Source organism: Bacillus carboniphilus, from assembly GCF_020524035.2.
In the GTDB taxonomy this organism is placed as follows: Bacteria; Bacillota; Bacilli; order Bacillales; family JAIVKR01; genus Bacillus_CC.
Genome location: NZ_CP129013.1, coordinates 2,700,001 through 2,757,671 on the forward strand (window position 1 = coordinate 2,700,001; position 57,671 = coordinate 2,757,671).

General features: G+C 38.0%; 43 protein-coding genes, 3 tRNA genes, 5 rRNA genes, 1 other RNA gene, 11 pseudogenes and 1 other annotated feature (2 of these 64 only partly in view). Of the genes and pseudogenes, 59 read left to right on the plus strand and 4 right to left on the minus strand.

The features are described 5' to 3' along the window. Both LC087_RS13775 and rrf (LC087_RS13780) read left to right on the plus strand, forming a co-directional pair. Window positions 1-1,886: ribosomal RNA gene (locus tag LC087_RS13775) — 23S ribosomal RNA — on the plus strand (it extends 1,047 nt beyond the left edge of the window). 66 nt (window positions 1,887-1,952) lie between these two features. Beyond that, window positions 1,953-2,068: ribosomal RNA gene (gene rrf, locus LC087_RS13780) — 5S ribosomal RNA — on the plus strand. Between the two features lie 228 nt (window positions 2,069-2,296). Here the strand turns inward: rrf (LC087_RS13780) and LC087_RS13785 are convergent. Continuing rightward, complete coding sequence (locus LC087_RS13785; protein ID WP_226543358.1) at window positions 2,297-3,241, minus strand: YaaC family protein; 945 nt, start codon at window positions 3,239-3,241, stop codon at window positions 2,297-2,299. Between the two features lie 112 nt (window positions 3,242-3,353). On the opposite strand from LC087_RS13785, the gene guaB reads away from it, so the two are divergent. From guaB to LC087_RS19935, 8 genes and pseudogenes are all read left to right on the plus strand, one after another. Further along, complete coding sequence (gene guaB, locus LC087_RS13790) at window positions 3,354-4,820, plus strand: IMP dehydrogenase (RefSeq protein ID WP_226543355.1); 1,467 nt, start codon at window positions 3,354-3,356, stop codon at window positions 4,818-4,820. 159 nt (window positions 4,821-4,979) lie between these two features. Continuing rightward, a complete protein-coding gene (locus LC087_RS13795) occupies window positions 4,980-6,314 on the plus strand; it encodes a D-alanyl-D-alanine carboxypeptidase family protein (RefSeq protein WP_226543352.1) in 1,335 nt (444 codons plus the stop codon). A gap of 102 nt (window positions 6,315-6,416) precedes the next feature. Then, the gene (gene pdxS, locus LC087_RS13800) at window positions 6,417-7,301 is read left to right on the plus strand and encodes a pyridoxal 5'-phosphate synthase lyase subunit PdxS (RefSeq protein WP_226543360.1); all 885 of its coding nucleotides are present in this window, start codon (window positions 6,417-6,419) and stop codon (window positions 7,299-7,301) included. A 28-nt stretch (window positions 7,302-7,329) separates the two neighbouring features. After that, complete coding sequence (gene pdxT / locus LC087_RS13805; RefSeq protein WP_226543350.1) at window positions 7,330-7,908, plus strand: pyridoxal 5'-phosphate synthase glutaminase subunit PdxT; 579 nt, start codon at window positions 7,330-7,332, stop codon at window positions 7,906-7,908. A gap of 85 nt (window positions 7,909-7,993) precedes the next feature. Then, window positions 7,994-8,212: a binding site (T-box leader), on the plus strand. A gap of 50 nt (window positions 8,213-8,262) precedes the next feature. Further along, window positions 8,263-9,537: a serine--tRNA ligase gene (gene serS / locus LC087_RS13810; RefSeq protein WP_226543348.1), complete on the plus strand. Its 1,275-nt coding sequence runs from the start codon at window positions 8,263-8,265 to the stop codon at window positions 9,535-9,537. A gap of 158 nt (window positions 9,538-9,695) precedes the next feature. Next, window positions 9,696-9,788, plus strand: a tRNA-Ser gene (locus tag LC087_RS13815). Window positions 9,789-9,964: 176 nt separating this feature from the next. After that, window positions 9,965-11,256: pseudogene (locus LC087_RS19930) on the plus strand (IS91 family transposase). Window positions 11,257-11,278: 22 nt separating this feature from the next. After that, on the plus strand, window positions 11,279-11,443 hold the full coding sequence (locus LC087_RS19935; RefSeq protein WP_306019610.1) for a hypothetical protein: 165 nt from the start codon (window positions 11,279-11,281) through the stop codon (window positions 11,441-11,443). 135 nt (window positions 11,444-11,578) lie between these two features. On the opposite strand, the gene LC087_RS13835 is transcribed toward LC087_RS19935, so the two are convergent. Then, window positions 11,579-12,250 carry a deoxynucleoside kinase gene (locus LC087_RS13835; RefSeq protein WP_226543396.1) on the minus strand — a complete coding sequence of 224 codons (672 nt, stop codon included), beginning with the start codon at window positions 12,248-12,250 and terminating at the stop codon, window positions 11,579-11,581. Between the two features lie 4 nt (window positions 12,251-12,254). Then, window positions 12,255-12,890 (minus strand): deoxynucleoside kinase, encoded by a 636-nt coding sequence (locus tag LC087_RS13840; protein WP_226543398.1) that lies wholly within the window; start codon window positions 12,888-12,890, stop codon window positions 12,255-12,257. A 166-nt stretch (window positions 12,891-13,056) separates the two neighbouring features. On the opposite strand from LC087_RS13840, the gene tadA reads away from it, so the two are divergent. The 24 genes and pseudogenes from tadA to rsmI all read left to right on the plus strand — a co-directional run bounded on the left by tadA (window position 13,057) and on the right by rsmI (window position 31,930). Continuing rightward, window positions 13,057-13,521, plus strand: a complete 465-nt coding sequence (gene tadA / locus LC087_RS13845) for a tRNA adenosine(34) deaminase TadA (protein ID WP_226543400.1) — start codon at window positions 13,057-13,059, stop codon at window positions 13,519-13,521. A gap of 98 nt (window positions 13,522-13,619) precedes the next feature. Continuing rightward, window positions 13,620-13,884, plus strand: an RNA gene (ffs, locus tag LC087_RS13850) — signal recognition particle sRNA large type. A 574-nt stretch (window positions 13,885-14,458) separates the two neighbouring features. Then, window positions 14,459-16,150, plus strand: coding sequence for a DNA polymerase III subunit gamma/tau (gene dnaX / locus LC087_RS13855; RefSeq protein ID WP_226543402.1), 1,692 nt, complete (start codon window positions 14,459-14,461; stop codon window positions 16,148-16,150). Window positions 16,151-16,178: 28 nt separating this feature from the next. After that, window positions 16,179-16,505, plus strand: coding sequence for a YbaB/EbfC family nucleoid-associated protein (locus tag LC087_RS13860; protein ID WP_226543404.1), 327 nt, complete (start codon window positions 16,179-16,181; stop codon window positions 16,503-16,505). Between the two features lie 12 nt (window positions 16,506-16,517). Then, the gene (gene recR, locus LC087_RS13865) at window positions 16,518-17,114 is read left to right on the plus strand and encodes a recombination mediator RecR (RefSeq protein WP_226543406.1); all 597 of its coding nucleotides are present in this window, start codon (window positions 16,518-16,520) and stop codon (window positions 17,112-17,114) included. A 21-nt stretch (window positions 17,115-17,135) separates the two neighbouring features. Next, entirely contained in the window at window positions 17,136-17,363 is a 228-nt protein-coding gene (locus LC087_RS13870) for a YaaL family protein (protein ID WP_226543408.1), read from the plus strand. A 226-nt stretch (window positions 17,364-17,589) separates the two neighbouring features. After that, window positions 17,590-17,856 carry a pro-sigmaK processing inhibitor BofA family protein gene (locus LC087_RS13875; RefSeq protein ID WP_226543410.1) on the plus strand — a complete coding sequence of 89 codons (267 nt, stop codon included), beginning with the start codon at window positions 17,590-17,592 and terminating at the stop codon, window positions 17,854-17,856. Between the two features lie 312 nt (window positions 17,857-18,168). Next, window positions 18,169-19,725, plus strand: a 16S ribosomal RNA gene (locus LC087_RS13880). Between the two features lie 186 nt (window positions 19,726-19,911). Further along, window positions 19,912-19,988, plus strand: a tRNA-Ile gene (locus LC087_RS13885). Window positions 19,989-20,007: 19 nt separating this feature from the next. After that, a tRNA-Ala gene (locus LC087_RS13890) sits at window positions 20,008-20,083 on the plus strand. Between the two features lie 87 nt (window positions 20,084-20,170). After that, window positions 20,171-23,099: ribosomal RNA gene (locus LC087_RS13895) — 23S ribosomal RNA — on the plus strand. A gap of 66 nt (window positions 23,100-23,165) precedes the next feature. Next, window positions 23,166-23,281: ribosomal RNA gene (gene rrf / locus LC087_RS13900) — 5S ribosomal RNA — on the plus strand. The 16S, 23S and 5S rRNA genes sit together here with 2 tRNA genes alongside, the layout of an rRNA operon. Window positions 23,282-23,609: 328 nt before the next feature. After that, window positions 23,610-23,804 (plus strand): sigma factor G inhibitor Gin, encoded by a 195-nt coding sequence (locus LC087_RS13905; protein ID WP_226541900.1) that lies wholly within the window; start codon window positions 23,610-23,612, stop codon window positions 23,802-23,804. A gap of 1,046 nt (window positions 23,805-24,850) precedes the next feature. Further along, a complete protein-coding gene (locus LC087_RS13910; protein ID WP_226541901.1) occupies window positions 24,851-26,287 on the plus strand; it encodes an aminotransferase class I/II-fold pyridoxal phosphate-dependent enzyme in 1,437 nt (478 codons plus the stop codon). After that, a pseudogene (gene tmk, locus LC087_RS13915) lies at window positions 26,274-26,907 on the plus strand (dTMP kinase). Before LC087_RS13910 ends, tmk begins: the two are co-directional and overlap by 14 nt. A 65-nt stretch (window positions 26,908-26,972) precedes the next feature. Continuing rightward, window positions 26,973-27,308, plus strand: a complete 336-nt coding sequence (locus tag LC087_RS13920; protein ID WP_306019658.1) for a cyclic-di-AMP receptor — start codon at window positions 26,973-26,975, stop codon at window positions 27,306-27,308. A gap of 5 nt (window positions 27,309-27,313) precedes the next feature. After that, complete coding sequence (locus LC087_RS13925; protein ID WP_306019659.1) at window positions 27,314-27,646, plus strand: DUF327 family protein; 333 nt, start codon at window positions 27,314-27,316, stop codon at window positions 27,644-27,646. Next, entirely contained in the window at window positions 27,594-27,755 is a 162-nt protein-coding gene (locus tag LC087_RS19745; protein WP_371932603.1) for a DUF327 family protein, read from the plus strand. Before LC087_RS13925 ends, LC087_RS19745 begins: the two co-directional genes overlap by 53 nt. Before the next feature lie 95 nt (window positions 27,756-27,850). After that, a pseudogene (holB, locus tag LC087_RS13930) lies at window positions 27,851-28,795 on the plus strand (DNA polymerase III subunit delta'). Window positions 28,796-28,797: 2 nt separating this feature from the next. Next, a complete protein-coding gene (locus tag LC087_RS13935; RefSeq protein ID WP_226541912.1) occupies window positions 28,798-29,628 on the plus strand; it encodes a competence/sporulation regulator complex protein RicT in 831 nt (276 codons plus the stop codon). A 17-nt stretch (window positions 29,629-29,645) separates the two neighbouring features. Then, complete coding sequence (yabA, locus tag LC087_RS13940; protein WP_226541914.1) at window positions 29,646-30,002, plus strand: DNA replication initiation control protein YabA; 357 nt, start codon at window positions 29,646-29,648, stop codon at window positions 30,000-30,002. A 58-nt stretch (window positions 30,003-30,060) separates the two neighbouring features. Further along, complete coding sequence (locus LC087_RS13945) at window positions 30,061-30,801, plus strand: tRNA1(Val) (adenine(37)-N6)-methyltransferase (protein WP_226541916.1); 741 nt, start codon at window positions 30,061-30,063, stop codon at window positions 30,799-30,801. Beyond that, a pseudogene (locus tag LC087_RS13950) lies at window positions 30,791-31,088 on the plus strand (GIY-YIG nuclease family protein). The gene LC087_RS13945 and the pseudogene LC087_RS13950 overlap by 11 nt, the downstream one beginning before the upstream one ends. After that, window positions 31,054-31,930: pseudogene (rsmI, locus tag LC087_RS13955) on the plus strand (16S rRNA (cytidine(1402)-2'-O)-methyltransferase). The pseudogenes LC087_RS13950 and rsmI overlap by 35 nt, the downstream one beginning before the upstream one ends. 62 nt (window positions 31,931-31,992) lie before the next feature. On the opposite strand, the gene LC087_RS13960 reads toward rsmI, so the two are convergent. Continuing rightward, a complete protein-coding gene (locus tag LC087_RS13960) occupies window positions 31,993-32,271 on the minus strand; it encodes a transition state genes transcriptional regulator AbrB (RefSeq protein ID WP_226541922.1) in 279 nt (92 codons plus the stop codon). Window positions 32,272-32,725: 454 nt separating this feature from the next. Here LC087_RS13960 and metG point away from each other — a divergent pair, with 454 nt between their 5' ends. The 25 genes and pseudogenes from metG to yabP form a co-directional block, all read left to right on the plus strand. Further along, window positions 32,726-34,666 (plus strand): methionine--tRNA ligase, encoded by a 1,941-nt coding sequence (metG, locus tag LC087_RS13965; RefSeq protein WP_226541924.1) that lies wholly within the window; start codon window positions 32,726-32,728, stop codon window positions 34,664-34,666. Between the two features lie 336 nt (window positions 34,667-35,002). Next, the gene (locus LC087_RS13970; RefSeq protein WP_226541926.1) at window positions 35,003-35,770 is read left to right on the plus strand and encodes a TatD family hydrolase; all 768 of its coding nucleotides are present in this window, start codon (window positions 35,003-35,005) and stop codon (window positions 35,768-35,770) included. Window positions 35,771-36,317: 547 nt separating this feature from the next. Continuing rightward, window positions 36,318-37,516: pseudogene (locus LC087_RS13975) on the plus strand (ubiquitin-like domain-containing protein). Window positions 37,517-37,979: 463 nt separating this feature from the next. Beyond that, a pseudogene (gene rnmV, locus LC087_RS13980) lies at window positions 37,980-38,544 on the plus strand (ribonuclease M5). Then, entirely contained in the window at window positions 38,537-39,415 is an 879-nt protein-coding gene (gene rsmA / locus LC087_RS13985) for a 16S rRNA (adenine(1518)-N(6)/adenine(1519)-N(6))-dimethyltransferase RsmA (RefSeq protein ID WP_226541929.1), read from the plus strand. Before rnmV ends, rsmA begins: the two are co-directional and overlap by 8 nt. A 529-nt stretch (window positions 39,416-39,944) precedes the next feature. Further along, on the plus strand, window positions 39,945-40,823 hold the full coding sequence (gene yabG / locus LC087_RS13990) for a sporulation peptidase YabG (protein ID WP_226541930.1): 879 nt from the start codon (window positions 39,945-39,947) through the stop codon (window positions 40,821-40,823). Window positions 40,824-41,145: 322 nt separating this feature from the next. After that, window positions 41,146-41,403, plus strand: a complete 258-nt coding sequence (gene veg / locus LC087_RS13995; RefSeq protein ID WP_226541931.1) for a biofilm formation stimulator Veg — start codon at window positions 41,146-41,148, stop codon at window positions 41,401-41,403. A 196-nt stretch (window positions 41,404-41,599) separates the two neighbouring features. Further along, a pseudogene (locus LC087_RS14000) lies at window positions 41,600-41,760 on the plus strand (protein sspF). A gap of 188 nt (window positions 41,761-41,948) precedes the next feature. Next, window positions 41,949-42,808 (plus strand): annotated as a pseudogene (gene ispE / locus LC087_RS14005) (4-(cytidine 5'-diphospho)-2-C-methyl-D-erythritol kinase). A gap of 68 nt (window positions 42,809-42,876) precedes the next feature. Then, complete coding sequence (gene purR / locus LC087_RS14010; RefSeq protein ID WP_226541934.1) at window positions 42,877-43,701, plus strand: pur operon repressor; 825 nt, start codon at window positions 42,877-42,879, stop codon at window positions 43,699-43,701. 49 nt (window positions 43,702-43,750) lie between these two features. Further along, window positions 43,751-44,128 (plus strand): RidA family protein, encoded by a 378-nt coding sequence (locus LC087_RS14015; protein WP_226541936.1) that lies wholly within the window; start codon window positions 43,751-43,753, stop codon window positions 44,126-44,128. Window positions 44,129-44,686: 558 nt separating this feature from the next. Then, window positions 44,687-44,977, plus strand: coding sequence for a septation regulator SpoVG (gene spoVG / locus LC087_RS14020; protein ID WP_226541938.1), 291 nt, complete (start codon window positions 44,687-44,689; stop codon window positions 44,975-44,977). A 176-nt stretch (window positions 44,978-45,153) separates the two neighbouring features. Continuing rightward, window positions 45,154-46,512, plus strand: a complete 1,359-nt coding sequence (gene glmU, locus LC087_RS14025; protein ID WP_226541940.1) for a bifunctional UDP-N-acetylglucosamine diphosphorylase/glucosamine-1-phosphate N-acetyltransferase GlmU — start codon at window positions 45,154-45,156, stop codon at window positions 46,510-46,512. Window positions 46,513-46,551: 39 nt separating this feature from the next. Further along, window positions 46,552-47,508, plus strand: coding sequence for a ribose-phosphate diphosphokinase (locus LC087_RS14030; protein ID WP_226541942.1), 957 nt, complete (start codon window positions 46,552-46,554; stop codon window positions 47,506-47,508). A 132-nt stretch (window positions 47,509-47,640) separates the two neighbouring features. Continuing rightward, a complete protein-coding gene (locus LC087_RS14035; RefSeq protein ID WP_226541944.1) occupies window positions 47,641-48,267 on the plus strand; it encodes a 50S ribosomal protein L25/general stress protein Ctc in 627 nt (208 codons plus the stop codon). Between the two features lie 441 nt (window positions 48,268-48,708). Then, the gene (gene pth, locus LC087_RS14040) at window positions 48,709-49,266 is read left to right on the plus strand and encodes an aminoacyl-tRNA hydrolase (protein ID WP_226541946.1); all 558 of its coding nucleotides are present in this window, start codon (window positions 48,709-48,711) and stop codon (window positions 49,264-49,266) included. A 106-nt stretch (window positions 49,267-49,372) separates the two neighbouring features. Beyond that, window positions 49,373-49,603, plus strand: coding sequence for an anti-sigma-F factor Fin (locus tag LC087_RS14045; RefSeq protein ID WP_226541948.1), 231 nt, complete (start codon window positions 49,373-49,375; stop codon window positions 49,601-49,603). Window positions 49,604-49,783: 180 nt separating this feature from the next. Next, a pseudogene (gene mfd / locus LC087_RS14050) lies at window positions 49,784-53,307 on the plus strand (transcription-repair coupling factor). A gap of 234 nt (window positions 53,308-53,541) precedes the next feature. Next, window positions 53,542-54,078, plus strand: a complete 537-nt coding sequence (gene spoVT, locus LC087_RS14055) for a stage V sporulation protein T (RefSeq protein ID WP_226541953.1) — start codon at window positions 53,542-53,544, stop codon at window positions 54,076-54,078. 127 nt (window positions 54,079-54,205) lie between these two features. After that, window positions 54,206-54,799: an oligosaccharide flippase family protein gene (locus LC087_RS14060; RefSeq protein ID WP_306019660.1), complete on the plus strand. Its 594-nt coding sequence runs from the start codon at window positions 54,206-54,208 to the stop codon at window positions 54,797-54,799. Between the two features lie 149 nt (window positions 54,800-54,948). Then, window positions 54,949-55,422, plus strand: a complete 474-nt coding sequence (locus LC087_RS14065) for an MATE family efflux transporter (RefSeq protein ID WP_306019661.1) — start codon at window positions 54,949-54,951, stop codon at window positions 55,420-55,422. After that, the gene (locus LC087_RS14070) at window positions 55,406-55,804 is read left to right on the plus strand and encodes a polysaccharide biosynthesis C-terminal domain-containing protein (protein WP_306019662.1); all 399 of its coding nucleotides are present in this window, start codon (window positions 55,406-55,408) and stop codon (window positions 55,802-55,804) included. Before LC087_RS14065 ends, LC087_RS14070 begins: the two co-directional genes overlap by 17 nt. Next, window positions 55,801-57,271: pseudogene (gene mazG / locus LC087_RS14075) on the plus strand (nucleoside triphosphate pyrophosphohydrolase). The gene LC087_RS14070 and the pseudogene mazG overlap by 4 nt, the downstream one beginning before the upstream one ends. 2 nt (window positions 57,272-57,273) lie before the next feature. Next, on the plus strand, window positions 57,274-57,528 hold the full coding sequence (locus LC087_RS14080; RefSeq protein ID WP_226541960.1) for an RNA-binding S4 domain-containing protein: 255 nt from the start codon (window positions 57,274-57,276) through the stop codon (window positions 57,526-57,528). Window positions 57,529-57,615: 87 nt separating this feature from the next. Beyond that, window positions 57,616-57,671, plus strand: the start of a protein-coding gene (yabP, locus tag LC087_RS14085) for a sporulation protein YabP (RefSeq protein ID WP_226541962.1). 250 nt of this gene lie beyond the right edge of the window; 56 of the gene's 306 nt are visible here — the first part of the coding sequence; its start codon is at window positions 57,616-57,618; its stop codon lies off the right edge, out of view.

The following is a 57,671-nucleotide window of genomic DNA, read 5'->3' on the forward strand; positions in this document are numbered from 1 at the left end:
AGGTCCCAAAGTATACGTTAAGTGGAAAAGGATGTGGAGTTGCTTAGACAACCAGGATGTTGGCTTAGAAGCGACCACCATTAAAGAGTGCGTAATACTCACTGGTCGAGTGACTCTGCGCCGAAAATGTACCGGGGCTAAACGTATCACCGAAGCTGCGGACTGTTCCGTATGGAACAGTGGTAGGAGAGCGTTCTAAGGGCGGTGAAGCCAGACCGGAAGGACTGGTGGAGCGCTTAGAAGTGAGAATGCCGGTATGAGTAGCGAAAGAGGGGTGAGAATCCCTCCACCGAATGCCTAAGGTTTCCTGAGGAAGGCTCGTCCGCTCAGGGTTAGTCGGGACCTAAGCCGAGGCCGAAAGGCGTAGGCGATGGACAACAGGTTGATATTCCTGTACCACCTCCCCACCATTTGAGTGATGGGGGGACGCAGGAGGATAGGGTAAGCGCGGCACTGGATCGCCGCGTCCAAGCAGGTAGGCTGATGAGTAGGCAAATCCGCTCATCATGAAGGCTGAGCTGTGATGGCGAGGGAAATAGAGTACCGAAGTTCCTGATTCCACACTGCCAAGAAAAGCCTCTAACGAGGTGGGAGGTGCCCGTACCGCAAACCGACACAGGTAGGCGAGGAGAGAATCCTAAGGTGATCGAGAGAACTCTCGTTAAGGAACTCGGCAAAATGACCCCGTAACTTCGGGAGAAGGGGTGCTCTGGTAGGGTGCAAGCCCGAGAGAGCCGCAGTGAAAAGGCCCAGGCGACTGTTTAGCAAAAACACAGGTCTCTGCGAAGCCGTAAGGCGAAGTATAGGGGCTGACGCCTGCCCGGTGCTGGAAGGTTAAGGGGAGCGCTTAGCGTAAGCGAAGGTGTGAACCGAAGCCCCAGTAAACGGCGGCCGTAACTATAACGGTCCTAAGGTAGCGAAATTCCTTGTCGGGTAAGTTCCGACCCGCACGAAAGGCGCAACGATCTGGGCACTGTCTCAACGAGAGACTCGGTGAAATTATAGTACCTGTGAAGATGCAGGTTACCCGCGACAGGACGGAAAGACCCCGTGGAGCCTTTACTGTAGCCTGATATTGAATGTTGACAGCAGCTTGTACAGAATAGGTAGGAGCCATAGAAGCCGGAGCGCTAGCTTCGGTGGAGGCGTCTTTGGGATACTACCCTGGCTGTATTGACCTTCTAACCCGCACCCGTGATCCGGGTGGGAGACAGTGTCAGGTGGGCAGTTTGACTGGGGCGGTCGCCTCCTAAAAAGTAACGGAGGCGCCCAAAGGTTCCCTCAGAATGGTTGGAAATCATTCGTAGAGTGTAAAGGCACAAGGGGTTTTGACTGCGAGACCTACAAGTCGAGCAGGGACGAAAGTCGGGCTTAGTGATCCGGTGGTTCCGCATGGAAGGGCCATCGCTCAACGGATAAAAGCTACCCCGGGGATAACAGGCTTATCTCCCCCAAGAGTCCACATCGACGGGGAGGTTTGGCACCTCGATGTCGGCTCATCGCATCCTGGGGCTGTAGTCGGTCCCAAGGGTTGGGCTGTTCGCCCATTAAAGCGGTACGCGAGCCTGGGTTCAGAACGTCGTGAGACAGTTCGGTCCCTATCCGTCGTGGGCGCAGGAAATTTGAGAGGAGCCTGTCCTTAGTACGAGAGGACCGGGATGGACGCACCGCTGGTGTACCAGTTGTCTTGCCAAAGGCATCGCTGGGTAGCTATGTGCGGAAGGGATAAGTGCTGAAAGCATCTAAGCATGAAGCCCCCTCAAGATGAGATTTCCCATCTAGCAATAGAGTAAGATCCCTGAAAGATGATCAGGTTGATAGGTTCGAGGTGGACGTGTGGTGACACATGGAGCTGACGAATACTAATCGATCGAGGACTTAACCACACACATGCGATTCTTGTCACCCTTCGTTATTTAGTTTTGAAAGAATGAATTTTCTTTTGAACATAGCCTGGTAATAAGGGCAAAGAGGCCACACCCGTTCCCATGCCGAACACGGAAGTTAAGCTCTTTAGCGCCGATGGTAGTTGGGGGTCTCCCCCTGTGAGAGTAGGACGTTGCCAGGCAAATATAAAAACCACTAATGACTTAACTGTTGTTAGTGGTTTTTTATTTATATTTTATAGATGTAAAGAATCTGTCCTTATTTGTATGGTGCTTTCGCCGCACACCTCTCTAGGATTTAGGTGGATCAACGTTGCCACAGAACGTGGTCTTTTTAGATGATGTTCATATATTTGTAGTCGTCGCTAAACGTGCGCCTGCGTAGAATAGTCCTTCTCTTTACGTTCTCCTTATATAAAATACTCCTTCAAATAATTCATCACTAAAAAAGGTATTTTCCTGTTAGATAGGAATAAGAATTCTGATATAAATACTAAATCTAGCTGATCATGGTGATGGTTCAGTTCATACCACCACTCTGTATCATATCTAGCAATCATACTTAGATTATACAGAACCAAATAGTGAACTAATATTTCGGGAAAATAATAAAGACTTTCCCTGTTGTGTGGTAAAGACCACTCATTCGTTTTCATGTTCCACAAAAAAGGTGATTGATTCCAATAAGTACCCTTTTCTTTCATATATAGCTGATTATGATGTTCATTTAATTCAAGGGAAGGATTGCAGTGACTTAAATATTCATTTAATCGTTTTAAACTCATGTGATATTGGTTTGCCATATTATTTGTAATAAAAACATCGTCCTTTTCTTTTTCTAAAGGAATTAATATGTTTAATTTATTATGGAGAAAAAAACTCTCCTCTAATTCAGGAATCCTTATTAATAGATCCTTCATTGAAATTTTGTCTACAGGACAATGTTTCATGTGAAACAATATTTGAAGCAGGTGTGAAAAAAGTCCATTCTTTTGTATTTTTACTTCATCTTTTAAAAAGCAGTAGTTTTGCTTCTTTTTCTTTCTAGTTGAAACACCGTGTGCTAAAACCGTTGATGAAGCAGGATAAAAGGGATCAACCGTCAAAATAATGGCCTTCAGTAATTGAGTTAATCCATAAAAAGAGAGAATGGGTTGAATGGTGATTGGAGAATGATAAGATTGCTTAAAGAAATTCTCGGCATGTTCTAAATAATAGATAAATGAATAGCAATTATCGAACGACTTTTTTTCCTTATCTTCAATATGATTTCTTTTATACGATCTGTATAAAAGCTGTTGCACGGTTTGAGAACTATAAAAGGTTTTATAAAAGTTCCAGACTTCATCATTCATTAAAACACCTCATTATATTCTGAAGATTTAAATTGTTTTTTATTTGTTGACAGTTTACTCTTCAATTGTTAATCTACTTATAATATTTTGCCGCTTTAAGGAGGATTTAGTAATGTGGGACACTAAATTTAAAAAAGAGGGATTAACTTTTGATGATGTGCTGTTAGTTCCTGCCAAATCAGAGGTCTTACCTAGAGATGTTTCAATTAATGTAAAGTTAACAGAGAAAATACGTTTAAACACTCCTATCATTAGTGCTGGAATGGACACAGTTACAGAAGCAGAAATGGCTATTGCGATGGCAAGACAAGGTGGACTTGGGATTATCCATAAAAATATGTCGATTGAGCAACAAGCAGACCAAGTGGATAAAGTGAAAAGGTCAGAAAGAGGAGTTATTACTAACCCATTTTTCTTAACTCCTGAGCATCAAGTATTCGATGCCGAACATTTAATGGGTAAATACCGAATTTCAGGCGTACCTGTTGTGAACAATGAACATGATCAAAAGTTAGTTGGAATTATTACTAATCGTGATCTACGTTTTATCCAAGATTACTCAATTAAAATCTCTGAAGTCATGACGAAAGAGAATCTTGTTACCGCATCTGTAGGGACCACATTAGAAGAAGCAGAACGCATCCTCCAAACCTATAAAATTGAAAAACTCCCTCTTGTAGATGAACATGGTATTTTAAAAGGATTAATTACGATTAAAGATATTGAGAAAGTAATTGAGTTTCCCAATTCTGCTAAAGATGAGTATGGAAGATTACTTATAGGAGCCGCAGTTGGAGTGACATCTGATACCATGATAAGAGTTGAAAAACTTGTTGAAGCAGGAGTAGATGTAATTGTAGTGGATACTGCCCATGGACATTCTATTGGTGTTATCAATATGGTGAGAAGTATTCGCGAGGAGTATCCAAACGTCACTATAATTGCTGGAAATGTGGCAACTGCTGAAGCGACACGTGCCTTAATAGAGGCAGGGGCAGATGTAGTGAAAGTTGGAATTGGTCCTGGTTCTATTTGTACGACTCGTGTAGTTGCAGGTGTCGGTGTACCTCAAATAACGGCTATTTATGATTGTGCGACAGAAGCGAAAAAGCATGGTGCAGCGATTATTGCAGATGGCGGAATTAAGTATTCTGGAGATGTTGTCAAAGCTTTAGCTGCAGGTGCCCATGCTGTTATGCTTGGTAGTTTATTAGCTGGAACTTCTGAAAGTCCAGGGGATACAGAAATATTCCAAGGGAGAAGATACAAAGTATATAGAGGAATGGGATCCGTTGGTGCTATGGAAAAAGGAAGTGGCGATCGTTATTTCCAAGAAGATCACAAGAAATTTGTTCCAGAAGGAATTGAAGGAAGAATCGAGTATAAAGGAAAACTATCTGATACTATTTATCAATTAGTCGGCGGTTTACGGTCTGGCATGGGGTATTGTGGAACAAAGGATTTGTATGAACTACGTGAAAAAGCACAATTTGTTAAAATGACAGGTGCTGGTTTAATTGAAAGTCATCCCCATGATGTACAAATTACGAGAGAGTCGCCTAACTATTCACGTCATTAAATTTCTTGCACTTATATATGATTCAAATATATTATAAATAGAGCTAACTTGAGTTGGCTCTATTTTTTTTAACTGCTTTATGATAAAATTTATTTTGTGACTTTTGAAAAAATGACGTTCATTTATAGATAAATTAAAAGAAAATAGGAGGAGAAAAATGTGTTCCAGAGAAAAAAATTATTAATATGGTTACTAGCTAGTACGGTTTTGTTTTCTTTCATTAAACCAGCATCTATTGTTCTTGCAGAGGAAAATAACATAGGAATTAATGCAGAGGCAGCGATGATTGTCGAGGCTTCGACAGGGAAAATTCTTTATGAGCAAAATCCAGATGAGTCTTTAGGAATTGCTAGTATGACAAAAATGATGACTGAGTACCTTCTTCTTGAAGCAATTAATGATGGATCTGTTAACTGGGAGGATACATATACTCCTAACAATTATGTGTATGAGATCTCGCAAAACACAAATTTTTCAAATGTTCCTCTTCGAAAGGATGGTTCATATAAAGTTAAAGATTTATATGAGGCGATGGCCATCTATTCGGCTAACGGTGCAGCCATTGCAATTTCTGAAATGGTAGCTGGAACAGAGACAGCATTTGTGAAAAAGATGAACGAAAAAGCAAAAGAGTTAGGTTTGGAGAATACTACTTTTGTTAATGTGACAGGTCTTCCGAACAGCGACTTAAACGGACAGCACCCAGAAGGAACAGATGCAAACGGTGAAAATATGATGTCCGCTCGATCAGTCTCAAAATTAGCTTACCATTTATTGAAGGACTATCCTGAAATTTTAAATACCGCAAAGATTGAAAGAAAAGAGTTTGTTGAAGGAACTCAGATGGAAAACTGGAACTGGATGTTACCAGGGTTAGTACTTGGTAAGGAAGGTGTCGATGGATTAAAGACGGGTTCTTCAGATTTTGCTGGTGAATGTTTTACAGGGACAGCAGAACGTAACGGAATGAGAGTCATTACAGTTGTGATGGATGCGAAAGGAAATGGGAAGAATTATACGAATCGTTTTTCCGAAACAGAAAAGCTTATGGATTATGCCTTTCAAAATTTCACTTCTGAAGAGCTATTTTCAGCTAACTATCAAATAAAAGATCAATCGACTTTTACAGTTAGTAAAGGAAAAGAAAAAGAAGTTGAGGTTGAAACGAAAAACCCTCTTTCAATGATTATTAGAAATGGTGAAAAAGAAAACTACGACCCTGTTTATAAATTAAATGAAGAACTATTTAATGAAAATGAACAGTTGACTGCTCCAATCGAAAAAGGTGAAAAGGTTGGAACAATGACTTATAAGTATGTTGGTGAAAAGACTGATTACGGGTTTATTGATAGTCAATCTGATGGACAAGTAGATCTAGTCACAACCACATCTGTTGAAAAAGCTAATTGGTTTGTTTTATCAATGAGAAGTATAGGTGGATTATTTAGTGATGTTTGGTCAAGCATTACTAAGACGGTATCAGGCTGGTTTTAAACCAGTCTTTTTGTTTTACTCTTATTATTTTTAATAGGATTTTTAATCGAATTAGGATACAATAAGCATATGTAACTTATAGATTAGGGGGACTTTTTTATGATAAATAATACTGGTACAGAACGTGTAAAACGAGGAATGGCTGAAATGCAAAAAGGTGGCGTCATCATGGACGTTGTCAACAGTGAACAAGCAAAGATTGCTGAAGAAGCAGGTGCGGTTGCTGTAATGGCATTAGAAAGAGTTCCAGCCGATATACGTGCGGCGGGTGGAGTAGCAAGAATGGCTGATCCAACGATCGTGGATGAAGTTATGAATGCAGTCAGTATTCCAGTTATGGCTAAAGCTCGTATAGGTCATATTGTCGAAGCACGTGTGCTTGAAGCAATGGGCGTTGACTACATAGATGAGAGTGAAGTTCTTACACCTGCGGATGAAGAATTTCATATTTATAAGAAAGATTATACGGTTCCATTTGTATGTGGTTGTCGAGACTTAGGTGAAGCGACAAGAAGAATTGCTGAGGGAGCCTCTATGCTTCGTACAAAAGGAGAACCAGGAACAGGAAATATTGTTGAAGCCGTTCGTCATATGAGAAAAGTGAATGCGCAAATTCGCCAAGTGGTAGGTATGAGTGAAGATGAACTTATGACTGAAGCGAAAAATATAGGCGCACCATTTGAATTATTACAATTAATTAAACGTGAAGGACGTCTACCAGTTGTCAACTTTGCAGCAGGTGGAGTTGCAACTCCTGCTGATGCTGCTTTAATGATGCAACTTGGAGCAGATGGTGTGTTTGTTGGTTCAGGTATTTTTAAATCAGATAATCCAGCTAAATTTGCAAGAGCAATCGTGGAAGCAACCACTCATTACGATGATTATGAGTTGCTTGCAGAGCTATCTAAAGGGCTAGGTACAGCGATGAAGGGTATTGAGATTTCCAACTTATTACCTGCAGATCGTATGCAGGAGCGAGGCTGGTAAGAAATACACATTTAAAGGAGCTTGTTAGATGTTCAAGGTTGGTGTTTTAGGACTACAAGGAGCTGTTCGAGAGCATATAAGATCGATTGAAGCTTGTGGCGCTGAAGGAATTGTTGTTAAAGATCCTCAACAGCTCGAACAGCTTGACGGACTGATTATCCCTGGAGGAGAAAGTACGACCATGCGCAGGTTAATCGATAAATATGATTTTTTAGAACCTTTAAAAGCGTTTGGTCAATCTGGAAAACCAATGTTTGGTACTTGTGCAGGGCTGATTATATTAGCTAAGCAAATTCAAGGTGAGCAGAGACAACATCTTGGGTTAATGGATATCACGGTAGAGAGAAACTCTTTTGGGAGACAAAAGGAGAGTTTTGAAGCACAATTAATGATTACCGATGTTGGAACTGATTTTTTAGGAGTCTTTATTAGGGCCCCTCATATAGTTGAAGTTGGACAAGACGTTGAGATTATTTCAAAGCATGAAGATCGAATTGTCGCTGCTAGACAAGGGCATTATTTAGGTTGTTCATTTCATCCAGAATTAACTGATGATCATCGAATGACTCAATATTTTATTCAAATGATTGAAAATAGTAAGTCCTGAGGTATTATACTATAATTTCTTTGTTTGTAAGCTTGAATAAAAAGTGAAGATGTAGTAAGTTATTGTTAATTCATAGACTAAATAATTGAATACGATGATAGGAGCTAGTAGCATATACATTTCTTTCAGAGAGTCGGTGGTTGGTGAAAACCGATAGGAATTTTATGTGAATCCATCCTTGAGTGAAATGCTGAAATGACCATTGTAGTAAGCATTTCCGGTGTGAACCGTTACCGTCATTAAGAGAAAATAGAAGGTAGCTATTTTTATTAGGGTGGCAACGCGGGTAAAACTCGTCCCTTTCATGGGATGGGTTTTTTTGTGTTTTAAAAACAATATAAAGGAGTGTTTTTTATGTTAGATAGCAAATATTTACGAGCGAATTTTGAAGAAGTAAAGAAAGCATTACAATATCGAGGAGAGGATTTAACGGATTTTGAAAAGTTTGAACAACTGGATAAAAGAAGGAGAGAACTTATTACTGAAACAGAGCAACTAAAAAGTAAACGAAATGAGGTTTCTTCAGAAATTGCTCAATTAAAGAAAAATAAGCAAGATGCAAGTGAATTAATTTTCGAAATGAAAGAAGTGGGGTCTAAAGTTAAAAAATTGGACGAAGAACTGAGGGAAGTGGAAGACAAGCTGGATCAAATTTTATTGTCAATTCCTAATATTCCCCATGAATCTACTCCAATAGGAGATAGTGAAGAAGATAATATAGAAGTTCGAACTTGGGGTGAAGTACCTGCAGATCATGTACGTTACAAGCCTCATTGGGAAGTAGCAGATGAACTAGGTATGGTTGATTTTGAAAGAGCAGCGAAAGTAACTGGTAGCAGGTTTGCTTTTTATAAAGGACTAGGAGCAAGGTTAGAAAGAGCGCTTATTAATTTTATGATGGATCTCCATTGTGATAAACATGGATATGAAGAAATCATTCCGCCATACATTGTCAACAGAACAAGTATGATTGGTACCGGACAATTACCAAAGTTTGAAGAGGATGCCTTTAAACTAGAAGGTTGGGACTACTTCTTAATTCCAACAACAGAAGTTCCAGCAACTAATTATCATCGAGATGAAATCTTATCTGGGGAAGAGTTACCGAAGGGTTTTGTTGGTTACAGTGCTAACTTTCGTTCTGAAGCAGGTTCTGCAGGAAGAGACACACGTGGTTTAATTCGCCAACATCAATTCAATAAGGTAGAGCTCGTGAAATTTGTAAAGCCGGAAGAGTCTTACGAGCAACTAGAATTGTTAACAGGACACGCTGAAAAAGTACTACAACTTCTAAACCTTCCTTATCGAGTAATGAGTATGTGTACGGCAGATTTAGGATTCACTGCAGCGAAAAAATATGATATTGAAGTATGGATGCCAAGTAGTGGAACCTATCGTGAAATTTCTTCTTGTAGTAATTTCGAAGCCTTTCAGGCAAGGAGAGCAAATATTCGCTTTAGACGAGAGAGGAATGCAAAACCAGAACATGTTCATACTTTGAATGGTTCTGGATTAGCTGTAGGCCGTACGATGGCAGCAATATTAGAGAACAATCAACAGGAAGACGGGAGTATAAAAATACCTGAAGTCCTTCAACCTTATATGGGGGGAAGAAAAGAGATTCGATAAGCAGTTATATGTTCGAGGTGTCTGTCTAGATATCCTCGAACATTTTTATTGTGGAAGAATGGATTTTTTGATAGAGAGGTTTTTCATTTTTTAAAAAATATGTTCAAAAATAATTGACATAATGATTTTGTATATGGTATATTAAATCTTGTCGAAACGGAGGAATACCCAAGTCTGGCTGAAGGGATCGGTCTTGAAAACCGACAGGGGTGTCAAAGCCCGCGGGGGTTCGAATCCCTCTTCCTCCGCCATAATTGATTTAAAATGAGATTGAATTGCGCATATATTGGAGATTGATACATTCGTTACTTTATAGTAGCGAATTTTTTATTTGTGAACGCTTAAGTTAAGCGTTCTTTTTTAAAAGATAAGAAAGTATATAATTTCGGGTCTACCACAGTCTTAGAAACTGTGGTATTTTGATGTCATGGAGAATAATATATTAAAACAAATTTTCTTTGATAAACATAACCATTGGGATCACTTTCAAAAGAAACATGGAGCTAAAATCCGTCCAATAGTAAGAAAGGAAATAGAGAAATTCAGAGGGTGTGGGAATCCCAAAAATGGATTTAAGCTATTTGTTTGTGAAGGTTGCCATGATGTCAGGAAGGTTCCGTATCGTTGTAAGGGGCGATTTTGTACCACTTGTTCAGTAGGAGAAAGCGAAGAATGGAGTCGACTACTAACAGAAGAGGTCTTACAGGTGAATCATCGTCATGTCATCTTTACAATTGATGAAGGACTGCGTGATGTGTTTTTGCTTCATCGCCATCTGTTAAAAGATTTGATGGACGAGGCGCGCGATTAATCATGGATTTTTTCAAAAGAAAGCGAAAGTGACCCCTGGAATCATATCAGGCTTACATACTTTCGGATCCAGAGTGAATTTCAATCCCCATGTACATATGCTAGTGACGATGGGAGGTCTTACGAAAAAGGGGGAATGGAAACAGTACGATTATCTGCCATTTGAAATGTTAAGAAAGCAGTGGCAGACCGTGGTGTTAAAGTTCATACGCAGAGGTGTGTCAGAAAAAGAAAAGAAGAGAATACAACCTCGATTACAACAGGCGTTTCACAATAATGGGAAGGGCTTCTATGTGCATGCGCCAAAACAGGAAGGGAATGTAAAAGAACAACTTCGCTATATTGGCCGTTATATTCGTCGACCTGCGATAGGACTGAATCGGATCGAGGCATATGACGGACAAAAGGTAACCTTTACGTATCATGATAAGACAGACGGAAAAGAAAAGAGAGAAACGATCAGTGTAGAGGAATTTATCTCTAGGCTTATTCGTCATATCCCAGATGAACAGTTTAAGACGATTCGTCATTATGGGATGTATTCAAGGAGATGCAAGGGCTTGAGTAAAAAGTCTTATGTCAATGGCAACAGAAAGCGAAACGCTGGATAGTGAAAGCAAAGAAAACAATGCGCCGTCAGACATGGAGGGAACGAATCGTATCAAGTGGTAAGAGAGACCCTCTTATTTGTGAAAAATGCCAGTGTTACTATGAATACAAGGGAGAAGTCTGTCTTGAAAATGGTAGACTAGAAATCAAGGTGGCCTTGTGTACCACGACAAGAGCCTATTTAGAAAGGGTGATTCATCATTTCACCAGTATCGAAACACCGAAAAAAGGCAAGAAAAAAAAGAAAAAAATGGCCCAATCAAAACAGAGCATCAACTTTGTTTGTTTAGTGTGTCATGAAAAAGAAGAGATTCCACAACAAGTGGTAAGAGATTTTGATTTAATGGATGGAGGTGATCCAGCCGTCCCCCCTATGTTCTCCTGTGAAAAATGTGGAGAAGACATGTATCCTGAATACTATAAAGGTATTCATGGGAAGGAATACAGGATTGAGGATATTCTGAGCACCAAAAAGGACCAGGTGTGATTTTTAATCACACCTGGTTTTTCTTATATGGGAAAAATTCGTGATTTGGAATTTGAATGATCTTATTAGTTATGCGGTTAGCTAATCATAGAGGAACATTCTATACAGCATTTGTTCCTCTACAATAGGACTAAATTAATTGTGTTTATACTTATTTACTTCCTCAAATGATTTCCCGATTCTTTGTAAAAGGGGTTCGATTGATTCATCATCTGAGTATAAATCGTAATCTTTAATGTTAATTCTAATGACCGGACAGCTATTAAATTGATCGATCCACTCACCATATCTTCTGTACATTTCTTCCCAATAGGAAATAGGTGTTTTCTGTTCCATCTCTCTTCCTCGACTATTAATTCTTTCAAGGATGTCATCTAAGCTTCCTTCTAAATATATTAATAAATCTGGATGAGGAAAATAAGGAGTCATGACCATGGCATCAAATAAATTTTTATATGTTTGATAATCAACGGAGGACATATTTTCTTTTTCTTTATGCATCTTTGCAAAAATCTGTACATCTTCATAAATGGATCGGTCTTGTACAAACCCTCCACCATATTCAAAAATCTTTTTTTGGCTTTTAAAGCGTTCAGCTAAGAAGAAGACTTGCAAGTGAAAACTCCATCGTTTGAAATCATCGTAGAATTTATCTAAATAAGGATTATTTTCAACATTTTCAAAAGAGGTTCGAAAGTCTAATGCATCTGCAAGAGCTCTTGTCATTGTTGATTTACCAACCCCTACAGTTCCGGCAATTGTAATGACTGCGTTTTTTGGTATATTATATTTTTCACGTAAACTCATGTTGTTATTCTCCTTTACTTGATAGGGCTTGATCCACTTGTTTGATAATAAAGGTTAAATCCTGCTTGTTAAGGACAAAATCTAATTGATCACCATCAAACTTGATAATTGGGATATTTGGATAATCTTTTTGATGATTTTTCATCGCTTCTTCGTAATCAAATATAAGTTGTTGTAAATAATGTTTATCTATATTTTTTTCAAAATCCCGACCACGTAGTGAAATTCTTTTCAATAATGTCTCTAAACTCGCTGTTAAATAGATAATCAGTGAAGGTTGAGGCATGTCACTCGTTAATATATGATAGATCTGCAAATATTTTTTATATTGTTCAGTCTTTAACGTACGTTTAGAGAAAATTAAATTTTTAAATATATGATAATCTGCAACAACTGCTTGTTGGTTCGATAGATATTTCTTACTTATATCTTCAAGTTGTTTATAGCGGTTGCAAAGGAAAAACATTTCAGTTTGAAAACTCCATTCCCCAATGTCTTCATAAAAATGACTAAGAAAAGGATTTTCATCTACGATCTCTCTTAACAAATGAAATTGATAATGGTTTGCGATCGCTTTTGAGAGAGAGGTTTTTCCTACACCAATCGGTCCTTCAACTGCGATAAATGGTGTTTCAGACATGTTGATACCTCCTATTTTTCAATCGACAGGCTATATTCTATCACAAATAAAACAGAAAGAGCTTGTTTTATTTTTTTATGCATGATCTAGAGGAGTGTCTATTGGTGTATATCCTCAGTTATTATCGAGATAGCTAAAAAGTGAGTCAAAATAAAGGGGAATGATAATGGAAAAAGATCAATACTTCATGTCAATTGCTATAGAAGAAGCAAAAAAAGCAGAATTAATGAAAGAGGTCCCAATTGGAGCTCTTATCGTTAAAAATAATCAAATACTAGCTAAAGCTCATAATTTAAGAGAAACTTCTCAAAATTCATTAGCTCATGCCGAGATAATAGCCATTAATGAAGCTTGTAAAGAGATAGGTTCTTGGAGGTTGGAGGACGCTACTTTGTATGTAACGTTAGAACCTTGCCCAATGTGTGCAGGAGCTATTATCATGTCGAGAATTAAAAAGGTAGTCTATGGTGCGTCTGATCCGAAAGGTGGCTGTGCAGGTACATTAATGAACCTTTTGCAAGAAGACCGTTTTAATCATAAAGCCGATGTAATTAAAGGGGTTTTAGCCGAAGATTGTGGAGAGATGCTAACTTCTTTTTTCAGGCAGATTAGAAATTCAAAAAAACGTTGAATTTTTTGGAATTCGAGGACTCTTGATTTTTTATTGTGAAGGGTATATACTTATTTATGCGTCGGATAAGCGATGCACTAAATATGGTTATAATTTTACCGTGCTAAGCGGGGAGGTAGCGGTGCCCTATACTTGCAATCCGCTCTAGCAAGGCCGAATCCCTTCTCAAGGCTCGTCTATTGCAAGGTCTGACTCGAGCAAGTGGTGTTGAGGCTTGGGTCCTACGCAATGAGACTCCATGAACCATGTCAGGTCCGGAAGGAAGCAGCATTAAGTGGAAACTCTCATGTGCCGTAGGGTTGCCTGGGCTGAGCTAACTGCTTGAGTAACGCTTGTGATAGCGAGTCGACAGAAGGTGCACGGTAGTTTAATAATATGAATAAAACACTCGTCTAGAGTGTTTTTTTGTATATTTTTTTGACAGAGTAAGAAAGGATAAAAATCTGTCCTTATTTGGACGGTGCTTTAATTTTTGTCTAGCTCCAGCGCCCAGCGACGGGTAGCGCTTTCGAAGCACACGATGTGCAAGCATCATCGTTGCCCACAGGACGTGGGCGAATTTAGATGATGTTCCATTTCCTCTACGATAAGTCAACGGAGACGCCTCCAGGAGGGAGGTGGATCTACGTTGCCACAGGACGTGGCTGAACTTAGTAGATCCTCCGCTTTCGGGTTTTTCGTGTTTCCTTTATCTCATGCGGCGATGCACAGGAAGTGCTAGCGTCAACGTTAGTCACAGGACGTGACTGTACTTAGTTGACGTACCTTTTCACCTGCGTCGCTAGACGGGCGCTTGCGCTTTTCTTATTAATAATAGAACGCCTACTTGAATATCTCAATCGATAAACACCTCTTTTAAAAGAAGTCTCTTTTGTTATATCAAATAATTATTGTATAATGTACCAAGGTATATGAACTTATATGAGGAGGACGTTAAGTGGGGTATCAGGCTTTATATCGTGTTTTTCGGCCCCAGACTTTCGAAGATCTGGTTGGGCAGGAACATGTCACCAAAACATTACAAAGTGCCTTGTTACAAAGAAAAATTTCACATGCCTACTTATTTTCAGGCCCGAGAGGAACCGGAAAAACGAGTGCTGCAAAAGTATTTGCAAAAGCGGTCAACTGTCTAAAATCACCTACAATGGAACCTTGTAATCAATGTGTTAATTGTAAGGGGATAACAGATGGATCTATATCAGATGTGATAGAAATTGATGCGGCATCCAATAATGGTGTGGACGAAATTCGGGATATTCGTGACAAAGTGAAGTATGCACCATCATCAGTTTCTTTTAAAGTATACATAATCGATGAAGTGCATATGCTTTCAATTGGAGCTTTCAACGCATTACTTAAAACATTGGAAGAGCCTCCTGCCCATGTGATTTTTATTCTGGCCACTACCGAGCCTCATAAAATACCTTTAACGATTATTTCAAGATGCCAACGTTTTGATTTTAAGCGCATCACGGTTAAAACAATCGTAAGTCACTTGAAGAATGTTGTTGAAAATCAGTCCATTGAAGTAGAGGATGGAGTGTTAAATGTAGTTGCAAGCGCTGCTGATGGTGGAATGAGAGATGCACTAAGCTTATTAGATCAGGCAATCTCATTTAGTGATGGGAAGGTTACTCTTGAAGATGTGTTGACTATTACAGGATCCGTTTCTCAAAAGGAACTTTCGGAACTTGTTTCTTCTATACAAAATAAAGATGTGTCCAATGCTTTAAATCGTGTTGATAACTTAATGAACCATGGGAAAGATCCTGCTAAACTTATTGAAGACTTGATTTATTATCATCGTGATATTTTATTGTATATAACTTCGCCAAATTTAGAACAAATACTTGAACGGACAACGATCGACCAAAGGTTTAAAGAGATAGCGGAAGAAATAGTTCCTGAATCAATTTATGGTATTATAGAAGTGTTAAATAAAAGTCAACAAGAAATGAAGTGGACTAATCACCCTAGGATATTCATAGAAATAGCGGTTGTGAAGCTATGTGAAAATGTTCAACCGCAACCGACCCAACAACCAATGGAGGATCAAAACTTCTATGAACAAAGGATTGAAAAGCTAGAAAATCAACTTAACAATTTGATGAAATCACCTGTCTCACAAGCCCCTGAGCAAGAAAAGGCCTCGAAAAAACCGTTAAGAAGTGGATTTAAAATTCCAACTGGGCGTATTAAAGAAATCTTAAAAGAGGCAACAAGACAAGATTTGGATTCAGTTAAAGGAATATGGGGTCAGCTATTAGAGGAACTAAAGAGACAAAACAAAGTTTCTCATGCAGCTTTGTTAAATGAGAGTGAACCAGTTGCTTCTTCTAAAAAGGCTGTTATATTAAAGTTTAAGTATGAAATCCATTGTAAAATGGTTTCTGAAAATAATAATGATGTTCTTTCTAATCTTCAAAACCTATTATCTACTTTAACAGGTAAACCATTAGAGGTAGTTGGAGTTCCTGATAGAGAGTGGGGAGATATAAGAAAACAATTTATTGAAGAACAAAAGGCAGATGCTCCTGAAAACGGAAGTTCAGAGCAACAAAATGAAGACCCGATAATTTCTGAAGCAAAAAAAATTGTTGGTGTTGAACTGTTAGAGATTAAAGATTAATATAAAAAAATTTAAGGAGATGGATCGTATGCGCGGTGGAATGGGAAATATGCAAAAAATGATGAAACAAATGCAAAAAATGCAAAAGGATATGCAAAAAGCTCAAGAAAGTTTAGGAGAAGAAATTATTGAAGGAACAGCAGGTGGCGGTATGGTTACTGTAAAAATAAGTGGCCATAAAGAAGTGGTGGATATATCGATTAATGAAGAGGTTGTTGACCCTGATGATATAGAAATGCTTCAAGATTTAGTATTAGCTGCTACTAATGATGCTTTGAAAAAGGTAGATGAAATGACGAACGATACTATGGGACAATTTACTAAAGGTATGAATTTACCTGGTGGGCTTTTTTAGGAGGACTGCTTAATGCACTATCCTGAACCTATATCTAAACTTATGGATAGTTTTATGAAATTGCCAGGCATCGGGCCTAAAACTGCCGGAAGGCTGGCTTTTTTTGTTTTAAGTATGGAAGAAGAGCACGTGCTAGATTTTGCTAAAGCACTAGTGAATGCGAAGCGAAATCTTTCATATTGTTCCGTTTGTGGTCACATAACAGATCAAGATCCTTGCTCTATATGTCAAGATGATAAAAGAGATCAGTCGATTGTTTGTGTAGTGCAAGATCCTAAAGATGTGATTGCTATGGAAAAAATGAGGGAATACGGTGGTTTGTACCATGTTCTCCATGGCTCAATCTCTCCTATGGATGGGATTGGTCCAGAGGATATTAACATTCCAGATTTACTAAAACGACTGAAAAATGATCAAATTAAAGAAGTGATTTTAGCAACTAATCCTAATATTGAAGGCGAAGCGACTGCGATGTATATTTCCAGGCTTCTAAAGCCATCTGGTATTAGAATGACTCGTATTGCACATGGTTTACCAGTTGGCGGCGACTTAGAATATGCTGATGAGGTTACGTTATCTAAAGCTCTCGAGGGTAGGAGAGACCTATAGTTTATTTAGGAAGGGAAGCGCATGATTTCATTTAATAAAAAGAGGAAGCTTCGTAAAGAGTATGATGGTATGTTGATTGATCAAATAAATGAGTCCAAGAAAGATTGGGCCATGAAACAGAAGTTTGTTGATCATAGTCTAGATCCTTCAATGGAACTAATAAATGAAATGAATATAGCAGAGGCTAAATATTACTTCTTATTAAAGGAAGCGAAGTATCGAAACATAAAAACGATATTAGGAAGGTGAGAGATAATTCTTACCTTTCTTTTTTTATGAATTTTTAATATAGTCGTTAAATGGTTGCTAGTTACACCTTTTTGTAAGTTTCTCACGTTTCTTTGCCATGTAAATGGTTTAAGTAAGGAGTTCTATTTACATAAAGCTCGTCATATTGATAAGAATAATTAGTCTTTATGGTTGTTCAATAAGTGTAACGATCTTGAACAAGCACCTAAAGATTGGAGGATGAGATATGACGATCAATCTTGTAATTGTTCTTTCTATTGTGGGTTTATTATTATTGTTTTTACTTTTAGGGACAAGCTTTAAACCATTGCGTTATGTTGGATATATTGCTTCTAAAATTATTATCGGAGCATTGTTGTTATTTTTTTTAAATGTATTGGGAACAACTATAGGACTGCATATTCCGATCAACTTTCTTACTGCGACAGTTTCAGGTCTATTGGGTATTTCAGGGGTTGCCGCATTGATTGTCATTCAAACGATGATTTTATAGAAGCTAAAATAATGAATTATGGTTGTGATTTAGATCTTCTGAATGCGGTCCTTTGAACTTTTGAAAAAAGTTGATAAAAGATTATTGACACATGATTATCTATTTGGTATGATTATTTTTGTCGCTGATGAGCAACGAAAAGCACTTCTAAAAAACATTTGACAAGTTTAATGTTAACATGATATACTTTTTGAGTCGCTTCAAAAGGACAAATGATCTTTGAAAACTAAACAAACCAAAAGCGTCAATTTTTTTTGAAACAACAATGAGTTAGCAAACTCATAAAATGATCAGATTAAATCTGACACCATTTTATCGGAGAGTTTGATCCTGGCTCAGGACGAACGCTGGCGGCGTGCCTAATACATGCAAGTCGAGCGGACTTGATGGAAAGCTTGCTTTCCATCAAGTTAGCGGCGAACGGGTGAGTAACACGTGGGCAACCTGCCTGTAAGACGGGGATAACTCCGGGAAACCGGGGCTAATACCGGATGAACCTTAAGACTACCTAGTCTAAAGTTGAAAGGTGGCTTTTAGCTATCGCTTACAGATGGGCCCGCGGCGCATTAGCTAGTTGGTGAGGTAACGGCTCACCAAGGCGACGATGCGTAGCCGACCTGAGAGGGTGATCGGCCACACTGGGACTGAGACACGGCCCAGACTCCTACGGGAGGCAGCAGTAGGGAATCTTCCGCAATGGACGAAAGTCTGACGGAGCAACGCCGCGTGAGTGAAGAAGGTTTTCGGATCGTAAAGCTCTGTTGTTAGGGAAGAACAAGTATCGTTCGAATAGGGCGGTACCTTGACGGTACCTAACCAGAAAGCCACGGCTAACTACGTGCCAGCAGCCGCGGTAATACGTAGGTGGCAAGCGTTGTCCGGAATTATTGGGCGTAAAGCGCGCGCAGGCGGTTCTTTAAGTCTGATGTGAAATCTCGCGGCTCAACCGCGAGCGGTCATTGGAAACTGGGGAACTTGAGTGCAGAAGAGGAGAGTGGAATTCCACGTGTAGCGGTGAAATGCGTAGAGATGTGGAGGAACACCAGTGGCGAAGGCGACTCTCTGGTCTGTAACTGACGCTGAGGCGCGAAAGCGTGGGGAGCGAACAGGATTAGATACCCTGGTAGTCCACGCCGTAAACGATGAGTGCTAAGTGTTAGAGGGTTTCCGCCCTTTAGTGCTGCAGCAAACGCATTAAGCACTCCGCCTGGGGAGTACGGTCGCAAGACTGAAACTCAAAGGAATTGACGGGGACCCGCACAAGCGGTGGAGCATGTGGTTTAATTCGAAGCAACGCGAAGAACCTTACCAGGTCTTGACATCCTTCGCTACTTCTAGAGATAGAAGGTTCCCTTTCGGGGGACGAAGTGACAGGTGGTGCATGGTTGTCGTCACTCGTGTCGTGAGATGTTGGGTTAAGTCCCGCAACGAGCGCAACCCTTGATCTTAGTTGCCAGCATTCAGTTGGGCACTCTAAGGTGACTGCCGGTGACAAACCGGAGGAAGGTGGGGATGACGTCAAATCATCATGCCCCTTATGACCTGGGCTACACACGTGCTACAATGGATGGAACAAAGGCGCGCGAAGCCGCAAAGTGAAGCCAATCCCAAAATCCATTCTCAGTTCGGATTGTAGGTCGCAACTCGCCTACATGAAGCCGGAATCGCTAGTAATCGCGGATCAGCATGCCGCGGTGAATACGTTCCCGGGTCTTGTACACACCGCCCGTCACACCACGAGAGTTTGTAACACCCGAAGTCGGTAGGGTAACCCTTTTAGGGAGCCAGCCGCCTAAGGTGGGACAGATGATTGGGGTGAAGTCGTAACAAGGTAGCCGTATCGGAAGGTGCGGCTGGATCACCTCCTTTCTAAGGAAAAATGTCTCTTTCGAGACAAAAACGTAAAGACGCTTCTTGGTTTGTTTAGTTTTGAGAGATTATCTCTCTTTTTTGTTGTGTAAAAATAAGAAAAGCGCAAGCGCCCGTTTAGCAATGAAAGCACTGGCCAAATAAGGACCGATTTTTATACTTTCTTACTCTGAAATAAAAAAAGATGGGCCTGTAGCTCAGCTGGTTAGAGCGCACGCCTGATAAGCGTGAGGTCGATGGTTCAAGTCCATTCAGGCCCACCATCTTATACAATCAAAAAAAGGGGCCTTAGCTCAGCTGGGAGAGCGCCTGCCTTGCACGCAGGAGGTCAGCGGTTCGATCCCGCTAGGCTCCACCAACTCGTTCTTTGAAAACTAAATAACGAAATGACAAGACATCAAAATTGTGATTTATGACTTTTAAAGTCGATGTAATAAATTCTAACGGTTAAGTTAGAAAGAGCGCACGGTGGATGCCTTGGCACTAGGAGCCGATGAAGGACGGGACTAACGCCGAAACGCTTCGGGGAGCTGTAAGTAAGCTTTGATCCGGAGATATCCGAATGGGGAAACCCCCTACTCGTAATGGAGTAGGATCCATATCTGAATACATAGGATATGGAAGGCACACCCGGGGAACTGAAACATCTAAGTACCCGGAGGAGAGGAAAGCAAACGCGATTTCCTGAGTAGCGGCGAGCGAAACGGAATTAGCCCAAACCAAGAGGTTTCCTCTTGGGGTTGTAGGACACTCTATACGGAGTTACAAAGGAATGAGATAGATGAAGAGGTCTGGAAAGGCCCATCAGAGAAGGTAACAATCCTGTAGTCAAAATCTCATTCTCTCCAGAGTGGATCCTGAGTACGGCGGGACACGAGGATCCTGCCGGAAGCAGGAGGACCATCTCCCAAGGCTAAATACTCCCTAGTGACCGATAGTGAACCAGTACCGTGAGGGAAAGGTGAAAAGCACCCTGGCGGGGAGTGAAAGAGATCCTGAAACCGTGTGCTTACAAGTAGTCAGAGCCCGTTAACGGGTGATGGCGTGCCTTTTGTAGAATGAACCGGCGAGTTACGATCCTATGCAAGGTTAAGCTGATAAGGCGGAGCCGTAGCGAAAGCGAGTCTTAAGTAGGGCGAATAGAGTATAGGGTCGTAGACCCGAAACCAGGTGATCTACCCATGTCCAGGGTGAAGTTCAGGTAACACTGAATGGAGGCCCGAACCCACGCACGTTGAAAAGTGCGGGGATGAGGTGTGGGTAGCGGAGAAATTCCAATCGAACTTGGAGATAGCTGGTTCTCTCCGAAATAGCTTTAGGGCTAGCCTCAAGATGAGAGTTATGGAGGTAGAGCACTGATTGGACTAGGGGCCCTCATCGGGTTACCGAATTCAGTCAAACTCCGAATGCCAGAAACTTATTCTTGGGAGTCAGACTGCGAGTGATAAGATCCGTAGTCAAGAGGGAAACAGCCCAGACCGCCAGCTAAGGTCCCAAAGTATACGTTAAGTGGAAAAGGATGTGGAGTTGCTTAGACAACCAGGATGTTGGCTTAGAAGCAGCCACCATTTAAAGAGTGCGTAATACTCACTGGTCGAGTGACTCTGCGCCGAAAATGTACCGGGGCTAAACGTATCACCGAAGCTGCGGACTGTTCCGTATGGAACAGTGGTAGGAGAGCGTTCTAAGGGCGGTGAAGCCAGACCGGAAGGACTGGTGGAGCGCTTAGAAGTGAGAATGCCGGTATGAGTAGCGAAAGAGGGGTAAGAATCCCCTCCACCGAATGCCTAAGGTTTCCTGAGGAAGGCTCGTCCGCTCAGGGTTAGTCGGGACCTAAGCCGAGGCCGAAAGGCGTAGGCGATGGACAACAGGTTGATATTCCTGTACCACCTCCCCACCATTTGAGTGATGGGGGGACGCAGGAGGATAGGGTAAGCGCGGCACTGGATCGCCGCGTCCAAGCAGGTAGGCTGATGAGTAGGCAAATCCGCTCATCATGAAGGCTGAGCTGTGATGGCGAGGGAAATAGAGTACCGAAGTTCCTGATTCCACACTGCCAAGAAAAGCCTCTAACGAGGTGGGAGGTGCCCGTACCGCAAACCGACACAGGTAGGCGAGGAGAGAATCCTAAGGTGATCGAGAGAACTCTCGTTAAGGAACTCGGCAAAATGACCCCGTAACTTCGGGAGAAGGGGTGCTCTGGTAGGGTGCAAGCCCGAGAGAGCCGCAGTGAAAAGGCCCAGGCGACTGTTTAGCAAAAACACAGGTCTCTGCGAAGCCGTAAGGCGAAGTATAGGGGCTGACGCCTGCCCGGTGCTGGAAGGTTAAGGGAGCGCTTAGCGTAAGCGAAGGTGTGAACCGAAGCCCCAGTAAACGGCGCCCGTAACTATAACGGTCCTAAGGTAGCGAAATTCCTTGTCGGGTAAGTTCCGACCCGCACGAAAGGCGCAACGATCTGGGCACTGTCTCAACGAGAGACTCGGTGAAATTATAGTACCTGTGAAGATGCAGGTTACCCGCGACAGGACGGAAAGACCCCGTGAGCCTTTACTGTAGCCTGATATTGAATGTTGGTACAGCTTGTACAGAATAGGTAGGAGCCATAGAAGCCGGAGCGCTAGCTTCGGTGGAGGCGTCTTTGGGATACTACCCTGGCTGTATTGACCTTCTAACCCGCACCCGTCATCCGGGTGGGAGACAGTGTCAGGTGGGCAGTTTGACTGGGGCGGTCGCCTCCTAAAAAGTAACGGAGGCGCCCAAAGGTTCCCTCAGAATGGTTGGAAATCATTCGTAGAGTGTAAAGGCACAAGGGGGAGCTTGACTGCGAGACCTACAAGTCGAGCAGGGACGAAAGTCGGGCTTAGTGATCCGGTGGTTCCGCATGGAAGGGCCATCGCTCAACGGATAAAAGCTACCCCGGGGATAACAGGCTTATCTCCCCCAAGAGTCCACATCGACGGGGAGGTTTGGCACCTCGATGTCGGCTCATCGCATCCTGGGGCTGTAGTCGGTCCCAAGGGTTGGGCTGTTCGCCCATTAAAGCGGTACGCGAGCTGGGTTCAGAACGTCGTGAGACAGTTCGGTCCCTATCCGTCGTGGGCGCAGGAAATTTGAGAGGAGCTGTCCTTAGTACGAGAGGACCGGGATGGACGCACCGCTGGTGTACCAGTTGTCTTGCCAAAGGCATCGCTGGGTAGCTATGTGCGGAAGGGATAAGTGCTGAAAGCATCTAAGCATGAAGCCCCCCTCAAGATGAGATTTCCCATCTAGCAATAGAGTAAGATCCCTGAAAGATGATCAGGTTGATAGGTTCGAGGTGGACGTGTGGTGACACATGGAGCTGACGAATACTAATCGATCGAGGACTTAACCACACACATGCGATTCTTGTCACCCTTCGTTATTTAGTTTTGAAAGAATGAATTTTCTTTTGAACATAGCCTGGTAATAAGGGCAAAGAGGCCACACCCGTTCCCATGCCGAACACGGAAGTTACGCTCTTTAGCGCCGATGGTAGTTGGGGGTCTCCCCCTGTGAGAGTAGGACGTTGCCAGGCAAATATAAAAACCACTAATAACTTAACTGTTGTTAGTGGTTTTTATTATGTTGAAAAATGCACTGAAAATAAATAAAAGGTCATTTAAAGTTATAGACAGACACAATAAAAACCCTCTTTACATATAATTTAAAAATGGTACCTATCAACCTTTGTCATTAAGAGGCTTGAAAAAGCAGTGTATAGGGGCCATCATGTTCAATCGTTAACTAAACTAGTCTTGTTATTTGGGACGACTTTAACCATAGCTATCCATACAAATTTTAATATTTTGAATTATGAATAAAATTATTTGGATTGGGCACACTTCTTGTTGGAGGTGGAGTGTTTGGAAAATCAACTATTATCAAATATAGAAACATGTAATATATGTAATCAACCTAGAAATTTAGGTATTCATCTAAATAATCTCTTTATATGTTCTGGATGTGAAAAAGCTATCGTAGAGACTGATACCGATCATCCAATGTATCGTTTTTATATAGCACAATTAAAAAACATGAAAATCATTAATCATACTTAAAGAGACCACCTTTTTTATTAGGTGGTCTTTATGTTTAATGGAAATCCTTACAGTCAGGTAGTATTTGGAACTAAGAGGATTACAGGGAATGAATTTTTAGTTGATGATGACCATAGTACCATATAGAATGTTGCTCGAATACTTCTTGTTTTTTTTCATCAAAAAAGGAGTCTTCCCCATATTTATCGAAAACATGGGGAAGACTCCTTTTTGAAATAGGGGATCTAAATCATAATAAATCTTTTCCTCCCGACTATAAAATCTCTACAACCAGCTAGTTGTGATGAGCAAAAACATACTCTCATCATTACAAAAAGAAAGTGATGTGTTATTATGTACACTCTTTTTACCTTTATCTTTATAATGATACTTATTCTTTTTATTATAGGACCCTTATTCGTATTACTACATGAATTAGGCCATGCACTCCCTTTGTATAAAGTGTCCAGAAATAAGTTGAAGGTTCAGATAGGAACACCAGTGAAACGATGGAATAAGGCATGGGAATTTAGCGTTGGTGGGTTTTATTTTATGTTCTATCCTTTCGTTTTTATATATGGAAGGTGCTATGTTTCTAACTGGAACGATGTTAACAAAAAATTCAAGGTGCTGTGTATTATTGGTGGCCCTTTGGTTACATTAATTCTATTAATTTTTAACTTCATCCTCTTGTTAGATGTTAATTCTGCTTTTGCTAAAAACTATTGATAGGAAGTGAAATTTTTCTAATTAATCAGTTTATAAATACCGCTTTACCAATGAGGTATGGTCCATGGGCAGGGAAGGAGTACGCTTCAACGGATAGTGATGGGTTACGACTGAAAAAGTTGCTGAAAAATGAAATATAAAAACAATTGAAAGTGGCTATTAGCTATGAGATGATGGAAAACTATTGTAACTATATGGTCAACTAAAGTACAAAAACGCTTCCTCACAACTTTATATTATCTTTTCCTAAATCCCTACCCTTGTGTAGAACCTATACATTTACTAAACCTAACGAGTATAATGAAATAATGAAGTGATTTACAGTTAGGAGGGGTTGAGTGGAAAAGACACCGATATTCACTGCTCTACAAAAACATATAGCAAAGTCGCCTCTCTCATTTCATGTCCCGGGACATAAAAATGGACAAGTATTTCATCCAACGGCGATGAAATATTTTAAAGAAATATTAAAGCTAGATGTTACAGAATTGACTGGTTTAGATGATTTACATCATGCTTCAGGAATGATTGCAGAAGCAGAACAATTAACAGCAGACCTTTATGGCGTTCAGTCTACCTCTTTTTTAGTAAATGGTTCAACGGTAGGAAACTTAGCGATGATTATGGCAGTTTGTGAAGAACAGGATGTCGTAATTGTTCAAAGAAATTGTCATAAGTCCATTATTCATGGTCTTGAGTTAGTAGGAGCCAAGCCACTCTTTATATCGCCAGAGTGGGATGAAGAGTTGTTAGTCGGCTCTTATTTATCTGTTGAAAAAGTGAAACAAACGATTAATAAATACCCAGATGTTAAAGCTATTATTGTGACACACCCTAATTATTATGGTTTAGCATCTAAACATATAGAGCACCTCGTGGAATTTGCCCATGATAAAGGAATACCAGTTTTAGTAGATGAAGCACATGGTGCGCATTTCATTTTAGGAGATCCGTTTCCAATATCAGCTGTAAAAGCTAATGCGGACATCGTTGTTCAATCAGCCCACAAGACACTACCTGCAATGACGATGGGTTCTTATTTACATATGCAAGGAAATATTGTAGACCATGAAAAGGTAAAGTATTATTTATCAGTTCTTCAAACAAGTAGCCCATCTTATGTTATTATGGCTTCATTAGATTTGGCTAGAGCCTATTTAAAGAGTTTAACAGAAGAGAAGACGTTTTTAATTCCTAATTTAATCAGAATGAGGGAAGACATAAACAAATTACAAGGGCTCTCCATTATTGAATCGAAGGATCCGAATGTTATACAAGATCCTTTAAAGGTTAATATTAGATCAACGCAAGGTTATAGTGGAATCCAATTGCAGAAATCGTTGGAAGAGAGCGGAATTTTCCCTGAGTTGGCCGATATAAACCAAGTGCTTTTGATCCTTTCTTTAACAAATGAGCAAAAACAACCTAAAATCCATTCGTTAAAAGAGATAAGTGAAATACAAGAAGGTAATAAACCGTTACTTTATTCACCAGCTAGTCCGATTCAAGAAATGCCTTACACGTATAAAGAACTTACAAAGTTAAAAAAGAGACGAATTTCTTTAAAAGAAGCAGTTGGGAACGTTAGTGCGGAAACGATTACTCCTTATCCACCTGGGATTCCTTTAATTATGAAGGGTGAAGAAATACAAGGTTATCATATTGAGAAATTAAGACAACTATTAGAAAACCATTATCATATTCAAGGAGGTTCTTTCATTAAGCAGCAAGAATTGTTTATTTATCAAGGAGGAAGACAGCATGAGAAAAGGTAAGTTTATTACATTGGAAGGACCTGAAGGAGCAGGAAAGACCACTATATTCAAGATGATAGGTTCCTACTTTAATGAACAAGGGATTGAACATGTGTTAACCCGTGAACCAGGGGGGGATTATAATTAGTGAGAAAATTAGAGAGGTCATACACGACATCGATCATACGATGATGGATTGTCGAACAGAGGCCTTACTATATGCAGCGGCAAGAAGACAACATGTAATTGAGAAAATTGTCCCTGCATTAAAAGAAGGAAAAATTGTTCTTTGCGATCGTTATATTGATAGCTCTTTAGCTTACCAAGGTTATGCAAGAGGGATCGGAATAGATGAAGTATTGAAGGTCAATCAGTTTGCAACAGAAGGTTGTGAGCCAGATTTGACTGTTTATTTTGATATAACCCCGGAAAAAGGGTTACAGAGAATAAAGCAAGCCGAACAGAGAGAAGTCAATAGGCTCGATTTAGAGTCTAAAATATTTCATGAAAAGGTTCAAAAGGGGTATCAAATCGTCAACGAGATGTTCTCTAACCGCATTAAAACAATCAATGCTGACCAAGGAGTAAATGAGGTCTTTGGAGATGTTATCAAGACAATTGAAGATTTCTTATTCCAATAATCATTTAGTGGCCTTCCTTGTTATAATGAAAATATAAAGGATAAACATAATGGGGAGTGTAATCGATGAAATTAATCGTCGCGATCGTTCAAGATCAAGACAGTCAAAAATTACTTAATGCGTTAACCGATGATCAATTTCGTGTAACTAAGCTAGCATCAACAGGGGGATTTTTAAAGTCTGGGAATACAACTATTATGGTTGGAACAGAAGATCATAAAGTCGATCGAGTTCTAGAAATTATTAAAGAAAACTGTCAAAAAAGAGATCAACTAATAGCGCCGATTTCGCCTATGGGAGGGAATGCAGATTCATATATTCCTCAACCAGTAGAGGTAGAAGTGGGAGGAGCGAATATATTTGTTGTCCCTGTTGAGAGTTTTGGCAGTTTTAAAAGGTGATAAGGATGAAAATTAATCAAGAAATAAGATCCACTATTGAACATATAAATAAAGAAACAAAGAATAATGGCAAACCATCAGTAACCTTTCATCAAGTAGTTGAAGAACAGGGATATAAACAAAAAGTTAATCAATTAAACATGCTACTTAAAGACATTGATCTTGCAAGTGAGAGGTTGGTTCGCTCACAAACCGTTCAAGAGCTATCCCAATATAAAAATCTAATTAAAAATTTTATTCAAGAAGTCGTTAGCCATGGACTATCATTAAAAAAAGTGGACCATTTTGATCAATTTTATCAAAAAAAGAACGTTTGCAATTATCGAAAAAATAGATGAAGAGCTTGAAACATTAACGAATGATTTTTTTGATAGGCGGGATGATTCCATTACATTGTTACAAAAAATCGGCGTTATTAGAGGGCTTTTAGTAGATATAAATATATAGTTTGTGTGCTATCCTATAGTAACGTATGAAGAGTGTGATCCATTTTGAATACATTAGAAAATGATTTAATAAACATCCAACCGAAAGCATTAAAGATGATTAAAAATGCATTTAAGCATGATCGAGTTTCTCATGCTTATTTATTTGAGGGAGTAAAGGAACTGGGAAAAAGGCAATGAGCTTTTTTCTCGCCAAATGCTTCTTTTGCCAACAAATGACCGATGAGTATAATCCGTGTCAGCAATGTATTAATTGTAAACGGATTGCGTCTAGTAATCATCCTGATGTTCATCTGATCGAACCTGAAGGGCAGTCCATAAAGAAACAACAAATTCAATCTCTTCATCAAGAGTTCTCTAAAACAGGTATGGAGTCTAGTAAAAAAATTTATATTATTTCAGAAGCTGATACAATGACTGTGAACGCTTGCAAATAGCCTTTTGAAATTTTTAGAGGAACCGATGGGTGACACAGTAGCCATATTACTCACAAATAATATTAATAAAATGCTAAATACAATTATATCTAGATCTCAAGTGGTAAGTTTTTCATCTTTAGCACCGCATAGCATTGAACAAGCACTTTTAAATGATGGTTATCCTAAAATGATGTCCGTTTTAGCTTCTCATTTTACCAATAATGCTTATGATGCAAAAGCACTGTGTGAAGATGATTGGTTTGCACAGGCTAGAGATAAAGTGATAAAATTATATGAGGTTTTAAATAAAAAGAAAAGCCTTGCGATTATTTATATTCACACAGAGTGGATGCCCTTTTTTAAGGAAAAAAAACAACAAGATATTGGTTTAGATATACTTCTCCTTCTTTATAAAGATTTACTTAATGTTCAAACCGACCGTAAAGAAGCAGTGGTATTTCAAGACCTTTTAGCTAATATAGAAAGACAGGCATTACAAATGAGTCGAAATTCGGTAGTTGACTCCATAGCCTCTATATTAGAGGCAAAAAAACGTCTCCATTCTAACGTCAACCCACAGCTTTTGATGGAGCAACTGATGTTAGTTTTGCAGGAGGGATAAGGTTGTATGATGTTGTAGGAGTTAGGTTCAAAAAAGCTGGGAAAATCTATTATTTTGATCCGGACGGCTTTCAGATTAATAAAGAGGATTATGTAATCGTAGAAACGATTCGTGGAGTGGAGTTTGGTCAAGTGGTTGTGAATGACAAAACGGTAGGAGAAGCTGATATAATCCTACCTTTAAAAAAAGTTATTCGGATTGCAGACCAAAAAGATCGATTAATTGTAGAAGAAAATAAGAAAGAAGCACAGTCAGCCTATGAAACGTGTCAGCAAAAAGTGCTTGAGCATGGCTTGGATATGAAGCTGGTCGATGTTGAATACACATTTGATCGAAATAAAGTGATTTTTTATTTCACGGCAGAAGGCAGAGTCGACTTTAGAGATTTAGTAAAAGATTTAGCTTCTATTTTTAAAACGAGAATTGAGTTAAGGCAAATTGGTGTTCGTGATGAAGCAAAAATGCTTGGAGGCATAGGTCCATGTGGAAGAATGCTATGTTGCTCCACATTTTTAGGGGATTTTGAACCTGTCTCTATTAAAATGGCGAAGGATCAAAATCTTTCACTTAATCCCACGAAGATATCTGGATTATGTGGACGGTTGATGTGTTGCTTAAAGTATGAAAATGATGAGTACGAAACAGCAAAAAAGCAACTTCCTGATATAGGAGAGTATATTACAACACCAGACGGTAGAGGAAAAGTAGTAGGATTAAACATATTAGAGCGGCTTTTACAAGTAGAGATCATTGAGCGTGATCGGGTAATTGAATACACTTGGGAAGAAATTTTAAATAACGAAGAGGCAGTTTCAACAAAGTCCACAAAGTAGGGTAAGAGGTGGAGACCGTGGATAAAAAAGAAATATTTGAATCAGTAACGAGTATGGGTGAGCAAATTAGTTCATTATCTAAACAGTTAGAAGAATTGAAAGACCATATAGGAGAACTGATTGAAGAGAATCATGCTCTTCAGGTTGAAAATGGACATCTTCGAGAACGACTTCAAGTATTTCCGGAAAATAATCACGATAAACAGAAGAATGAACGCAGTAGAACTTCTGATGATCGAATCGATATTGGTGAAGGATATGATAATTTAGCGAGACTTTACCAAGAAGGCTTCCACATATGTAACGTACACTACGGAAGTGTTAGACAGGAAGGAGATTGTTTATTTTGTTTATCCTTCCTAAATAAGAAATAATGTGCTTTAGACATCTTCTCGGAGAAGATGTCTTTTGTATGATTGGAGAGTATATGTGATGGTAAAGTTAATAGATGATGAACGATTAGATTATTTATTAGCAGAGGATTTAAGGATTATTCAAAGTCCGTCTGTCTTTTCTTTTTCTTTAGATGCTGTACTTTTATCTAAGTTTTCCTATGTCCCAATAAGAAGTGGAAACATTCTTGATTTATGTAGCGGAAATGGCGTCGTTCCGTTACTATTGAGTTCAAGATCAGAAGCGAAAATCACGGGGATAGAAATACAAGAGCGATTATTTAGTATGGCATGTCGAAGCGTTGAGTATAATGACTTATCTGAACAAATTCAGATGATCTGTCATGATATTAATGACCTATCAGATTCCTTGCCACAGAGTCATTTTGATGTTGTGACATGTAATCCACCTTATTTTAAAACTCCTGGAGGAGATGAAATAAATAAGAATAAGCATTTAGCGATTGCAAGACACGAGATTTTTTGTACGCTAGAAGATGTAATTAGAGTAAGCGCAAGGTTTGTTCGACCTGGAGGGAAGGTTGCTCTCGTTCATCGACCTGGTCGTTTATTAGAAATCGTTGATTTAATGAAGAAGTATAAGCTTGAACCAAAACGTTTACAGTTTGTGTATCCTAAGAAAGACCGAGAAGCAAATACTTTATTAATAGAAGGAATTAGGGATGGTAAACCTGACTTGAAAATTCTCCCCCCAACTTATGTGTATAATAGTAAAAATGAGTATACCGAAGAAATGAAAAGGATATTGTATGGAGAGTAAACATTATTTCTATGTAGTTGAATGCAGTGATCAAACCTTTTATGCTGGCTACACAGTTAATTTAGAAGAGAGGATCAAAAAACATAATAGTGGAAAAGGTGCAAAATATACAAGAGGCCGAACCCCAGTGAAGTTAATGTTTTTTTAAGGGTTTTGATGATAAAAGAAAAGCGACGCAGTTAGAGTATTATTTTAAAAAGCTACCTAGAGAAAAGAAATTAGAATATATGTTGAATGGTGGGATAGAGGAAATTGTACCAACAAAAGAGCTATCAAAAAGATTGTGAAGAAGGCACATTATATTTAGTGCCAACGCCCATTGGTAATTTAGGAGATATGACATTTCGTTCTATAGAGATATTAAAGGACGTTGACTTAATAGCAGCCAGAAGATACGAGGCAAACAAAAAAACTATGTAATCACTTTGAAATTGATACATTTATCACCTCTTTTCATGAACATAATAAAGTTGACAAGAGCACACACATAATAGAGAAAGTAAAAGAAGGGAAAAACATAGCACTAGTTAGTGATGCGGGAATGCCCACTATTTCTGATCCGGGCAGTGAACTAGTGTCCTTATTAATAAATGAAGGCTGTAAAGTAGTTCCTTTGCCTGGTGCTAATGCAGCGTTAACTGCGTTAATTGCATCTGGAATCAGTCCGCAACCTTTTTGTTTTTATGGATTTTTAAATCGAAAGAAAAAAGAAAAAAAATTAGAGTTAGAGATCTTAAGTAAGAAAGAGGAAACCATTGTTTTATATGAAGCGCCACACCGGCTAAAAGAAACAGTTCAATTTATTTACGATCAATTTGGAAATAGGCGAATGGCTATTTGTCGAGAATTAACGAAGAAATATGAAGAATTTATTAGAGGTACGTCTATTGAGATAATAGAATGGGTCAATCAAACAGAAATTCGCGGTGAATTTTGTCTAATTATTGAAGGAAACCTCGAAAAAATCGAAGAAGATTCTTTTTGGTGGGAAGAACTATCGTATAAGATGCATGTTAATCACTATATAGATAAAGAAGGGCTAAATAGCAAAGAAGCAATCAAGAAAGTTGCTCAAGATCGTAATAAACCAAAAAGAGAGATTTATCAAGCCTATCATATTGATGAGTAGGTAATCAAAAGGAGGGGGCGTCTGGTTGACAGCCCCCTTCAGACTTAAATCACAAAGTTTTATTACTCGTTAATACGACCTTTAATCTCATCTAAAATTTGTTCTGCACCTTCACGAGAAAGAACTAACTTTCCGTTTGCTAATGAGAAGTTATCATCAGATACTTCACCAGTAACATGACAAGTCATGTTCGCTTTATATTTTTTAAGAATGATCTTATCATCATCCACATAAATTTCTAATGCGTCCTTTTCAGCAATTCCAAGTGTACGGCGTAATTCGATAGGAATTACCACACGTCCTAATTCGTCAACTTTACGTACAATACCTGTAGATTTCATAATTTCATTTCTCCTCTCGATAGTAAAAGTTCTTTTATCTCTTTAAGTCATTATTCGACAAAAATCGCGTTCACTAATAGAATAGCAACATTACCAATATTCGTCAACATTTTTTTAAAAAAATTTAAAAGATAACATGAAATGTAGTTTCTTTAAAATATAGACATTGTTTAAAAGGATTTATAAATGTCATATTTACACTTATTTTCATAACAGTTCAAGTTAATTATAAAGGATTTTCGACAAAATTCAACTTTTATTTATTTTTCCGACAATGATAGGAGAACTTTTTGAATAGAACCTAAGAAATCTACCTTTCATTATATGATGGAATAGGTATATTTTGTTGCGAAAAAAGGCAATGATGGTATGATAGAAATATAATTAATTGACTGAAGAATCGCTCTCGTCCATAAGGTCGAGAGTTTTTCCGATTGAACATGGAGGTATAACAATGAAGGAGAAAAGAAAAGACACTTTTTATATTTCTACACCTATTTATTATCCTAGTGGAAAGTTACATATTGGTCATGCTTATACAACAGTTGCAGGTGATGCAATGGCACGCTATAAACGTATGCGCGGACTTGATGTCATTTATTTAACTGGAACGGATGAACATGGACAAAAAATACAAAAAAAAGCGGCTGAAAAAAATACAACACCCCAACAATATGTCGATGAGATTGTAGATTCCATCAAAAAGTTATGGGGTAAATTAGATATATCATACGATGATTTTATTAGAACAACAGAGAATCGGCATAAAGAAGTGGTTGAAAAGATTTTTACAAAACTTTTAGATCAAGGAGATATTTATCTTGATGAGTATGTTGGCTGGTACTGTACTCCATGTGAATCGTTTTTCACTGAAAGACAACTTGAAAATGGGAATTGTCCTGACTGTGGAAGAGAAGTGGAAAAAGTAAAGGAAGAATCGTATTTTTTTAAGATGAGCAAATATGTTCCTCAGCTATTAAAGTTTTATGATGAAAACCCAGATTTTATTCAACCCTCTTCTCGTAAAAATGAGATGGTGAATAATTTTATTGCACCTGGATTAGAAGACCTAGCGATATCAAGAACAACTTTCGATTGGGGTATCAAAGTTCCTGGTAACCCTAAACATGTAATATATGTATGGATTGATGCTTTATCAAATTATATTACAGCTTTAGGATACGGTTCTAAAAATGATGAAAAATATAATCGTTACTGGCCTGCAGATGTTCATTTAGTTGGTAAAGAAATCGTGCGCTTTCACACCATTTATTGGCCGATTATGTTAATGGCGCTCGATGTACCTTTACCAAAAAAAGTTTTTGCTCATGGATGGTTACTAATGAAAGACGGAAAGATGTCTAAATCAAAAGGAAATGTTGTCGATCCTAACATGTTAATGGACCGATATGGCGTAGACGCTGTTCGTTATTATTTATTACGTGAAGTACCCTTTGGTTCAGATGGTGTTTTCACCCCAGAAAGCTTTGTTGAGAGAGTAAATTCCAACTTAGCCAATGATCTTGGAAATTTATTAAATAGAACAGTTGCAATGATTAATAAATACTTTAATGGAGAGATCCCGGTCTATAATGGATCGGTCACAGAATATGATGAAGATCTCATTCAACATAGTAAAGACTGTATGGTCAACTATGAAGAATCAATCGAAAGATTAGAATTTTCTGTTGCGCTTTCGTCGGTGTTTTCTTATGTAAGTAGAGCGAATAAATATATAGATGAAACACAACCTTGGATTTTAGCGAAGGATGAAGAGAAGAAAGATCAACTAGCTTCCGTTATGGTTCATTTAGCAGAGTCACTAAGAAGGATTGCTATTCTCTTAAAACCTTTTATGACGAAGACCCCCGAAAAAATCGTTAAACAGTTAGGAATTAAACAAGAGAAAAACCTTAATTGGAACAGTTTATCATCTTTTGGAGACTATGATTCATGCACAGTTGAAAAAGGAGAACCTATATTCCCTCGTTTAGATGTCGAAGAAGAAACAACCTATATTAAAGAACAAATGCAAGCTCCAGTTAAAGAAACAAAAGAGGAAGAAATCAATAACGAAGTAAGTATAGATGACTTTCTAAAACTCGATTTACACGTAGCAGAAGTCATTCATGCAGAACCCGTAAAAAAGACAAATAAATTATTGAAAATTCAATTGGATCTAGGCAATGAAAAGAGACAAGTTGTTTCAGGAATTGCTAAGGATTACTCACCAGAACAGTTAATAGGTCGAAAAGTCATTTGTGTAACAAATTTAAAGCCAGTTAAGCTCAGAGGAGAACTTTCTCAAGGGATGATCTTAGCTGGAGAAAAAGATGGTTGCTTTTCTTTAGCTACAGTTGACAAAAATCTTCCTAATGGAACAAGGATCAAGTGATTTAGATAAAAAGAGGTGTTTCACGTGTAACATTTTAGAGGCAGTTCAAAAAGTCTAAAAAAAATTGCAGTCGAATTAACTTTGTTGTCACGCTATTCCACTCCTCATGTACAAAGAACGTACACTGTGGTGCTTTGATGCCCAGGACGGGCTAGCGCAGGCGTTGCCACAGGACGTGGCTGAACTTAGCCTGTGATCCTTTAACTAGGCGCCTCGTTCTTCTCGGCTCTTTTTCTTTACTTTTTGAACACGCATTTTAGCACCTCTTTTTCTTTTTTGTTTTACTAAGAATCGCTTAGTACATTAGTTAATTTAATTAATAAAGAGGGTGTAAAAATGTTATTTGATACTCATGCTCATTTAAACGCATATCAATATGATGAAGATTTACAAGAAGTCATTGATCGTGCCAAAGAAGAAGGTGTTACAAATATTGTCGTGGTAGGGTTTGATACTGAAACCATTAACCGAGCTATGAAATTAATAGAAGAGTATGACTTTCTATATGCAGCAATAGGATGGCATCCAGTTGATGCCATTGATATGACAGATGAACACCTTAAATGGATAAAAGAACTATCGTCACATCCTAAAGTGGTTGCTATAGGAGAGATGGGGTTAGACTATCATTGGGATAAATCCCCTAAAGAAATTCAAAAGGAAGTGTTCCGTAAGCAAATTAAGCTGGCAAAGGAAGTTAACCTTCCTATCATCATTCATAATCGTGAAGCTACGTCCGATGTGGTTGAAATCCTTCAAGAGGAAGGGGCAAGAGAGATCGGAGGCATTATGCACTGTTTTTCAGGAAGTCTTGAAGTCGCTAAGCAATGCTTAGATATGAACTTTTTTCTTTCCTTTGGTGGGCCGGTTACGTTTAAAAATGCAAGGAAAGTGAAAGAAGTGGCAAAGGAAGTACCTTTAGATAGACTATTAATCGAAACAGATTGTCCATATTTAACTCCCCATCCTTACAGAGGAAAGAGGAACGAACCTAGTTATGTGAAATATGTGGCCGAAGAGTTAGCGAGACTTAAAGAAAAAAGCTATAAAGAGATTGTTCAAATAACAGAAGAGAATGCAAAAAAACTTTTCGCTATAAAATGACAAAATGATGAAGGATCAAAATATTGTTTTGTCTCAATTTCATCATAAAAAAAGGTTTAGTCTATCTTAGCGTTGAACCTTTGAATAACAAGGTTTAAAGTGTCATTGATCGTTGTTGATGGAGTTCTCTTTTTTTGAATTCGAATTCTTACTTCTATGTCACTCCTTTTTCTCATAGAATGATTTTGTCGAGAGGTTCTCCTTTAAAAATTGCTAGACTTTTAGCATAATATACAGTACGATTAGAAAAATTAAGAAAGGAAAAATCGTCCGTTGAACGATGAAAAAATATAGAGCGTCAACTAAAAAAGAGGATCATCAACTGATACTAGCAAAGTCCTGTGGCAACGTCTACGCTAGAACCACTTGTTCATTGACGTTCTGTGACTATGGTTACGCGCATGCACATCATGTGTGTGGAAGTTTTTAGGTTATGGAGCCAGACCTAAATGAGAGAGTACTTTCTTAAAAAGTGGTTGACATGTTGAAAAATACTCTATATAATCTCACGGAGAAGAAGGAGGCGTTTTTCATCGTGAATTTAAACGTGAAAAATCTGTTGTCCGGACAATGGAGTAAGAATCGATTATTAATATCGACAGCTAGTTTGCTAGTCATTGGCACAAGTACGGCATATGGTGCCTATGAAGGAACAAAAGAATCGGTCAACGTGTCCATTAATGGAGAAGACCAAACTATTCGTACTCATGCAAAGACAGTAGAAGATTTACTTGAAGAACTAGAAATAGATCCAAGAAAAGAAGATAGGTTGTTACCAAAAGAAAGTACTGAAATTACGGATAATCTTGAAGTTACCTACGAAGCATCAAAGCCTGTACACATTACAATAGATGGAGAAGAACAAACAATTTGGACGGTTGCTGATACTGTTAAACAATTGTTAGCAACTGAAGGAATTGAATTTTTAGAACACGATAAGATAGAACCGAAGTTAGAAACCAGCTTAAAAGAAGATTTGAAGATTAATATTACAAAAGCGATTTCAATAAGCTTAAACGTTGCTGGAGAGCAAAAACAGGTGTGGACCACTTCGACTACGGTCGCTGATCTTTTAGCAGAAAATGATATACAACTAGGTGAATTGGATAAAGTTGAGCCGAAAACTGAAACCGCTCTATCCAAAGGAGAAGAAGTAACCATCACTAGAGTAGAAAAGGTCACCGATGTAGTGGAAGAAGATATCGCCTTCGATACTGTTAAAAAGAATGACAGTAGCTTAGAAAGCGGAAAACAAAAGACTCTCCAAAACGGAAAAAACGGAAAAAAAGAAAAGCATTACGAAATTGTTCTTGAAAACGGTGAAGAAGTAAGTCGTGACTTATTAAAAACCATTACAACAGAAGAGAGTCAGGATAAAATTGTTGCAGTAGGAACGAAAGCTACACAATCAACTCATCAACAAATGTTTCTAGAAGTAACAGCAATGAATCAGTTGCAAAGGAATTTTATGTGAGATCGACAGCTTACACTGCAAGTTGTAACGGCTGTTCCGGCAAAACAGCGACAGGTTACGATTTGATTGCAAATCCCAATGCAAAAGTCATTGCCGTTGATCCAAGCGTCATCCCGTTAGGTACGAAAGTATATGTCGATGGGTACGGCTATGCCGTTGCAGCAGACACTGGTTCTAGTATTAAAGGGAACAAAATTGATGTTTTCTTCTCAAGTAAATCTGCTGCTTACCGCTGGGGTAACAGAACAGTGAAAATAAAAATTTTAAACTAAGGCATAATTTTATTTATTATCAAGGGGGTATCTACCCTCTTTTTTTATGTTTAGAGAATTATTTTCTGCAATAAGTCACGTGCCCTCTTTATTTTTAAGATCAGAAAGTACGGGCGCTTGCGCTTTTCTTAAAAGATAAGAATGTATAAACTTTGTCCTTTATAAGAAGGTGCTAACATTGCTGTCTAGCTCCAGCGCCTAACCACTCGAGGTCATAAGTCACGTAGAACAAAAGATAAAGAACATCTTTCTTTTCTCCGCGCCTTATGCTTGTCGTGGCTGAGCAAGGCGATTGCGCTTTTCTTAGTCCACTGCTTTCACATTTCTTAATTTACGTTAGTGTATCCTAAGGATGATTGGTATAATACTTCTAATCAGAAGTTTTATTTCTTACTCATTACATTAGACGATTTACGTTACAAAAAAAGTTTCAGAAATGTAACAAAAATTTTCGGAGGAATTTATGAACATAAAAGAAATCATTGTAGTCGAAGGAAGAGACGATACAAATAAAATAAAAGAAGCAGTTCAAGCTGATACAATTGAAACAAATGGCTCTGCCATCAATTCATACATTATTGAACAAATTCGTCATGCACAAGCGACAAGAGGTGTTATTATTTTTACAGACCCTGATTATCCAGGGGAAAAAATTCGTAAAACGATAGGCTCAGCATGTCCCAGGGTGTAAGCATGCTTTTATACCAAGAAATGAAGCGAAAGCACGAAATGGGAAGGGACTTGGGGTCGAGCATGCCTCTAAAAAAGTCATTAAAGATGCCTTATCTAACGTTTATGTAACATTAGAATCTGGGATAGAGTCGGAAATCGAGTTTAATGACTTAATTGAAGCAGGTTTAGTTGGAGGAGAAAAAGCAAGAAAAAGAAGAGAACGTTTAGGCTATATTTTAAAAATTGGCTATTGTAATGCAAAACAACTTCATAAAAGACTGAAAATGTTTCAAATATCAAAAAGTAAGTTTGAAGAGGCGTTAAAAATGGTAATACAGGAGGAAAACCATGAATAAAGAAATAGCGACTATTAATCGTACACGTGATATCTTAAAAAAGCATGGTTTTTCCTTTAAAAAAAGTTTAGGACAAAATTTCCTTATTGATACGAATGTACTAAGTCGTATTGTTGATCATGCTGATGTTACCTCAGAAACAGGTGTAATTGAAGTAGGACCAGGGATAGGAGCACTCACAGAGCAACTTGCAAAAAGAGCAAAAAAAGTAGTGGCATTCGAAATAGATAAGCGTTTAATTCCTATCTTAGACGAAACTTTGTCTCCTTATAGGAATACAACAATCATTAATCAAGATGTGTTAAAAGCTAATATTCATGAAGTAATTGATCAGGAACTAAAGGGTTGTAAGGAAATTATGGTAGTCGCTAATTTACCTTATTACGTAACGACGCCAATTATTATGAAGGTATTAGAAGAGCAGTTGCCAGTAAAGGGGATTGTGGTGATGCTTCAAAAAGAAGTGGCTGACCGAATGACCGCTGTCCCATCAACGAAAGATTATGGGACATTGTCTGTCGCTGTGCAATATTATACAGAAGCAAAGGTCGTAATGGATGTGCCTAGAACCGTATTTATTCCCCAACCAAATGTTGATTCGGCGGTTATTAAGTTAAATCTTCGCGATAAACCAATTGTTGATCTGAAAAATCATTCCTATTTTTCTGATTTAGTGAAATCGTCTTTTGCACAAAGAAGAAAAACCATACTAAACAATTTAGTTACTCGTTATAAAAAAGACGGATTGAGTAAAGCACAAATAGAGGATCTGTTATCAAAAGCAAATATCAGTCCAAATAGGAGAGGGGAAACTTTGACAATAAAAGAGTTTGCCTTACTAAGTGATTTGTTCTATCAAGAACAAGGATAAGATGAAGACGACTATGTAAAAACCTAATGGACATGTCCATTAGGTTTTTATAGTATATGCGTACTATGTCAAGAAAGCATAAAAATCTGTTCTTATATAGAAAGTTCTTACATCGTTGTCTAGCTCAAGTGCCCAGTAACTCCGACGCACAGGACGTGCTAGCATCATCGTTGTCCACAGGACGTGGACGTCTTTAGATGATGTTCCATTTCGCTATGATAAGTCAATGGAGGCGCTTCTAGGACGGAGGTGGATCTACGTTTGCCACAGGACGTGGCGGTAGTTAGTAGATCCCCCGCTTTCTGCTTTTTTATCTCATACGGCGATGCCCAGGACGTGCTAGCGTCAACGTTAGTCACAGGAGGTGACTGTACTTAGTTGATGTTCTATATTCCGCCGTTGCTAAACGGGCACTTGCGCTTTTCTTATAATCACCATTCCGCTCTATATTCCATATTGTATTGAAGAATACATTTTTTTGAGGTGTGAATCAATTACTATCCTCGTATTTGTATCGGAGTGAAAAGTGATGGGGTTTAGAAGTGGAGATATTGTCTCAAGAAGATCGTACCAATGTGATGTTATCTTTAAAATTACGGAAATAAGAAAAAGGTCATCTGGCGATCATTTAGCTATTTTATATGGAGAATCTGTTCGGTTAGTTGCAGATGCTTTTTTATCTGACCTTGTTAATGTGGATGAGGGAGAATTAAGACATAGAATTGATGAAGAGAAAGAAAAGTTAGAACGGTCATTATATTTATTAAAACAAGACCAACTATTAATAAAAGAGAAGCAAGAGTATGTTGCTACTAATTTTTATCGGTATGATGAAAACGTTTTTCATATTCCGGGGAAGGTATTACACCTAGATGGAGATCCTGCTTATCTAGATAAATGTTTACATTTATACGAGAAAATTGGTGTCCCGGTACATGGTGAATATTGTAAAGAGACAGAAATGCCGAAAAGGATTAGTGAACTAATGGAAAAGTATCAGCCTGATATACTCGTCATTACTGGACATGATGCTTATTCTAAACATAAAGGTGGGATTGATGACTTAAACGCTTATAGGCATTCAAAGGACTTTGTGAAAACAGTTAAGCTAGCGAGAAAGTGGATTCAACACCGAGACCAACTAATTATTTTTGCAGGAGCATGTCAATCTCATTTTGAATCCTTAATTCGTGCTGGAGCGAACTTTGCCAGTTCACCCTCTAGGGTTAATATTCATGCATTAGACCCGGTTTATATTGTTGCAAAAATTAGTTTCACCCCATTTGTGGAACGTATTAATGTATGGGATATATTGAAAAATACCTTAACAAGAGAAAAAGGACTTGGAGGAATAGAAACTAAAGGGGTTTTAAGGATGGGGATGCCCTTCAAGTTAAACAATGAGTAAGTCATTACGTAGGAAAAAAGCCACTAAATAGTGAGTTGATTTAGTGGCTAGTACAAAAGGGGGATTAACTAAGAACCACTATCTTGATTGGCAATAGTTAGTTGATGTTCCTCATGCTTGTGATCGCTCGCTGCGTCCTTTTCTTTTAAAAATGGACAAGTGTACATAAAAAATACATTTTCGGTGCAAATTAGATGAGAATAATGAAGAATTTTGTAGGATTAAATTTATTGACATAGTGGTGTTGTGTTGATAGAATTTAAAGTTTGTTTGACTTTTATTTAGTTAAGGTTTATAATGGAAGATATGAGAGGTGGATGCAATGGCGAAAACTTTAATTGATATTAAACAATCTCTAGATTTAAATCTGGGTAAACGTTTAACCTTAAAGGCCAATGGTGGTAGAAGAAAGACTGTAGAACGTTGTGGAGTCCTAGCCGAAACATACCCATCTGTATTTGTGATTGAATTAGATCAACAGGAAAATTCTTTTGAAAGAGTATCATATAGTTATGCCGATGTATTAACAGAAACGGTAGAAATAACCTTTGATGATAGTGCATTGCTAGCAGGGCAGTAGACAATTGTTTGCTGCTTTTTATTTTGGTTAAAAATGACCGTTTTGTATGCCAATTTTCCTTTTTAGGTGCTGATATGCCTGATGTGGAAAGAAAGGTATAGAATGAATTGAATCTATTCTTGGAAAAACTATAAGTGTCGTGATGATCACGCGCATCCCAATATGAGGAGGATACGACATGGCAAGAAAAGGTGTAATGTCGGATCAATTTAAATGAGCTTGCGAAAGAATTTAGGCTTTTACGATACAGTGAAAAACGAAGGCTGGGGAGCAATAAGAGCGAAAGATGCGGGCAATATGGTTAAACTAGCTATTCAAAAAGCCGAACAGCAAATAACTCAAAATAATAAGGGATAAAGCTGTATTCATGACAACTCTTAATTAATACGGGGCTGACTATTTATTAGTCAGTCTTTTTCGTTTTAAGAGGTTGTTCAAAAAGTCCTACGATGAACGGGCGCATCCGCTTTTCTTCTACGTAATGCATCTCTGTTTGTGTTACAATGTGAATACAATTTTAAGAACGTTAAGTAGGTGAAAGAAAGTTGAGAATCTTAGAAAAAGCACCAGCTAAAATCAATTTGTCATTAGATGTACTTCATAAACGTGCTGATGGTTTTCATGAAGTTGAAATGGTCATGACAACAGTGGATTTAGCTGATCGAATAGAATTAAGGACCTTAGATGCGGATGAGGTCAAAATTGTATCACAGAGTCGTTATGTTCCAATGACCAACGTAATTTAGCTTATAAAGCAGCAGAACTTATGAAAGTCACTTATGGTATTAAAAAGGGTGTTGCCATATCAATTACGAAATCTATACCTGTAGCCGCTGGTTTAGCTGGTGGAAGTAGTGACGCTGCTGCAACATTAAGGGGTTTAAATAGACTTTGGAATCTTAATTTGTCGTTAAAGGAATTGGCAGAATTAGGTGCGAAAATTGGCTCTGATGTTTCTTTCTGTGTTTACGGAGGTACTGCATTAGCAAAAGGTAGAGGGGAAGTTATACAACATTTACCTTCCCCTCCATGTTGCTGGGTTATTTTAGCTAAACCATCTATTGGTGTCTCCACATCGGAAGTGTATAAGAAGTTTTCGCTAGATCATGTTTCTCACCCTAATACGATTGAAATGATCAAGGCATTGGAAAATAAAAGCTATGAAGGTATTTGCGAAAACTTAGGAAATGTATTAGAAAATGTAACCTTGAATCTACATCCAGAAGTAGCTGCAATAAAAGAGAAGATGAAAAAGTTTGGTGCAGATGCTGTTCTTATGAGTGGGAGCGGGCCTACGGTTTTCGGTCTTGTACAGTTAGAATCAAAGATAACTCGAATTTACAATGGACTGAGAGGCTTCTGTGATGATGTCTTTGCTGTTCGAATACTTGGGGATCGGTCATAACTTGAAATGATACGTATATTCATTTATATTTGGAATAAAATATACGGTTTTTATGGAGGTTTAACTAAATGAAGTTTAGAAGAAGTGGAAGGTTAGTGGATTTGACGAATTATCTATTAAACCATCCACAAGAATCCGTCCCATTGACATTTTTTTCTGAGCGCTATCAGTCTGCAAAATCATCCATAAGTGAAGATTTAGCCATTATTAAGCAAACATTTCAACAACAAGGAATAGGAACATTAATTACAGCATCTGGAGCAGCTGGTGGAGTTAAATTTATTCCTAAAGTTGAACGAGAAGAAGCAGAAGAAATGATTCGTGATTTATGTGAATTAATGGAGGATCGAGAAAGAATACTTCCAGGCGGATATCTGTATTTAATGGACATCATTGGGAGACCGGATCTAATAAAAAAAATAGGAAGATTGTTCGCTTCTGTTTACGCTGATAAGGGAATTGATTATGTGGTAACAGTAGCCACTAAAGGTATTCCGATTGCTTACGCTGTAGCAGAATTATTAAACGTTCCTGTTGTTGTGGTGAGAAGGGATAGTAAAATAACGGAGGGGTCTACGGTTAGTATTAATTACCTTTCGGGATCCTCTAAACGCATTCAAACAATGTTGTTGTCAAAGAGAAGCTTAAAAGAACACGCTAATGTACTGATCATTGATGACTTCATGAAGGCCGGTGGAACGATTAATGGCATGAACAGCTTATTAGAAGAATTTCAAGCAGAGGTAGTTGGTATAGGTGTTTTAATGGAAGTAATTGCTGATGAGGAACGGTTAGTAGATGATTATGTATCTTTATTAAAGCTTGAATACCTTGATAGTAAAAAGAGCAGTATTCGTGTAAATCAAGGTAATTATTTTCTGAATTTAGCTTAAGATTAGCTTCTTTTTTTGGAAGAAGGCAAATTGATGAGGAGTGGTAAAAATGGAAATGATTAATACGAGTAAAGCGCCAGCTGCAATTGGTCCATATTCACAAGGGGTTATCGTCAATAATTTATTTTTCAGCTCTGGTCAAATTGCCTTAGCTTCAGAAGGGAATTTACTGGACGGGGATGTCATTGAACAAACTCATCAAGTTTTTAAAAATATTCAAGCAGTTCTAGAGGAAGCAGGAAGTTCGCTCCAATCTGTTATCAAAACAACGGTCTATTTAAAAGATATGAACAGTTTTAATGCTGTAAACAACGTTTATGGAGAGTATTTTGAAAATCATAAGCCAGCAAGATCATGTGTAGAAGTAGCAAGACTGCCAAAGGATGTTGAAATAGAAATAGAAGTGATAGCGTCAGTTATAAAATAGGGTGTATTAACCTTGTCTTTACATAGAAAGTGCTTTCATATTTGTTAGTTCCAATGCTCAATCCTTGCTCTGGTCAAACATGCGCTTCCGCTTTTCTATTGTCTAGCTCCATCGCCTAGCGACTGGTGATGCTTCCGATGCACAGGAGGTGCTAGCATCATCTTTGCCCACAGGACGTGGGCGATCTTAGATGATGTTCCACTTCCTTATGATAAGTCAACGGAGACGCCTCCAGGATGGAGGTGGGTCTACGTTAGCCACAGGACGTGGCTGAACTTAGTTGACGTTCCTTTTAATATGCATCGCTAACCGTGCGCTTCCGCTTTTCTTAATCATCTAATTACAGTAATCCCTTTTTCTTCAAAAGTTTTTTCGAAGGTTTGCAGGAAAAGAGAAACATTCGTTGAATAGTTGTATTAAGAACTTTCATTCAAAAAGAAAATCGACAAGAAGACGGAACGAAACATCTAGGGAAAAGTTTTAAGGTGTTATCTATTTTAGACTTCTTGTTGCATCTTTTTGAACAACCTCTATAGTAGGGAAAAGGTGGTGAACAGATTGGAAGTAACAGATGTGAGATTACGCCGTGTAAATACAGATGGCCGCATGAGAGCGATTGCTTCTATTACCTTAGATGGTGAGTTTGTTGTTCATGACATTCGCGTCATTGATGGTAATAACGGTCTATTTGTTGCAATGCCAAGTAAGCGTACACCGGATGGTGAGTTCAGAGACATTGCGCACCCTATTAATTCAAATACACGAGGAAAGATTCAAGACGCTGTTTTAGCAGAGTTCCATCGTGTAGGTGAGTTAGAGGTTGATTTTCAAGAAGCAGGTGCTTCATAATTCGGGATAAAAAGAGCTTTGATAAAGCTCTTTTTTTTATTAGTCTTTTTTAACAAACTAAACCTTTGTGCTTAGGCAGTTTGTTATAATAATAACATGGAGTAAACTGATCCTTGAAATATCATAGTTAATGATATATATTTTGTATGGACAAAAAGGATATTGGAGGCCTTTAAATGGAGAATCGTTTTGCGGTGGTATTAGCTGCCGGACAAGGGACAAGAATGAAATCTAGTTTATATAAAGTGCTTCATCCGGTTTGTGAAAAACCTATGGTGGAACATGTCATTGATCAAGTTCAAAAGTTAAATCTTGAAATAATTGTAACAGTCGTTGGTCATGGTGCTGACCAGGTTAAACAACAACTGAAAAATAAATCGCAATTTTCCTTGCAAAATGAGCAACTAGGAACGGCACATGCGGTCATGCAAACAAGCGAGTTTCTTAAAGGGAAAAAAGGAACAACTATTGTGTTATGTGGGGATACACCCTTAATTACAGCTGAAACGATTAGCCAATTGATTGGGCTGCATGAAAAAACAAAAGCAAAGGCTACGGTTTTAACTGCTATTGCGAAAGACCCGACAGGATATGGTAGAATTATTAGAGATAACGAAGGTAATGTAGGGAAAATTGTTGAACATAAAGATGCCAATGAAGAAGAGTTAAAGGTTAGTGAAATTAATACAGGAACTTATTGTTTTGATAATGAAGTATTGTTCGACACTTTAACAAAAGTGAAAAATGATAATGCACAAGGAGAATATTATTTACCAGATGTAATAGAAATCTTATTTAAAAGTAATGAGAAAGTCTCTGCATTTGCAACGAACAACTTTGAAGAGACTTTAGGTGTAAACGATCGAGTGGCATTGTCTCAAGCAGAAAAGTATATGAAAGACCGAATCAATCGTAAACATATGAAAAATGGTGTAACAATCATTGACCCTAATCAAACGTATATCTCAGACTCAGTAGAAGTTGGGAAAGATACGGTTATATATCCAGGGACAATCATTAAAGGTCAAACAAGTATAGGTGAAGGTTGCCAAGTAGGCCCAAACTCAGAAATAGCCAATTCAACAATCGGAAACGGGACGGTTATAAAACAATCGGTCGTTCATGAAAGTGAAATTAAAGATCAGGCTGTTATTGGACCGTTTGCTCATATTAGACCGTCTTCATTTATTGACAAAAATGTAAAGATTGGGAATTTTGTAGAAGTAAAAAAATCAGACATAGGCAGCGATAGCAAAGTGTCTCATTTAAGCTATATCGGTGATGCTGAAGTTGGAACGAACGTCAATATAGGATGTGGTACAATAACTGTTAATTACGATGGAAAGGCGAAACACCTCACTAAGATTGAAGACGATGCATTTATTGGCTGTAACTCAAACTTAATTGCTCCTGTTAAAATTGGCAATAAATCAACTGTTGCAGCTGGGTCGACGATAACAGAAGATGTGCCAGCTAATTCTTTATCTATCGCTCGATCACGTCAAATGAATAAACTCGATTACAATAAAAAATAGATGACTCATGATAAAACCGTTACAGGAGGCTCTTCTTTTATGACTAGTACACATTATCAAGACTCAAATCTAAAGATATTTTCCTTGAATTCTAATTCACCTTTAGCTGCGGAAATAGCAGAAGTAGTTGGCGTGAAGTTAGGAGAATGCTCAGTTACTCGTTTTAGTGATGGAGAAATACAAATCAACATCGAAGAAAGTATTCGAGGTTGTGATGTTTATGTTGTTCAGTCTACAAGTGCACCAGTAAACGAACACATTATGGAACTTCTTATTATGATTGATGCACTAAAAAGAGCTTCTGCAAAGACAATTAACATTGTTATGCCTTATTATGGGTACGCTCGTCAAGATAGAAAGGCGAGAGCTAGAGAACCAATTACAGCCAAGTTAGTTGCCAACCTCCTAGAAACAGCAGGAGCAACGAGAGTCATTACTCTAGACCTTCACGCTCCACAAATTCAAGGATTCTTTGATATTTTGATTGATCATTTAATGGGTGTCCCAATTCTTGCAGACTATTTTGAGGAAAAACAGCTAGAAGATTTGGTTATTGTCTCACCTGATCATGGAGGTGTAACGAGAGCTAGGAAGTTAGCTGATCGTTTAAAGGCCCCGATTGCTATTATTGATAAGCGCAGACCTAGACCTAATGTTTCTGAAGTCATGAATATCGTAGGTAATATTGAAGGGAAAACAGCGATATTAATTGATGACATTATTGATACAGCTGGAACAATTACCTTAGCTGCAAACGCATTAATTGAAAATGGAGCCAAAGAAGTTTATGCTTGTTGTACACACCCTGTTTTATCTGGACCTGCTATTGAACGAATTAAAAGTTCAAAAATTAAAGAACTTGTTGTAACAAACACAATTTCTTTACCAGAAGATAAAAAAACAGAAGAAGTAAAGCAACTTTCGGTTGGTCCACTAATAGGGGAAGCTATTATACGAGTGCATGAAGAGTTGTCAGTCAGTACTTTGTTTGATTAATGTTTAATCTCCTCTCTTGTAGGGAACATTGATAGAAATTAAGAAAATAGACAAGGAGATTAACACATCCATGTTTCAACACACTTGATTAAAATTAATGATCTACGGTAAAAAGAAGGGAGAATGGTAAACGTGTCAGTAGTATTAGAAGTTGAAGCTCGAGAAACGTATACAAATTCCTCAAGAAGAAAATTAAGAGAAGGCGGTAGAATTCCTGCTATCGTTTATGGGAGTAAAATTAAAAGTTACCCTATCTCAGTCGATAGTATTGAGTTAGTTAAGGTTATTCGTGACCAAGGCAGGAACGGGGTTCTTGATTTATCTTTAAACGGAACAAAGCATTCTGTAATGGTTTATGATTTACAATTGGATCCTTTAAAGAATGAGATTATTCATGTTGATTTTTGTGCTGTGGATATGAAGTCAGAAATTGAAGTTGAAGTGCCTGTCGTGTTAGAAGGGACTTCTCAAGGTGAAAAAGATGGTGGAGTCATGCAACAAGTATTACACCATTTAACTGTTCTTGCTAAACCCGATGATATCCCACAATCGATCGATATCGACATATCTAACTTACATGTTAATGATACGATGCATGTGGAGGATCTGAATAACGCTCGTAGTTATAAAATTGTTAATGATGGGGAAGAGGTCATAATAAGTATTCTCCCTCCAAGACAAGAATTAGAGATCAGCACTGGTGAGGAGCAAGAACCTGGTGAACCTGAGGTAATTGAAGGAAGAGAAACGAAAGAATAGTTAGGTAATTTAACATACCTCAACGTTACTATAAGTGCGAGTTCAAAAAGTAGGGGAAAAAGAGCCGAGAAGAACGAGGCGGTTTGCTTAATGAACACAGGCTAAGTACAGCCACGTCGCGAGAGCAACGCCTGCGCTAGCCCGTCCTGGGCGTCGAAGCACTCGCAGTGTACGTACAGGTGGAGGATCACAGGCTAAGAGCAACCACATCGTGTGGTTAACGCCTGCGCTAGCACCTCGTGTGCATCGAAGGAGCGGAAAAGCAAACCAACAAAGTTATTCGACAGCAATTTTTTATGACTTTTTGAACAATCTCTATAAGGGTGACGTTGGGGTTTCATATGATTATATATCTGTATTCCTTTGAACAAGGTGAAGGTAGTTGATCTTTTTAGGTAGCCACCAAACATATAGTTCTTTTATATAAAGGGGAAAAATAGAATGAAATTAATCGTTGGGTTAGGAAATCCGGGTAAACAATATGAAACTACAAGGCATAATGTTGGCTTTATGGTGGTGGATGAACTAGCTTCATCATTAAATGTAGATTTAACGTTAACAAAGTTCAATGGCATTTATGCTAGTGCTCTTATAGAAGGGGAGAAGGTTTTTTTACTTAAGCCTTTGACATATATGAACCTTTCTGGAGATTGTGTAGTTCCTTTTATGAATTATTTTAATATTCAGGAAGATGAACTGGTCGTTATTTACGATGATTTAGATTTACCTGTTGGGAAGATAAGGTTAAGGAAAAAAGGAAGTGCTGGTGGACATAATGGAATGAAGTCCATCATTCAGCACTTAGGAAGTCAAACCTTTAATAGGATTAGGATTGGGATCGATAGACCTCCATTAGGTATGAGAGTACCTGATTATGTATTAAAAAGCTTTTCTCAAGATGAAACACCTATGATCACTGATAGTATTAAAAAGTCTAAGGAAGCCTGTGAAAGATGGATCGCAAAACCTTTTTCAGAAGTCATGAATGAGTTTAATTAAAAATATATCTTCAAAAATGAACGCTTATAAATTTATTATGCTGGGAATAGATTATAGAAAGTTCGTTCATACTACATAACAAAACATTCATTAGGAGGACACGTTGTTGTCTATACAATATGTTTGTCGTCATTGTGGTATGGAAATGGCTAAAATAAATGAATCAGTACTAGACAGTTGGCGTTTAGGGTTTGATATACTTTCCACTGAGGAGAGGGAAGAAATGGTTAACTATGAGGATAACGGTAATATTTTCGTTAAAGCTATTTGCGAAGATTGCCAAGAAGCATTAGATCGAAATCCAAGTTACCACGAGTTAGATTCTTTTATTCAATAGTTAGTAAGCTTTGGTTTGCATATATGGATTATGCCTACCCAAAGCATTTTTCTGTTTTAGAGGTTGTTTATTTATATAAGATAAAACGTTTCATTGAGGGAAGGTCAAGCAACTAAGTTGTTTGGCTTACTTATCATTACATAGACTTATTTTGTTTTAGGATGTAGGAGGGACTTTAAGTTGGAAAATATAAAGCAACTGTTCTCAGAACAAGAGGATATCACGTCAATTTTAAGTGGTATTGACGCTGGTTTAAAGGAACAGATGGTTGCAGGAATATCGGGATCGGCTCGTTCTTTGTTAATGGCCGCTATTCATGATGAAAAAGCAACGATTGTAGTTACCCATAATCTGTTTCAAGCTCAAAAAGTGTACGAAGATTTAGCGAATCTTATTGGTGATCAAGCATATTTATATCCTGTAAATGATTTGATTGAGTCTGAGATTGCTGTTGCGAGCCCAGAGCTAATGGCTCAGCGTATTGAAGTATTGAATAAGCTTAGTGCAGGAGAACAAATCACGATTGTAGCACCTATAGCTGCATTAAGGCGAATTTTACCGCCAAAAGAAAAATGGGTCAAGCGTCAAATAAATATAGAAGTGGGAGTGGATATTGAACTAGACACCTTTTTGTCACAGTTAGTCTCAATGGGGTATGAACGAGTTGGTATGGTGGCTTCTCCTGGTGACTTTAGTGTTAGAGGAGGAATATTGGATTTATATCCTTTAACAGAAGAAAACCCCATAAGAATTGAACTATTTGATACAGAAGTTGATTCTATTCGTTATTTCAATTTGGAAAATCAACTTTCTAATCAAATGCTTCAGTCAATATCAATTGGACCTGCAAAAGAGAACATCATCCTAGAATCAGATCTATTAAAAGGGATTCACAAAATAGAAGAGGGCCTTGGTGCATCTTTAAAAAAAGATAAAGAACAAACAACAAAAAGAACAAATGGTAGAAAATATTCAGCAGCAAATAAGTAAGCTTAAGCAAGGTGATACAAGCACAGATGCTTTCAAATACTTATCTTACTTTTATGATTCTTCTGCTAGTTTGCTAGATTATTTAAGAGAAGATGCTGTTATTATCTTCGACGAAATTAGTCGGATTCATGAAATGGTCGACCATTTGGAAAAAGAAGAGGCAGAATGGTACACGAGCTTATTAGAAGAAGGGCAAATCATCCATGATGTAAAGCTGTCTCATTCCTATCATGAGCTAATTCAGCAAAATTTTAAACCTATAATATATCTCTCTTTATTTTTACGTCACGTTCCTTATACTAACCCTCAAAATATACTTAATTTTACATGTAGACAAATGCAACATTTCCATGGGCAAATGGATATTTTGAAAACAGAATTAGAAAGGTGGAAGAAAGCTAATTTTTCGATTATCTTTTTGGCGCCAAATAAGGATCGAAAGAAAAGGTTAGAGGAACTTTTAGGAGATTATGATATTGTTGCTAATCCGCTTAAACATCAAGAACTCATTCAGCCTGGAGCAAATTTTATTATTGAAGGAGATCTACAAACAGGCTTTGAGTTATCGATGCAAAAAATAGCGGTTATTACAGAATCGGAGCTCTTTAAAAAGAGAGTAAAAAAACGCCCGAACCGGCAAAAATTATCTAACGCTGAAAGAATCAAGAGCTATTCCGAATTATCTGTTGGAGATTATGTAGTTCATATTAACCATGGGATTGGAAAGTTTTTAGGTGTAGAAACGTTAGAAATAAACAATGTGCATAAAGATTATTTGAACATTCGCTATCAAGGTAGCGATAAATTATATGTCCCTGTAGATCAAATTGATCAAGTCCAAAAGTATGTAGGTTCTGAAGGAAAGGAACCGAAGATTTATAAATTGGGCGGTAATGACTGGAAGAAAGTTAAGCGGAAGGTTGAGTCTTCTGTCCAAGATATAGCGGACGATTTAATTAAACTATATGCTGAAAGAGAAGCAAGTAAAGGGTATGCTTTTTCACCAGATGGAGAGATGCAAAGAGACTTTGAATCCGCATTTCCATATCGAGAAACGGATGATCAATTAAGGTCGATCCATGAAATAAAAGTAGATATGGAAAAAGAACGGCCGATGGATCGACTTTTATGTGGGGATGTGGGGTATGGAAAAACAGAGGTTGCGATTAGAGCTGCATTTAAAGCGATTGCCGACCATAAGCAAGTCGCCTTCCTTGTACCAACAACGATTTTGGCTCAACAACATTTTGAAACAATTAGAGAAAGGTTTCAAGATTACCCAATCAATATAGGGTTGTTATCGCGTTTTCGAACGAGAAAAGAACAGAACGAAACGATTAAAGGTCTTAATAATGGAACGGTTGATATTGTGATCGGAACCCATAGGTTGCTTTCAAAAGATATACAATATAAAGATATTGGTTTGCTGATTATTGATGAAGAGCAAAGGTTTGGCGTCACACATAAAGAGAAAATAAAGAAACTGAAGGCAAACGTAGATGTCCTAACATTAACCGCAACGCCAATTCCGAGAACTCTTCACATGTCCATGTTAGGTGTGAGAGACTTATCGGTAATCGAAACACCTCCAGAAAATCGTTTCCCTGTTCAAACGTATGTGATGGAGTATAACGGCAACTTAGTAAAAGAAGCGATTGAACGAGAACTTTCACGCGATGGTCAAGTTTATTTTCTTTACAATAGAGTAGAGGACATAGAACGTAAAGCAGAAGAGATATCTGTATTAGTACCTGATGCTAAAGTTGTTTATGCTCATGGTCAAATGTCTGAAAATGAGTTGGAGTCTGTCATGTTAAGCTTCTTAAATGGAGAGGCAGACGTTTTAGTAAGTACCACAATTATTGAAACAGGTGTAGATATTCCGAACGTCAATACGTTGATTGTATATGATGGAGACCGGATGGGATTATCTCAACTTTATCAATTAAGGGGACGTGTAGGTCGGTCTAACCGCGTGGCTTATGCTTATTTCACATATCGTAAAGATAAAGTGTTGACAGAGGTTGCAGAAAAAAGGCTCCAAGCTATAAAAAGAATTCACCGAGCTAGGCTCGGGTTTTAAAATTGCCATGAGAGATTTGTCCATAAGAGGTGCTGGTAATATTTTAGGAGCCCAGCAGCATGGCTTTATTGATTCTGTTGGATTTGATCTTTACTCTCAAATGCTTAAAGAAGCAATCGAAAGTCGTAAAGATCCGAAAAATGTTAAGAAAACGTTCACTGTAGAACTCGATTTTGATATTGATGCTTATATTCCAGAAACCTATATCGAGGATAGTAAACAAAAAATTGATATGTATAAACGTTTTCGCTCAATTGAATCTTTAAAAGAAGTTGAAGAGCTTCAAGAAGAAATCATCGATCGATTTGGTGAATACCCACAAGAAGTGGAATTGTTATTTATGATCGCTCAAATAAAAGTATTGGCAAGTCAAGAAAAAGTTGAACAAATAAAACAAGTGAAAGATGAAATAACTCTCTTATTGGCTGAAGAATCAAGTGCTCAAATTGATGGGCGTAAACTCTTTGATTTAACGAATGACTACGGCAGGATGATAGGATTAGGCATGGATAACGCAAAAATAAAGATGACCTTAAATATTAAAAAGAGAAAACCAAAAGAATGGGTGGAAATCCTTCGTAAGTTATTGAACGGTCTTTCAGCCGCTAAGAAGGAAGAAGTATCAGCATAGGAGTTTAGCTTAGATAAAAATAAGTTTAAGATGAACATTTACCAAAAATTAACCTTAATATTGTATATAATACATCTCTTTTGTCTAAAATGGGATAACTTCTAAAAAAAATCACGGAATACTGTATATTACCTATATAGTGAAGGATACTAATTGCAACATTGGTGATTGTATCAATTTGATTATTGGACAATCCCAAGACTATACCTAAAGATGAAAGAGAGGCAACATAGAATGAAAGCAACTGGTATCGTTCGCCGTATTGATGATTTAGGTCGAGTAGTTATTCCAAAGGAAATTAGAAGAACCTTACGTATTCGTGAAGGAGATCCATTAGAAATATTTGTTGATCGAGATGGAGAAGTTATTTTGAAAAAGTATTCACCTATTAGTGAACTGGGTGATTTTGCTAAAGAGTATGCAGAGGCTTTATATGATAGTTTAGGTCACCCTGTCTTTATTTGTGATCGTGACACCTTTGTTGCTGTAGCAGGCTTATCGAAAAAGGATTACTTAGGAAAAAGCATTAGCGATATGTTAGAACGAGTGATGGAGGAACGTTCTTCAGCTTTACAAGTAAATAAACAGAGTGCTGAATTTTTAGATGGACATATAGAGGATGTAAAGTCTTACACGTTAGCTCCAATAATAGCAAACGGGGATCCGATTGGAGCGGTTGTCATTATCTGCAAAGAAGATAATTTAGGTGATGTTGAACAGAAAGCAGTTGAGACTGCGGGAAGTTTTCTTGCAAAACAAATGGAACAATAAATAGTTGTAAAATTCAAGATAAATAAAAGTTGGGCAAGTTTAGAGTGAGGGGCTACCTCCTTGAGCTAGGCCCTTTTTGTGTTATACTTACGTTTAGATTTAGATGGATAAGTAGGTGTATTTTTGGATGCGTCAAAAGAAGAGAGAGTCGTCACAGAAGATCATAACTGGCGCAGTTGTTTTAACTCTTTCAGGAATTTTTGTTAAAATATTAAGTGCGGCATACAGAGTGCCATTCCAGAACATCGTTGGGGATATCGGGTTTTATATATATCAGCAAGTTTATCCTTTCTATGGAATGGCGATTTTACTAGGTACATCTGCTTTTCCTGTTATTATCTCTAAATTGATAGCAGAATCAGAAAAAGATCCTTTACATACAAAGAGAGATATTATCATTGTTTCATTTATTTTCCAATTAATGGTTGGCCTAGGAATATTTCTTCTTTTGTACTTGGGGGCAGGTTGGATTGCTGAGCTAATGGGAGATCGTCAATTAGAACCATTAATGAAAGTTGTTTCAATTTCTTTTTTAATTACGCCTTTTATTTCCTGTATTAGAGGGTTTTATCAAGGGATAGGGGAGATGATTCCCACCGCTTTATCGCAAGTTGTAGAACAGTTCATTCGAGTGGTTTTCATTTTAGCCGTTTCCACTTATATGGTTGCTCGTGGTTTTTCTCTTTATGATGCAGCCGCAGGTGCTTTGTTTGCTCATTAATTGGGGGCTTCGCGGCATTTTTCGTCTTACTTCTTTTTTGGAAACGTTCTTCTATTTCAATAAAAGACAATATGAAACGTCCATCTGATTGGAGAGGAATTTTTCGAAAACTCATACGTTATAGTGTTACATTTAGTGTGACGAGTATGATGTTAATCTTTATTCAACTAGTGGATTCCTTCACCTTATATTCCTCTATGATTGATTTTGGAATGAACCAGGATGCAGCAAAAGAATTGAAGGGTGTGTATGATCGAGGTCAGCCTTTATTGCAATTGGGTACGGTATTATCTACTTCTTTATCCTTAACGTTAGTTCCTTTGATTGCACGAGCTGTTTATAAAGGAGATAAACAATTTATAAGAGATAGCATACATAATACATTAAAAACGAGTATCGTGATCAGTATCGCAGCGACGATTGGGTTAATGGCGATCATGGAGTCTACTAATATTATGTTATTTAGAAATAATAGAGGTACCGACGTACTCACGATTTTTTGTTTATCGATCTTTTTTACAGGTATCTCCATGACTGTAACAGGAATATTGCAAGGGTTAGGGGGAAACGAAATGGCCGGCTGTAAATATCTTAATAGGAATTGCTGTGAAGCTTTTCTTTAATTATTTGCTCGTGCCTTCTCTCGATATTAAGGGAGCAGCAATTGCAACTGTATTGGCATTTATGATCATCACCCTTTTAAATATAGCTTTACTTATGAAGAAAAAGTTGATTATGATCGAATGGAAACCACTTGTTATGACGCTTTTTTCAGTAGGGATTATGTACGTCGTTATTAAATTTTATCATACCGGATTTGAATGGATATATCCATTTTCACAAAGATGGACTGAGACGATGAAAGCCATGTCTTCAGTTTTTATTGGAGGGACCGTTTATATTGTTTTAGTCTTTCGAACTAACGTATATTCTGAAAAGGAAAAAGAAAACTTACCCGTTATAAAAAAATGGAGAACTAAAAAAGATAGGGGATACAAAGGATGAAAAAGATTCATGTAATCGGGCTAGGATCAGGAGATTTAGTTGATTTGCCATTAGGAATTTATCGATTACTACTTTCTGGTTTACCTGTCTATTTAAGAACCGAAGAGCATCCTGTAATCGAACAACTTAAAAATGAAGAGAAATCCTTTAACTTCCATTCATATGATCATAAATATGAAGAGTGCAGTGATTTTGAAGAAGTGTATCAACAAATTGTGAATTCATTAGTAGAAAAAGCGCAGGATAATGAAATAATTTATGGAGTTCCAGGGCACCCATTAGTAGCGGAAAAAACGGTGAAGGTTTTGCTTGAAGAAGCGAAGGAGAACAGGGTGAATGTTGAAATTGTAGGTGGACATTCGTTTATTGATTCCATTTTTACATCTTTAAAAATTGATCCAATTGATGGCTTTCAATTATTGGATAGTAGTGATCTACAGAATCAAACATTAAACTTTCAAGGTCACATCATCATTGGTCAAGTTTATGATCAACTTAGTTCTTCAAATGTCAAATTATCGTTAATGGAACAACTGCCGGATGAATATGAAATCTATATCGTTACGGCTGCAGGAACGACAAATGAAGAGATTAAGAAGACCAAACTTTATGAACTTGATCGAAACATGAATGTAAGTAATTTAACGAGTGTTTATATTCCACCTGTAAATCAAGATGAACCCATGTATCACCGCTTTGAAGTCTTGCAATCAATAATTGCAAAACTAAGGGGACCGGATGGTTGCCCGTGGGATCAAAAACAAACGCATGAATCATTAAAAAAAATACTTAATTGAAGAGTGCTACGAACTGTTAGATGCAATCGATCAAGCTGATATTGATCATATCATTGAGGAACTAGGGGATGTTTTACTACAGGTCATGCTACATGCACAAATAGGTGAAGATGAAGGTTATTTTTCAATTTCGGATGTTATTCAATCTATTTCTGAAAAGATGGTTCGACGTCATCCGCACGTATTTGGAGAAAAATCGGTTTCATCGGTTGATGAAGTGATGAGTAATTGGCATGAGATTAAAAAAAGTGAAGGGAAAGAGGATCATTCTTCACTACTTTTCTCAGTTGCTAAAACGTTACCTGCACTTTCAAAAGCATACCATTATCAAAGAAAAGCAGCAAAAGTAGGCTTTGATTGGGAAAATAAAGAAGATATAATAGGGAAAGTAGAAGAAGAGTTAGCTGAATTTAAACAAGAAATTATAATAGGGAACCAGATGTTATCAATTGAAGAATTTGGTGATCTTTTATTCGCAATTGTGAATGTAGGACGTCATTATGGGATAGAACCTGAAGAAGCATTGAACATGACCAATCATAAATTTTTTAGACGGTTTTCTTATATCGAGAAAAAAGCTTCAAAGGATAGCAAGTCACTTGAGGAAATGAGTCTCAAGGAGATGGATTGTTATTGGGAAGAAGCGAAGACGATCGAGGGGGAAGAATAAAAATGAGATTAGATAAATTTTTAAAAGTCTCAAGGTTAATTAAGCGTCGTACTCTAGCAAAAGAAGTGGCTGACCAAGGACGTATTTTAATTAATGGCCAGGAAGCAAAAGCGAGTACACAAGTGAAAATAGGCGATCAACTAGAGATTCAATTTGGCCAAAAGAAAGTTACGATAAAGGTGGAAGATTTAAAAGACACAACGAAGAAAGAAGAAGCAGCAAATCTATATACAATCGTGAAAGAAGTTAAAATTTAGTTGTAGTTAAGAGGGCTTGTTCTAATTCATTCGTAGAATACATATAGATGTATTAAATAAGTATTCTACGAATGTGAGGGATTAAGAATGAGTTCTTATTATGATATGAATCCATCCCAAAAACCTGTCACGCCAGAACATGA

Excerpts from the sequence above, each read along its gene's own strand:
- LC087_RS13785 (WP_226543358.1), bottom strand. The coding sequence starts at position 3,241 with ATGAATGATGAAGTCTGGAACTTTTATAAAACCTTTTATAGTTCTCAA.
- guaB (WP_226543355.1), top strand. The coding sequence starts at position 3,354 with ATGTGGGACACTAAATTTAAAAAAGAGGGATTAACTTTTGATGATGTG.
- pdxT (WP_226543350.1), top strand. The coding sequence starts at position 7,330 with ATGTTCAAGGTTGGTGTTTTAGGACTACAAGGAGCTGTTCGAGAGCAT.
- serS (WP_226543348.1), top strand. The coding sequence starts at position 8,263 with ATGTTAGATAGCAAATATTTACGAGCGAATTTTGAAGAAGTAAAGAAA.
- LC087_RS13835 (WP_226543396.1), bottom strand. The coding sequence starts at position 12,250 with ATGAGTTTACGTGAAAAATATAATATACCAAAAAACGCAGTCATTACA.
- LC087_RS13840 (WP_226543398.1), bottom strand. The coding sequence starts at position 12,890 with ATGTCTGAAACACCATTTATCGCAGTTGAAGGACCGATTGGTGTAGGA.
- tadA (WP_226543400.1), top strand. The coding sequence starts at position 13,057 with ATGGAAAAAGATCAATACTTCATGTCAATTGCTATAGAAGAAGCAAAA.
- LC087_RS13860 (WP_226543404.1), top strand. The coding sequence starts at position 16,179 with ATGCGCGGTGGAATGGGAAATATGCAAAAAATGATGAAACAAATGCAA.
- recR (WP_226543406.1), top strand. The coding sequence starts at position 16,518 with ATGCACTATCCTGAACCTATATCTAAACTTATGGATAGTTTTATGAAA.
- LC087_RS13870 (WP_226543408.1), top strand. The coding sequence starts at position 17,136 with ATGATTTCATTTAATAAAAAGAGGAAGCTTCGTAAAGAGTATGATGGT.
- LC087_RS13875 (WP_226543410.1), top strand. The coding sequence starts at position 17,590 with ATGACGATCAATCTTGTAATTGTTCTTTCTATTGTGGGTTTATTATTA.
- LC087_RS13920 (WP_306019658.1), top strand. The coding sequence starts at position 26,973 with ATGAAATTAATCGTCGCGATCGTTCAAGATCAAGACAGTCAAAAATTA.
- LC087_RS13925 (WP_306019659.1), top strand. The coding sequence starts at position 27,314 with ATGAAAATTAATCAAGAAATAAGATCCACTATTGAACATATAAATAAA.
- LC087_RS13945 (WP_226541916.1), top strand. The coding sequence starts at position 30,061 with ATGGTAAAGTTAATAGATGATGAACGATTAGATTATTTATTAGCAGAG.
- LC087_RS13960 (WP_226541922.1), bottom strand. The coding sequence starts at position 32,271 with ATGAAATCTACAGGTATTGTACGTAAAGTTGACGAATTAGGACGTGTG.
- metG (WP_226541924.1), top strand. The coding sequence starts at position 32,726 with ATGAAGGAGAAAAGAAAAGACACTTTTTATATTTCTACACCTATTTAT.
- LC087_RS13970 (WP_226541926.1), top strand. The coding sequence starts at position 35,003 with ATGTTATTTGATACTCATGCTCATTTAAACGCATATCAATATGATGAA.
- rsmA (WP_226541929.1), top strand. The coding sequence starts at position 38,537 with ATGAATAAAGAAATAGCGACTATTAATCGTACACGTGATATCTTAAAA.
- yabG (WP_226541930.1), top strand. The coding sequence starts at position 39,945 with ATGGGGTTTAGAAGTGGAGATATTGTCTCAAGAAGATCGTACCAATGT.
- veg (WP_226541931.1), top strand. The coding sequence starts at position 41,146 with ATGGCGAAAACTTTAATTGATATTAAACAATCTCTAGATTTAAATCTG.
- purR (WP_226541934.1), top strand. The coding sequence starts at position 42,877 with ATGAAGTTTAGAAGAAGTGGAAGGTTAGTGGATTTGACGAATTATCTA.
- LC087_RS14015 (WP_226541936.1), top strand. The coding sequence starts at position 43,751 with ATGGAAATGATTAATACGAGTAAAGCGCCAGCTGCAATTGGTCCATAT.
- glmU (WP_226541940.1), top strand. The coding sequence starts at position 45,154 with ATGGAGAATCGTTTTGCGGTGGTATTAGCTGCCGGACAAGGGACAAGA.
- LC087_RS14030 (WP_226541942.1), top strand. The coding sequence starts at position 46,552 with ATGACTAGTACACATTATCAAGACTCAAATCTAAAGATATTTTCCTTG.
- pth (WP_226541946.1), top strand. The coding sequence starts at position 48,709 with ATGAAATTAATCGTTGGGTTAGGAAATCCGGGTAAACAATATGAAACT.
- spoVT (WP_226541953.1), top strand. The coding sequence starts at position 53,542 with ATGAAAGCAACTGGTATCGTTCGCCGTATTGATGATTTAGGTCGAGTA.
- LC087_RS14060 (WP_306019660.1), top strand. The coding sequence starts at position 54,206 with ATGCGTCAAAAGAAGAGAGAGTCGTCACAGAAGATCATAACTGGCGCA.
- LC087_RS14065 (WP_306019661.1), top strand. The coding sequence starts at position 54,949 with ATGTTAATCTTTATTCAACTAGTGGATTCCTTCACCTTATATTCCTCT.
- LC087_RS14080 (WP_226541960.1), top strand. The coding sequence starts at position 57,274 with ATGAGATTAGATAAATTTTTAAAAGTCTCAAGGTTAATTAAGCGTCGT.